The 55,122-nt window shown below is 64.1% G+C and carries 58 protein-coding genes, 1 tRNA gene and 1 pseudogene (1 of these 60 only partly in view); 33 read left to right on the top strand and 27 right to left on the bottom strand.

The features are described 5' to 3' along the window. Both QCM77_RS27555 and QCM77_RS27550 read left to right on the top strand, forming a co-directional pair. Positions 1–918 carry the 3' portion of an FAD-dependent oxidoreductase gene (locus QCM77_RS27555; protein WP_279665897.1) on the top strand. Its footprint begins 339 nt before the window's first position, so the window shows 918 of its 1,257 coding nt (coding positions 340–1,257); the start codon falls outside the window, past its left edge; the stop codon is at positions 916–918. Positions 919–1,097: 179 nt separating this feature from the next. After that, positions 1,098–1,865: an outer membrane protein gene (locus tag QCM77_RS27550; protein WP_279665898.1), complete on the top strand. Its 768-nt coding sequence runs from the start codon at positions 1,098–1,100 to the stop codon at positions 1,863–1,865. A gap of 108 nt (positions 1,866–1,973) precedes the next feature. Here the strand turns inward: QCM77_RS27550 and QCM77_RS27545 are convergent, their stop codons facing one another. The 4 genes from QCM77_RS27545 to parE form a co-directional block, all read right to left on the bottom strand. Continuing rightward, positions 1,974–2,744 (bottom strand): SDR family NAD(P)-dependent oxidoreductase, encoded by a 771-nt coding sequence (locus QCM77_RS27545; protein ID WP_279665900.1) that lies wholly within the window; start codon positions 2,742–2,744, stop codon positions 1,974–1,976. 21 nt (positions 2,745–2,765) lie between these two features. Continuing rightward, positions 2,766–2,951: a hypothetical protein gene (locus QCM77_RS27540; RefSeq protein WP_007609848.1), complete on the bottom strand. Its 186-nt coding sequence runs from the start codon at positions 2,949–2,951 to the stop codon at positions 2,766–2,768. A 217-nt stretch (positions 2,952–3,168) separates the two neighbouring features. After that, the gene (locus QCM77_RS27535) at positions 3,169–3,951 is read right to left on the bottom strand and encodes an outer membrane protein (RefSeq protein ID WP_279665902.1); all 783 of its coding nucleotides are present in this window, start codon (positions 3,949–3,951) and stop codon (positions 3,169–3,171) included. A gap of 457 nt (positions 3,952–4,408) precedes the next feature. Further along, positions 4,409–6,454 (bottom strand): DNA topoisomerase IV subunit B, encoded by a 2,046-nt coding sequence (gene parE / locus QCM77_RS27530; protein WP_279665905.1) that lies wholly within the window; start codon positions 6,452–6,454, stop codon positions 4,409–4,411. 273 nt (positions 6,455–6,727) lie between these two features. On the opposite strand from parE, the gene QCM77_RS27525 reads away from it, so the two are divergent. The 3 genes from QCM77_RS27525 to argC all read left to right on the top strand — a co-directional run bounded on the left by QCM77_RS27525 (position 6,728) and on the right by argC (position 9,158). Next, the gene (locus QCM77_RS27525) at positions 6,728–7,258 is read left to right on the top strand and encodes a DedA family protein (protein ID WP_279665906.1); all 531 of its coding nucleotides are present in this window, start codon (positions 6,728–6,730) and stop codon (positions 7,256–7,258) included. A gap of 224 nt (positions 7,259–7,482) precedes the next feature. Continuing rightward, a complete protein-coding gene (locus QCM77_RS27520) occupies positions 7,483–8,163 on the top strand; it encodes an FMN-binding negative transcriptional regulator (protein WP_279665907.1) in 681 nt (226 codons plus the stop codon). Beyond that, the gene (argC, locus tag QCM77_RS27515) at positions 8,160–9,158 is read left to right on the top strand and encodes an N-acetyl-gamma-glutamyl-phosphate reductase (RefSeq protein ID WP_279665908.1); all 999 of its coding nucleotides are present in this window, start codon (positions 8,160–8,162) and stop codon (positions 9,156–9,158) included. Before QCM77_RS27520 ends, argC begins: the two co-directional genes overlap by 4 nt. 131 nt (positions 9,159–9,289) lie before the next feature. Here the strand turns inward: argC and QCM77_RS27510 are convergent, their stop codons facing one another. Continuing rightward, positions 9,290–10,057, bottom strand: coding sequence for an outer membrane protein (locus QCM77_RS27510; RefSeq protein WP_279665909.1), 768 nt, complete (start codon positions 10,055–10,057; stop codon positions 9,290–9,292). A 243-nt stretch (positions 10,058–10,300) separates the two neighbouring features. On the opposite strand from QCM77_RS27510, the gene QCM77_RS27505 reads away from it, so the two are divergent. Continuing rightward, complete coding sequence (locus QCM77_RS27505; RefSeq protein ID WP_279665910.1) at positions 10,301–10,894, top strand: class I SAM-dependent methyltransferase; 594 nt, start codon at positions 10,301–10,303, stop codon at positions 10,892–10,894. 3 nt (positions 10,895–10,897) lie between these two features. Here QCM77_RS27505 and QCM77_RS27500 read toward each other — a convergent pair whose 3' ends face one another. Next, positions 10,898–11,296 carry an MAPEG family protein gene (locus QCM77_RS27500; RefSeq protein WP_279665911.1) on the bottom strand — a complete coding sequence of 133 codons (399 nt, stop codon included), beginning with the start codon at positions 11,294–11,296 and terminating at the stop codon, positions 10,898–10,900. 65 nt (positions 11,297–11,361) lie between these two features. Beyond that, on the bottom strand, positions 11,362–13,170 hold the full coding sequence (locus tag QCM77_RS27495) for a PHA/PHB synthase family protein (RefSeq protein ID WP_279665912.1): 1,809 nt from the start codon (positions 13,168–13,170) through the stop codon (positions 11,362–11,364). Positions 13,171–13,423: 253 nt separating this feature from the next. Between QCM77_RS27495 and QCM77_RS27490 the strand changes: the two genes are divergently transcribed. From QCM77_RS27490 to glpX, 4 genes are all read left to right on the top strand, one after another. Further along, positions 13,424–13,699, top strand: coding sequence for a hypothetical protein (locus tag QCM77_RS27490; protein ID WP_279665914.1), 276 nt, complete (start codon positions 13,424–13,426; stop codon positions 13,697–13,699). A 211-nt stretch (positions 13,700–13,910) separates the two neighbouring features. Continuing rightward, a complete protein-coding gene (locus QCM77_RS27485) occupies positions 13,911–15,131 on the top strand; it encodes an LL-diaminopimelate aminotransferase (protein ID WP_279665915.1) in 1,221 nt (406 codons plus the stop codon). A gap of 29 nt (positions 15,132–15,160) precedes the next feature. Then, a complete protein-coding gene (locus QCM77_RS27480; RefSeq protein WP_279665916.1) occupies positions 15,161–16,477 on the top strand; it encodes a homoserine dehydrogenase in 1,317 nt (438 codons plus the stop codon). Between the two features lie 171 nt (positions 16,478–16,648). Further along, on the top strand, positions 16,649–17,650 hold the full coding sequence (gene glpX / locus QCM77_RS27475) for a class II fructose-bisphosphatase (protein WP_279665917.1): 1,002 nt from the start codon (positions 16,649–16,651) through the stop codon (positions 17,648–17,650). Between the two features lie 79 nt (positions 17,651–17,729). Here the strand turns inward: glpX and QCM77_RS27470 are convergent, their stop codons facing one another. After that, complete coding sequence (locus tag QCM77_RS27470) at positions 17,730–18,779, bottom strand: hypothetical protein (protein ID WP_279665918.1); 1,050 nt, start codon at positions 18,777–18,779, stop codon at positions 17,730–17,732. 323 nt (positions 18,780–19,102) lie between these two features. On the opposite strand from QCM77_RS27470, the gene QCM77_RS27465 reads away from it, so the two are divergent. Beyond that, a complete protein-coding gene (locus QCM77_RS27465) occupies positions 19,103–19,831 on the top strand; it encodes a haloacid dehalogenase type II (RefSeq protein ID WP_279665919.1) in 729 nt (242 codons plus the stop codon). Positions 19,832–20,315: 484 nt separating this feature from the next. Here the strand turns inward: QCM77_RS27465 and QCM77_RS27460 are convergent, their stop codons facing one another. After that, positions 20,316–20,798 carry a bleomycin resistance protein gene (locus tag QCM77_RS27460; RefSeq protein ID WP_279665921.1) on the bottom strand — a complete coding sequence of 161 codons (483 nt, stop codon included), beginning with the start codon at positions 20,796–20,798 and terminating at the stop codon, positions 20,316–20,318. Positions 20,799–20,890: 92 nt separating this feature from the next. Beyond that, positions 20,891–21,556 (bottom strand): GntR family transcriptional regulator, encoded by a 666-nt coding sequence (locus QCM77_RS27455; protein WP_279685675.1) that lies wholly within the window; start codon positions 21,554–21,556, stop codon positions 20,891–20,893. A gap of 116 nt (positions 21,557–21,672) precedes the next feature. On the opposite strand from QCM77_RS27455, the gene QCM77_RS27450 reads away from it, so the two are divergent. From QCM77_RS27450 to QCM77_RS27410, 9 genes are all read left to right on the top strand, one after another. Then, a complete protein-coding gene (locus QCM77_RS27450) occupies positions 21,673–22,467 on the top strand; it encodes an enoyl-CoA hydratase/isomerase family protein (protein ID WP_279665923.1) in 795 nt (264 codons plus the stop codon). Positions 22,468–22,476: 9 nt separating this feature from the next. Next, positions 22,477–23,736 carry a CaiB/BaiF CoA transferase family protein gene (locus QCM77_RS27445; RefSeq protein WP_279665924.1) on the top strand — a complete coding sequence of 420 codons (1,260 nt, stop codon included), beginning with the start codon at positions 22,477–22,479 and terminating at the stop codon, positions 23,734–23,736. Between the two features lie 52 nt (positions 23,737–23,788). Continuing rightward, entirely contained in the window at positions 23,789–24,781 is a 993-nt protein-coding gene (locus QCM77_RS27440) for a Bug family tripartite tricarboxylate transporter substrate binding protein (RefSeq protein ID WP_279665926.1), read from the top strand. Between the two features lie 251 nt (positions 24,782–25,032). Beyond that, complete coding sequence (locus QCM77_RS27435; protein WP_279665928.1) at positions 25,033–25,515, top strand: tripartite tricarboxylate transporter TctB family protein; 483 nt, start codon at positions 25,033–25,035, stop codon at positions 25,513–25,515. Between the two features lie 11 nt (positions 25,516–25,526). After that, positions 25,527–27,077: a tripartite tricarboxylate transporter permease gene (locus QCM77_RS27430; RefSeq protein ID WP_279665930.1), complete on the top strand. Its 1,551-nt coding sequence runs from the start codon at positions 25,527–25,529 to the stop codon at positions 27,075–27,077. Beyond that, positions 27,074–28,078: a 4-hydroxythreonine-4-phosphate dehydrogenase PdxA gene (locus QCM77_RS27425; protein ID WP_279665931.1), complete on the top strand. Its 1,005-nt coding sequence runs from the start codon at positions 27,074–27,076 to the stop codon at positions 28,076–28,078. Before QCM77_RS27430 ends, QCM77_RS27425 begins: the two co-directional genes overlap by 4 nt. Positions 28,079–28,217: 139 nt before the next feature. After that, positions 28,218–28,442, top strand: coding sequence for a hypothetical protein (locus QCM77_RS27420; protein WP_279665932.1), 225 nt, complete (start codon positions 28,218–28,220; stop codon positions 28,440–28,442). Positions 28,443–28,577: 135 nt separating this feature from the next. Further along, positions 28,578–29,639, top strand: a complete 1,062-nt coding sequence (locus QCM77_RS27415) for a glycosyltransferase family 4 protein (RefSeq protein ID WP_279665934.1) — start codon at positions 28,578–28,580, stop codon at positions 29,637–29,639. Between the two features lie 12 nt (positions 29,640–29,651). Continuing rightward, a complete protein-coding gene (locus QCM77_RS27410; protein ID WP_279665936.1) occupies positions 29,652–30,647 on the top strand; it encodes a L,D-transpeptidase family protein in 996 nt (331 codons plus the stop codon). A 42-nt stretch (positions 30,648–30,689) separates the two neighbouring features. Here QCM77_RS27410 and QCM77_RS27405 read toward each other — a convergent pair. From QCM77_RS27405 to QCM77_RS27395, 3 genes and pseudogenes are all read right to left on the bottom strand, one after another. After that, positions 30,690–31,107: pseudogene (locus QCM77_RS27405) on the bottom strand (cupin domain-containing protein). 51 nt (positions 31,108–31,158) lie between these two features. Next, complete coding sequence (locus QCM77_RS27400; RefSeq protein WP_279685674.1) at positions 31,159–31,902, bottom strand: SDR family oxidoreductase; 744 nt, start codon at positions 31,900–31,902, stop codon at positions 31,159–31,161. A 415-nt stretch (positions 31,903–32,317) separates the two neighbouring features. Continuing rightward, positions 32,318–33,394, bottom strand: coding sequence for a methyl-accepting chemotaxis protein (locus QCM77_RS27395; RefSeq protein WP_279665938.1), 1,077 nt, complete (start codon positions 33,392–33,394; stop codon positions 32,318–32,320). 277 nt (positions 33,395–33,671) lie between these two features. On the opposite strand from QCM77_RS27395, the gene recJ reads away from it, so the two are divergent. From recJ to QCM77_RS27380, 3 genes are all read left to right on the top strand, one after another. Further along, complete coding sequence (gene recJ, locus QCM77_RS27390; protein WP_279685673.1) at positions 33,672–35,513, top strand: single-stranded-DNA-specific exonuclease RecJ; 1,842 nt, start codon at positions 33,672–33,674, stop codon at positions 35,511–35,513. Positions 35,514–35,543: 30 nt separating this feature from the next. Next, positions 35,544–36,353, top strand: a complete 810-nt coding sequence (locus tag QCM77_RS27385) for an SDR family NAD(P)-dependent oxidoreductase (protein ID WP_279665943.1) — start codon at positions 35,544–35,546, stop codon at positions 36,351–36,353. A 109-nt stretch (positions 36,354–36,462) separates the two neighbouring features. Continuing rightward, positions 36,463–37,260, top strand: a complete 798-nt coding sequence (locus QCM77_RS27380; RefSeq protein WP_279665944.1) for an aldolase — start codon at positions 36,463–36,465, stop codon at positions 37,258–37,260. Positions 37,261–37,266: 6 nt separating this feature from the next. On the opposite strand, the gene QCM77_RS27375 is transcribed toward QCM77_RS27380, so the two are convergent. Continuing rightward, positions 37,267–38,496: a lytic murein transglycosylase gene (locus QCM77_RS27375; protein ID WP_279665946.1), complete on the bottom strand. Its 1,230-nt coding sequence runs from the start codon at positions 38,494–38,496 to the stop codon at positions 37,267–37,269. Positions 38,497–38,648: 152 nt separating this feature from the next. Between QCM77_RS27375 and QCM77_RS27370 the strand changes: the two genes are divergently transcribed. Together QCM77_RS27370 and QCM77_RS27365 are read left to right on the top strand one after the other, a co-directional pair. Then, a complete protein-coding gene (locus tag QCM77_RS27370; protein WP_279665948.1) occupies positions 38,649–38,900 on the top strand; it encodes a hypothetical protein in 252 nt (83 codons plus the stop codon). Between the two features lie 85 nt (positions 38,901–38,985). Beyond that, positions 38,986–39,156, top strand: coding sequence for a hypothetical protein (locus QCM77_RS27365; protein WP_279665950.1), 171 nt, complete (start codon positions 38,986–38,988; stop codon positions 39,154–39,156). Positions 39,157–39,182: 26 nt separating this feature from the next. On the opposite strand, the gene QCM77_RS27360 is transcribed toward QCM77_RS27365, so the two are convergent. Beyond that, complete coding sequence (locus QCM77_RS27360) at positions 39,183–39,707, bottom strand: MarR family winged helix-turn-helix transcriptional regulator (protein WP_279665952.1); 525 nt, start codon at positions 39,705–39,707, stop codon at positions 39,183–39,185. Positions 39,708–39,761: 54 nt separating this feature from the next. Between QCM77_RS27360 and QCM77_RS27355 the strand changes: the two genes are divergently transcribed. Together QCM77_RS27355 and QCM77_RS27350 are read left to right on the top strand one after the other, a co-directional pair. Beyond that, positions 39,762–40,241, top strand: coding sequence for a carboxymuconolactone decarboxylase family protein (locus QCM77_RS27355; protein ID WP_279665954.1), 480 nt, complete (start codon positions 39,762–39,764; stop codon positions 40,239–40,241). Positions 40,242–40,262: 21 nt separating this feature from the next. Further along, complete coding sequence (locus QCM77_RS27350) at positions 40,263–40,766, top strand: cupin domain-containing protein (RefSeq protein ID WP_279665956.1); 504 nt, start codon at positions 40,263–40,265, stop codon at positions 40,764–40,766. Between the two features lie 130 nt (positions 40,767–40,896). Here the strand turns inward: QCM77_RS27350 and QCM77_RS27345 are convergent, their stop codons facing one another. From QCM77_RS27345 to efp, 3 genes are all read right to left on the bottom strand, one after another. Continuing rightward, positions 40,897–41,805 (bottom strand): amino acid ABC transporter substrate-binding protein, encoded by a 909-nt coding sequence (locus QCM77_RS27345; protein ID WP_279665957.1) that lies wholly within the window; start codon positions 41,803–41,805, stop codon positions 40,897–40,899. 167 nt (positions 41,806–41,972) lie between these two features. After that, positions 41,973–43,595, bottom strand: coding sequence for a M23 family peptidase (locus QCM77_RS27340; RefSeq protein ID WP_279665958.1), 1,623 nt, complete (start codon positions 43,593–43,595; stop codon positions 41,973–41,975). 24 nt (positions 43,596–43,619) lie between these two features. Next, on the bottom strand, positions 43,620–44,186 hold the full coding sequence (efp, locus tag QCM77_RS27335) for an elongation factor P (protein ID WP_279665960.1): 567 nt from the start codon (positions 44,184–44,186) through the stop codon (positions 43,620–43,622). Positions 44,187–44,348: 162 nt separating this feature from the next. Here efp and epmA point away from each other — a divergent pair, with 162 nt between their 5' ends. The 3 genes from epmA to QCM77_RS27320 are packed head-to-tail and all read left to right on the top strand — an operon-like array spanning position 44,349 to position 46,802. After that, the gene (epmA, locus tag QCM77_RS27330) at positions 44,349–45,413 is read left to right on the top strand and encodes an EF-P lysine aminoacylase EpmA (RefSeq protein ID WP_279665961.1); all 1,065 of its coding nucleotides are present in this window, start codon (positions 44,349–44,351) and stop codon (positions 45,411–45,413) included. After that, positions 45,410–46,504 carry a lysine-2,3-aminomutase-like protein gene (locus QCM77_RS27325; RefSeq protein ID WP_279665962.1) on the top strand — a complete coding sequence of 365 codons (1,095 nt, stop codon included), beginning with the start codon at positions 45,410–45,412 and terminating at the stop codon, positions 46,502–46,504. The genes epmA and QCM77_RS27325 overlap by 4 nt, the downstream gene beginning before the upstream one ends. 43 nt (positions 46,505–46,547) lie before the next feature. Continuing rightward, positions 46,548–46,802, top strand: coding sequence for a hypothetical protein (locus tag QCM77_RS27320; RefSeq protein WP_279665964.1), 255 nt, complete (start codon positions 46,548–46,550; stop codon positions 46,800–46,802). A 54-nt stretch (positions 46,803–46,856) separates the two neighbouring features. Here QCM77_RS27320 and QCM77_RS27315 read toward each other — a convergent pair whose 3' ends face one another. The 7 genes from QCM77_RS27315 to QCM77_RS27285 form a co-directional block, all read right to left on the bottom strand. Next, positions 46,857–47,942 (bottom strand): 3-deoxy-7-phosphoheptulonate synthase, encoded by a 1,086-nt coding sequence (locus QCM77_RS27315; RefSeq protein ID WP_279665965.1) that lies wholly within the window; start codon positions 47,940–47,942, stop codon positions 46,857–46,859. A gap of 235 nt (positions 47,943–48,177) precedes the next feature. Next, positions 48,178–48,756: an HdeD family acid-resistance protein gene (locus tag QCM77_RS27310; protein WP_279665967.1), complete on the bottom strand. Its 579-nt coding sequence runs from the start codon at positions 48,754–48,756 to the stop codon at positions 48,178–48,180. Between the two features lie 84 nt (positions 48,757–48,840). After that, entirely contained in the window at positions 48,841–49,881 is a 1,041-nt protein-coding gene (locus QCM77_RS27305) for a PrsW family glutamic-type intramembrane protease (RefSeq protein WP_279665969.1), read from the bottom strand. 603 nt (positions 49,882–50,484) lie between these two features. Continuing rightward, positions 50,485–50,742, bottom strand: coding sequence for a hypothetical protein (locus QCM77_RS27300; RefSeq protein ID WP_279665970.1), 258 nt, complete (start codon positions 50,740–50,742; stop codon positions 50,485–50,487). Positions 50,743–50,845: 103 nt separating this feature from the next. Further along, the gene (locus QCM77_RS27295) at positions 50,846–51,472 is read right to left on the bottom strand and encodes a PilZ domain-containing protein (RefSeq protein WP_279665971.1); all 627 of its coding nucleotides are present in this window, start codon (positions 51,470–51,472) and stop codon (positions 50,846–50,848) included. Positions 51,473–51,637: 165 nt separating this feature from the next. Next, positions 51,638–52,291, bottom strand: a complete 654-nt coding sequence (locus QCM77_RS27290; RefSeq protein WP_279665972.1) for a hypothetical protein — start codon at positions 52,289–52,291, stop codon at positions 51,638–51,640. 101 nt (positions 52,292–52,392) lie between these two features. Continuing rightward, positions 52,393–52,467, bottom strand: a tRNA-Glu gene (locus QCM77_RS27285). A 226-nt stretch (positions 52,468–52,693) separates the two neighbouring features. Here QCM77_RS27285 and QCM77_RS27280 point away from each other — a divergent pair. Genes QCM77_RS27280 through QCM77_RS27270 form a run of 3 tightly spaced genes read left to right on the top strand, consistent with a single transcriptional unit; the run spans position 52,694 to position 53,439 of the window. Continuing rightward, on the top strand, positions 52,694–52,948 hold the full coding sequence (locus tag QCM77_RS27280; protein ID WP_279665974.1) for a PilZ domain-containing protein: 255 nt from the start codon (positions 52,694–52,696) through the stop codon (positions 52,946–52,948). A gap of 57 nt (positions 52,949–53,005) precedes the next feature. Beyond that, positions 53,006–53,251, top strand: coding sequence for a hypothetical protein (locus tag QCM77_RS27275; RefSeq protein WP_279665976.1), 246 nt, complete (start codon positions 53,006–53,008; stop codon positions 53,249–53,251). Positions 53,252–53,256: 5 nt separating this feature from the next. Then, a complete protein-coding gene (locus QCM77_RS27270; RefSeq protein ID WP_279665977.1) occupies positions 53,257–53,439 on the top strand; it encodes a hypothetical protein in 183 nt (60 codons plus the stop codon). A gap of 175 nt (positions 53,440–53,614) precedes the next feature. On the opposite strand, the gene QCM77_RS27265 is transcribed toward QCM77_RS27270, so the two are convergent. Then, positions 53,615–54,253 carry a glutathione S-transferase family protein gene (locus tag QCM77_RS27265; RefSeq protein WP_279665978.1) on the bottom strand — a complete coding sequence of 213 codons (639 nt, stop codon included), beginning with the start codon at positions 54,251–54,253 and terminating at the stop codon, positions 53,615–53,617. Positions 54,254–54,603: 350 nt separating this feature from the next. Beyond that, complete coding sequence (locus QCM77_RS27260; RefSeq protein ID WP_279665980.1) at positions 54,604–55,056, bottom strand: VOC family protein; 453 nt, start codon at positions 55,054–55,056, stop codon at positions 54,604–54,606. Between the last annotated feature and the right edge of the window lie 66 nt (positions 55,057–55,122).

Here is a 55,122-nt window from a genome sequence, read left to right as displayed (position 1 = left end):
ATGCCGCAATGGGATTTTCTGAATTTCCTGCGCGAGGCCGGCCAGCGCTTCGCCTCGCTGAAGGTGATGATGAACACGGAAGCCGTCGATCTGATCCGCCGCGGCGAGACGATCGCCGGCGTGCGTGCGAAGACGCCGGAGGGGCCGATCGACATCGAAGCCGATCTCACCATCGCCTGTGACGGCCGGCATTCGACCGTACGCGAGCGCGCGGGTCTAGAGGTCGAGGAGATCGGCGCGCCAATGGACGTGCTGTGGTTCCGTGTCGGCCGCAAGGCGGACGAGACCGAGAACCTGTTCGCGCGCGTCGAGCCCGGCAAGATGATGGTCACCTTCGACCGCGGCGATTACTGGCAATGCGCCTATGTCATCGCCAAGGGACAATACGACGCGGTGAAGGCGAGGGGGTTGCAGGCGCTGCGCGACGAGGTCGTTCGCATGGCGCCGATCCTGAAGAGCGGCATTGCCGATGTGAAGAGCTTCGACGATTTCAAGCTGCTCACCGTCGCGATCAACCGCCTGACGCGCTGGACGCGGCCCGGCCTGCTTCTCATCGGCGATGCCGCGCATGCGATGTCGCCGGTCGGCGGCGTCGGCGTCAATCTCGCCGTGCAGGATGCGGTCGCGACCGCAAATCTGCTGGCGGACAAGATGCAGCACGGCTGCCCGTCGGAGGACGAGCTCGATGCCGTACGCCGTCGCCGCGAGTTCCCGGTGAAGATGACGCAAGCGATGCAGATGATCGTGCAGAACAACATCATCAGTAGCGCCTTGCAGGGCGGCGACCGGCCGCTGAAAGTGCCCCTGATCGTACGCCTCCTCACCGCGCTGCCGTGGCTCCAGGGCATTCCGGCGCGCCTGCTCGCGCTGGGCGTCCGGCCCGAGCACGTGCACTCGAAGGCTGCGCCGGCACCGTAGTGCAAGGGCTCGGTAGGGATAATGCAGCGTTAAATCGTGTCCGGCGCGTTGCCTGTGTGCCACAGCGGCAACGGATTAAAGGCGCGCGGCTTGCCAATCCGACGTCTTAACTTTCTTGATTCAAATTTGAGTAAGAACTGCGTGTGAGCGTGCACCCATCAAAGGACACGGGGTGTACCATGCGTAACAAATTGATTGCCGCCTTCGCCTGCACGACCGCTCTGGTTTCGACCGGCGCTGCTTCCGCCGCCGATCTCGGTGCGCGCTACACCAAGGCGCCGGCCTATATGGAGTCGATGTTCAACTGGACCGGCTTCTATGTCGGCGGCCACATCGGCGGCGCATGGACCAACGAGCAGTTCATCAACAACGGGACCGGCGCGCCGTTCGGCGATCTGACTCCGGGCCAGGGCTACCGTCAGCGTAACTCCGGCATCCTGGGCGGCGCCCAGATCGGCTACAATTGGCAGGCCAACAACTACGTGTTCGGCATGGAGGGCACGATCTCCGGCCTCGACAACAAGGGCTCGTTCTTGAACACCGCGTTCGGCGCGGGTGACGACGTGTTCTCCTGGCGCGCCAACGTGCTTGCAACCGTCGTTGGTCGTGCGGGCTTCGCCGTGCAGAACAATTTGTTCTACATCAAGGGCGGCTATGCCGGCGTGAACAACCGTCTGTCGGTCACCGACACGGTCGGCCCGGCCACCGGTTCAGGCGGTCAGACGCATTGGGCCAACGGTTGGACCGTCGGCGCCGGCTGGGAATACGGCATCACCCGCAACTGGATCGTCGGCCTCGAGTACAACTACGCAGCCTTCGGCGGCCAGACCTATCAGCTCGGCGGCACCTCGGGCAATTACAGCTTCGATGCCAAGCCGCGCGACATCCAGTGGGCCGTCGTGCGCGCGAGCTACAAGTTCGACGCGCCGGTCATCGCCCGCTACTGAGTGGGTCAACGAACGAGCGATCAGCAAACAAGAAAATCACGGCCAACACTTAAAAGCCCCGGCATTGTCCGGGGCTTCTTTTTTGTGTGCAGGTTTCTCGCGTACGTCCTACGCCATCACCGAGAACCCGCCGTCGACCGGGATCGCGGTGCCGGTGACGAAGTTCGAGGCGGCCGAGGCAAGGAACACGGTGATGCCGGCGAAGTCGTCGATATCGCCCCACCGGCCCGCAGGCGTGCGTGCCAGCACCCGCTCGTGCAATCCTGATACCTGCTGCCGCGCACCGCGGGTCAGGTCGGTGTCGATCCAGCCCGGCAGGATGGCATTGACCTGGATATTGTCCGGCGCCCATGCATTGGCGCAGGCGCGCGTGTACTGAACGATGCCGCCCTTGCTCGCCGCATAGGCGGTGGCGAAGCTCGCGCCGAAGATCGACATCATCGAGCCGATGTTGATCACCTTGCCGTTGCCGGCCGCCTTCAGCGCGGGGTAGGCCGCCTTCGAGCACAGGAAGGCGCTGGTGAGGTTGGTCTCGATCACCTTGTTCCATTCGTCGAGCTCGAGCTCGTGCGGCGGCTTGCGGATGCTCATGCCGGCATTGTTGATGAGGATGTCGATGCGGCCGAGATCCCTGACGACGCGATCGATCATCGCCGCGACCGCCGCCTTGTCGGTGACGTCGGTGGGAACAGAGATCGCCTTCACGCCGCGCTGACTGAGATCGGCGACGGCGGCGGCGGATTTGGTTTCGTTGCGTCCGACCACGGCGACGTTGGCGCCGGCGTCGGCGAGGCCACGGGCCATGCCGAGCCCGATGCCGCCATTGCCTCCCGTGACAATTGCGACCTTGCCGCGGAGATCGAACCGACTGGATGTCATGCTGCTATTCCCTGGTTTCTTCTATTGGTTGCTCTGCCAGATCAGTACCAGCCCGAAGCCGGCCATGGCTGCGCCATAGCCGGCCCATTGCAGCTGGTTGACCATGAAGCTCGATCGCGGCCACGCGACGGTGCCCGTGCCCTGTCCGATCCAGAGCAGCCCGACAGCGAGGGCAAACAGGCCTGCGATCAGCAGAAATCTGCGCATGCATTCCTCCCCATCGGTCTGATTCTGTCGCGGCCGCCGCGATGAACCATCATCGGAGGCCGCGAGAGCTTGGAAGCAGACTAGCCGCAGCTTCGGTCCGGGTACAATGGCCGTTACCGCATCTGGCCGGGCGGGCGCGCAATCTCCGTCCCCAACGAAAAAGCCCCGGCCGAGGCCGGGGCTTGACGTCTGATCGTGAGATCAGGACTTGTTCAACTCAGTACTTCGCGACGACCGGACCGGTCCAGTTGAAGCGATAGACCAGCGAGGTCGAGATCGTCTGGTTCCAGCTGTTGGCGCGGACACTGTTGATGAGCGGCACATTGCCGGCGTCAAGCAACTCCGTCTGAGTCTTCGCTTCGTAGAAAGCCGAACGGTACTCGGTCTTCATGAACCAGCCGGGCGAAGAGATGCCGAAGATGTTCAGGCTGTTCTCGACGCCACCGCCGACGAACCAGCCGTTGCGATTATAGCTGTTGAGGTGGACACCTGCGGGAACGCCGGCCAGCGTCATGAAGTTGGTTTGGCCGAAGTGGGCACCAGAGTAACCGCCGTTGACGTAGGACAGAACGTTCGGAGCAACCAGATAGCCGACGCGAAGACCAGCGGCCCAGGAGTCTTCAAGCTTCTGATTACCAGTGATGCCGAAGATCGGATCCTGGATGGTGGCGCGGATGCTGCCGAACTGACCGTCAGCGAACACGCCAGCGACCCAAGTGCCACTGAACTGCCAGTCGTAGCCGAGCCCGACCGTGCCGAACCAACCCGAGCCGCCCTGCCGCTGGCTGATCGTCAACGGGGTACCGGTAAGGGTGTCACGCACTTGCTGATCAGCATTCGAGAGACCGCCGCCGCCGCCACCGAAGATGTAGAAGCCGGTCCAGTTGGCGACGGGCGCCGCCATCGGGGCCTTCACGTAGGGGCGGGCCGCAAGGTCAGCGGCCGAGGCCGAACCGGTCATCGCGGCAACCGCGGTCAGTGCGAGCAAAATCTTCTTCATTTTAAAATCCCCAAGCTTTGGTCTGTCTGGCAGGCGCGAGCGCACTGAAGTCCGATTGATCTGATGCCCGGACTATAGCCACTTCCCTCCGAAATGCTGTTGCAGGACAGGCACAGTCGCCGGGAAACGCCGCACGGCAGGGGGGCAGGCCGGTGTCGCCGAAATATAGAATAAACACAGCATTGTCATCGCGTTACGTCGATCTGTGGGTTTTGGATTTTGGTAACCTCTCGTTAGCAAATCCGGCTTTGTCCGAAATGGAGGCAATCCTGCATCAGTCTTGGCTCGGTGAGTCGTTGGCCGAGTCGCCGGGCGACGAGGCCGGGAATCAGCGAAGCCGAGGCGGACCGTTGGCAGGATCGCCGGGGAAGGGCGGTTGTCGTCCCCCAAAACAAAAGAGCCCCGGGCTTCATGCCGGGGCTCTTGATGGGACGCGGAGCGGGCAAGCGCCTGCGGATCAGACGTCGAGCAGATCGTCGTTGGCGAATTCGGCCTTGTCCGAGATGAACGCGAAGCGCGCCTCGGCCTTGGTGCCCATCAGGCGCTCCACTGAATCCGCCGTGGTGTCGCGGTCGTCGGCGAGCAGAACCACTTTCAGCATGGTCCGCTTGGCTGGATCCATGGTGGTTTCTTTGAGCTGCGCCGGCATCATCTCGCCGAGGCCTTTGAAGCGGTTGACCTCGACCTTGGCGTTGGCGTTGAACTCGCTCTTGATCAGCGCCTCCTTGTGCGCGTCGTCGCGTGCGTAGATCGACTTCGTGCCGACTGTCAGCTTGTAGAGCGGCGGCACCGCGAGGAAGAGATGCCCTTCGTCGATCAGCCGCGGCATCTGCCGGTAGAAGAAGGTGATCAGCAGCGAAGCGATGTGCGCGCCGTCGACGTCGGCGTCGGTCATGATGATGATGCGCTGATAGCGCAGATCCTCTTCGCGATACTGCGCAAGCATGCCGCAGCCGATCGCCTGAACGAGATCTGCGAGCTGCGTGTTTGCCGTCAGCTTGTCCTTGCCGGCGGAGGCGACGTTGAGGATCTTGCCGCGCAGCGGCAGCACGGCCTGGGTCTTGCGGTCGCGCGCCTGCTTGGCGCTGCCGCCGGCCGAGTCGCCCTCGACGATGAAGAGTTCTGAGCCGTCCAAACCGGCATCGCTGCAATCGGCGAGCTTGCCGGGCAGGCGCAGCTTCTTGCCGGCGCTCTTGCGCGCGGTCTCCTTTTCCTGGCGGCGGCGCAGCCGCTCCTCGGCGCGGTCAACCACGAAGTCGAGCAGCCGGTTGGCCTGGTTCGGATTGCCCGACAGCCAATGGTCGAACGGATCCTTCATCGCCTGTTCGACGATGCGCTGCGCCTCGGCGGTGGCGAGACGATCCTTGGTCTGGCCCTGAAATTCAGGCTCGCGCACGAACACCGAGAGCATCACGGCTGCACCCACCATCACGTCTTCAGACGTGATGGACGACGCACGCTTGCCTTGGCCGACGCGTTCGGCGTGATCCTTCAGGCCGCGCAGCAGCGCGCTACGCAGTCCGGATTCGTGGGTGCCGCCGTCGGGCGTCGGCACGGTGTTGGTGTAGGAGGAGAGGAAGCCGTCGGCATCTGCGGTCCAGGCCACGGCCCATTCGCAGGCGCCATGCGCGCCGTTGCGGCCCGACTTGCCGGAGAAGATGTCGGGATGCACCAGCGTGTCGGCGTGGATCGCGGCCGCCAGATAGTCCTTGAGGCCGCCCGGAAAATGGAAGGTCGCTTCCGCCGGCACGTCCTCGACGCCCTTGAGCAGCTCGGGCGCGCAATTCCAGCGGATCTCGACGCCGCCGAACAGATACGCCTTCGAGCGCGTCATCTTGAACAGACGCTGCGGCTTGAACGCGGCCTTGGCGCCGAAGATGTCGGTGTCGGGCTTGAAGCGTACGCGCGTGCCGCGGCGGTTGTTGACCTTGCCGAGATCCTCGAGCTTGCCCTTCGGGTGCCCGCGCTCGAACGTCATGCGATAGAGTTTCTGGCTGCGCGCGACCTCGACCTCGAGCAGCGAGGAGAGCGCGTTCACCACGGAGATGCCGACGCCGTGCAGTCCGCCCGAGGTCTCGTAGACCTTGGAGTCGAACTTGCCGCCCGAATGCAGCGTGCACATGATGACTTCGAGCGCCGACTTCTTCGGAAATTTTGGATGCGGATCGATCGGGATGCCACGACCGTTGTCGATCACGGTCAAAAAGCCGTCCGCGCTCAAATCGACTCCGATGAAGGTCGCGTGCCCCGCCAGGGCTTCGTCCATTGAGTTGTCGATGACTTCGGCGAAGAGGTGATGCAGCGCCTTCTCGTCGGTGCCGCCGATATACATGCCGGGCCGGCGGCGCACCGGTTCCAGGCCTTCGAGCACCTCGATATCGGCCGCGGTGTAGTCGGCCTCCGCGCCGCTCGCGCGCGAGCTCGCCTTGGCGGACGCGCGCGCTTTGGGCTCATCCCCGCCAAAAAACTCATCTTTGGCTTTTGGTTTCAACTGCTTGGACATGTGTCTTGATGTGCTTTCAGGGCCGCGGGAGCGGCGAATCGGTTAGGCCGACTATGCCACGGCTCGTTTGAAAAGGTCATCGCGTGCCGGCTGGGCGGGTGTGCGTGGCAGCCGATGCCAGCGATTTTACGCCACAGGCCCACCAATTCCCGGCAATTTGACGTCTTTGCCCGGTTCGGGGCGGACTTTGTGACTTGATGTCACACAAGCCCTTGGCTTACCAGTCTTTTTCATCGAGCAGGACCTCAAGGTGGGGCGGGAAGGCGATCTGGAATGGAGCAATATGCGCACGCACTGGCCGATTTCGTGCGCGCTCACCAGGCTTGGGCGGCCCCGATCGTGTTCCTGCTGGCCTTCGGGGAGTCGCTTGCCTTCATTTCGCTGCTGATCCCGGCCTGGGGCGCGTTGGTCGCGATCGGCGCGCTGATCGGCGCGAGCGGCATCAGCTTCTATCCGGTCTGGATTGCCGGTGGCATCGGCGCGGCACTGGGCGACTGGGTCTCCTACTGGTTCGGCTACCGCTACAAGGAGCAGGTCGCCCAGATCTGGCCGCTCTCGCGCTATCCGGAACTCCTGCCCAGAGGCGAGGCCTTCGTGCGGAGCTGGGGCGTGCCCAGCATCTTCATCGGCCGCTTCTTCGGCCCCTTGCGCGCCTCGGTACCGCTCGCAGCCGGCATTTTCGAGATGCCCTATTGGAGTTTTCAGGCCGCCAATTTTGTCTCGGCGCTGGTCTGGTCGGCGGCGCTGCTGCTGTTCGGCGACGTGATCGCGAAGATCATGGAATGGATATGGCGCGTGGTCTGACGTCAGAACCTTGACGGGAACCGCAACTGGCCTTATAGCCCCGCGCCATGATCAACGCCGCGACCATTTTGTTCGCCCGTCGCCGCCGCCGCAGTCTTGCGGTTTGGGCGGTCGATCGCGTTTGAGATCATCGTCTTTGCCGCCGGATCCGATCCGCGGCATTCTCTCTCCTGTCAGCGCGATCTGATCCGGCGGCCCCCTAAGGAGGCCAGCAGGAGACCACGATGTACACGCCACCCTTTTTCAAGCAGGACCGCGCCGCGAGCCTGAAATTCGCAGGCGAGCGCGGCTTCGGCACCATGTGCGCTTTCGACGGCCACAAGCCGGTCGCCTCGCCAATTCCGTTCTACCTGACCTATGCCGCCGACGGCACGCCGCAGGCCGCCTTTCATGTCGCCCGTCACAATCCGCTGCTAAAGCTGGCGGACGGCTCGGCGTCCTGGCTGCTCGCGGTCAACGGCCCCGATGCCTATGTATCGCCGGACTGGTACGTCTCGCCGGATCAGGTGCCGACCTGGCTTTACCAGTCGGTGCATCTGAGCGGGCCGGTGCGCCTCCTGTCGGAAGACGAGCTGGCGGTGCAGATCGGCACGCTCAGCGAGAAGTTCGAGAGCTGGCTGTTGCCGAAGAAGCCGTGGACGTCGGGCAAGATGACGGCCGGCCGGCTCGAAGCGTTGAAGAAGGCGATCGTGGGTCTGGTCATGACGGTTGAGGAGGTCGAAGGCAGCTTCAAGCTCAACCAGCACAAGTCGGACGCCGATTTCGCGGCGATCGCGAATGCGCTTGGCGAAGGCGATGCCGACGCAAAGCAGATTTCACACTTGATGCGGCAGACCCGGCCGCAAATCTTCACCGATCAAGTTTTTGCAGACGACACCAACAAGCTCGAAAGGAGCGCGCCATGAGCCTTTCTGAAACCAGCCTCGCTGATACCAAGCAGGCCCCGAAGACGGGCGTTGCCGCCAAGCCCGCCACCGTCTTCGTCGACGGCGGCTCCGGCACCACCGGCCTCGGCATCAACGAGCGGCTGAAGCTCCAGAGTGACGTTGCGGTGAAGACGATCGCCGATGACAAGCGCAAGGACCCCGCGGCCAAGAAGGCGCTGATGGAGGAGGTTGACCTCGTCATCCTCTGCCTGCCGGATGATGCTGCCAGGGAAACGGTTGCGCTCATCGACAGCATGGGCGCCTCAGCGCCGAAGGTGCTGGACGCCTCGACCGCGTACCGGGTTGCGCCCGACTGGGCCTATGGCTTTCCGGAACTGACACCGGACCAGGCCGACAAGATCAAGGCGGCGAAGAAGGTCTCCAATCCCGGCTGCTATCCGACCGGCGCGATCGCGCTGCTGCGGCCACTCGTCGATGCCGGCCTGCTGCCGCAGGATTATCCGATCACCGTCAACGCGGTGAGCGGCTATTCCGGCGGCGGCAAGTCGATGATCGCGAGCTTCGAAGACGGCAGCGCGCCGTCCTTTGAGCTCTACGGCCTCGGCTTCGAGCACAAGCATCTGCCGGAGATGCAGCTCTATTCGAACCTGACGCGGCGGCCCATCTTCATCCCGTCGGTGGGAAATTACCGGCAGGGCATGCTGGTCTCGGTGCCGCTCCAGCTCGACACGCTGCCCGGCAAGCCCAGCGGTGCGGACCTGCAAGCCGCACTGGCAAAGCGTTACGTCGGCTCAAAATACGTGTCGGTGATGCCGCTGCAGAACGAAACGGCCAAGGGCGGCAAGCTCGAGCCGGAGGCGCTCAATGAGACCAACGTGCTCGAGCTCTACGTCTTCGCCAGCGACAAGTATCACCAGGCGGTGCTGGTCGCGCGGCTCGACAATCTCGGCAAGGGCGCGTCCGGTGCCGCCGTGCAGAATATGCGGCTGATGCTGGGATTGCCGGAGGAGTAGGGCACTGTGCCCCGGACGCAGCGCAGCACTTCTTCAGTGATGCGCTGCAGAGCCGGGGCCCATTCGTCTTGCTTCGCCTGTGGCTTTTTGGGTCCCGGCTCGCGCTTCGCGCGTCCGGGACACGAGAGACCTCAGTACTTCGCGACGATCGGGCCGCCGAACCTGTAGTTGATACGGGCGGTGATCAAGTCGACGTCCTGGCCGATGCGGTCGGTACGTGAGAACGTGCCCACGGGCGCCAGCACGCCGTTGGCCGTGAGGGTGACGTCGCGCTGTCCCATGAACATGTGGTCGTATTCGAGGCCGACCGACCAGTTCGGAGTAAAGCCGTATTCGAAGCCGACGCCGACCGTACCGCCCCAACGGGTCTCCTTGGCGCCATCGAACTCGGCCCCGGCCAGACCGCCCGTACCGATGCCGGCGTAGCGATCGCGGGCGACCGCGGCGCCGCCCTTCGCGTAGAGCAGCACGTTGTTCCAGGCATAGCCGATCTGGCCGGTGAACAGGCCGAAGGCGTCGACGCGGGTGCGGTTCGCGACGCCGAACACGGTGCTGGCATGCTGGCCGGAGAGGTCCGCCCAGTCGCCCTGCGCTTCGAGGCCGAACACGAAGGCGCTGCTCTGCCAGCGATAACCGATCTGGCCGCCGGCGACGGCGCCCGTCGCGTCATGGCATCCTTCCGCAATGCCGGGCGCGAAGCCAACCGTCTGGTCCCAGCACTTGCGTGACGTGCCATAGCCGCCGTTGGCGCCGATATAGAAACCGCTCCAATTGTAGACCGCGGCGATCATCGGCGGCGCCTTGGTGTAGGGGCGTGCGGCGAGATCAGCAGCGTTGGCTTGGGTCGCGACGGCTGCGAGCGAGATCGCGCCGAGCGCGGAAATCAACTTCCAATTCATGTCTGCCTCGAATCGATCAATTGCGATGTGCGAATATACCTCGGAATGCGCGACACTTTGTACCTGCCCAAGGGGCAGCATTGCAGTTTCTGTCGCGTTGTCACCCTTTTGCAACATCTGGTTGCGTAGCTGGACGGGTTGGGCAAGGTTGGGTCGCGGCGGCCGGGCGGAACATGCGCTTGATGCCGGGGCCGTCTGAAGGGCAAGGAGGCTCAGCGCGGGCCTCCAGGAGCAAGTGACGCCATGGACGAGACCACGCTGCAATTCTATCGGCACAACGCCGAGGCCTATGCCGGGTGGGCGAAGGCGCCCTCGACGCGGCTGCGTGGCTTTCTCGCCCTGTTGCCGCCCGGTGCTGCGATCCTCGAACTCGGCTGCGGTGCCGGCAATCATTCGGCCGTGATGCTGGCCGAAGGTTTCTCGGTGCGTGCCACCGACGGCTCGCCGGAAATGGCCGAGATCGCGTCGCGACGGCTCGGTCATCCCGTCGAGGCGATGCTGTTCGACGAACTGGATGCGGATCAAGCCTATGACGGCGTCTGGGCCAGCGCCTGTCTGCTGCACGCACCGCGCGACGAGCTCGCCGGAATTCTCGGCAGGATTTACCGCGCGCTCAGGCCGTCAGGCGTGTTTTACGCCAGCTACAAGATCGGCGATGGCGATGGCCGGGACAGCCTTGGGCGCTATTACAACTATCCGACGCCGGAATGGCTCGAGGCGGCCTACGCTGGCGCGGGTCCATGGATCACGTTGAGCTCGGACACCAACGTGATTCAGAGCTTTGACCAGACGCCAGCTAACATGCTGAATCTCGTCCTCCGCAAGCCCACCGCCTGATCTCTAGAGGATCTTGAAAATCGCCAGCGCCAGCACGGCCTGCGCGAGGAAGCCGACGGTGAAGGCCAACGTGCGGAATATCGGGATTCCGAGCGCATAGACGATCAGATGCGCGACGCGTGACCAGAAATAAACCGCGCAAGCAAGCACCGTCCATTTCGAGGAGTAGTCGATTGCGTTCAGGATCAGCACCAGCGGCGCGAACAGCACGAGGTTCTCGACGGCGTTGTCATGCGCGAACATCAGGCGGTTCGCCCATTCCGACTGCGGCTTGTCGCCGCGCGAGGGATTGGCCATCGCGCCACTGAGACCGCGAATCTGGCAGCGGTTGATGGTGTAGGGAATCCAGAGGACTCCGGTCAGGATCACCGTTAAAGTCAGCCAGAACAATTCACGCGTCATAACCCGATCCCCTCATCAATCGCTGCGACAGGCGTGGAGCTTATACAAAGCCGCGGACGATTCCGCTATGCGCGAACCCTGACATAGCTGCCGGGCGCGTCCTCGATCGGAGGCAGCGCTTCGCTGCCGACCGCGCGTGCCGGGACCTCTTCCGGATCGAGCCCGCCCAGCCATTCGCGCCAGTCCGGCCACCACGAGCCCTTGTGCTCCACAGCATCCTTCATCCATTGCGCGACGTTGACGTCCTTGACGTTGCCGTTGGTCCAGTACTGGTACTTGTTCGAGGCGGGCGGATTGACCACGCCGGCGATGTGGCCGGAGCCGGACAGCACGTATTTCACCGGGCCGCCGAAGAACTGCGAGCCGTACAGCACCGATTCGGCCGGCGCGATGTGGTCCTCGCGGGTGGCGAGGTTGTAGACGGGCACCATGACCTTGGAGAGGTCGAGCAGCGTGTTGTCGAGCACCATCGTGCCGGTGGAGAGCCGGTTCTCCAGGTAGCAGTTGCGCAGATAATAGGAATGGTTCGACGCGGTCATGCGCGTTGCGTCGGAATTCCAGTGCAGCAGGTCGAACGCGCTCGGCTGCTGGCCCTTGAGGTAATTGCTGACGACATAGGACCAGATCAGATCGTTGGAGCGCAGCATGTTGAAGGCCATCGCCATCTTCGAGCCTTCGAGCACGCCGGCCGCTTTCATGTCCTGCTCGAGGGCTGCGATCTGCTCCTCGTCGACGAACACGAGAAGATCTCCGGCATGGGTGAAGTCGACCTGTGCCGCGAAGAACGTCGCGGACGCCACGCGCTGGCGGCGCTTCTCGGCGAGCCAGGCCAGCGTGGTCGCGAGCATGGTGCCGCCGACGCAATAGCCGGCGGTGTGCACCTTCATTTCGCCGGTGACCTTCTCGATCACGTCCATTGCCGCGAGCGGGCCTTCCTTCATGTAGTCTTCCCAGCTCTTGGCTCCGAGCCGCTTGTCGGGATTGACCCATGAGATCACGAACACGGTGATGCCCTGGTCGACGCACCACTTGATGTAGGATTTCTCCGGCTTGAGATCGAGAATGTAGAACTTGTTGATCCAGGGCGGGATGATGAGAAGCGGCGTACGCAGCACCGTCTCCGTGGTCGGAGAATACTGGATCAGCTGCATCATCTCGTTCTGGTAGATCACCTTGCCCGGCGTCGTCGCCATGTTGACGCCGACGACGAGATTGTCCGGATTGGACTGGCGGATCTTCAGCATGCCGTTGCCGGCGGCGATGTCCTCGGCCAGCATCTTCAGGCCGCGCGCGAGATTTTCGCCGCTGCTGGCCAACGTCGCGCGCAGCACTTCCGGATTGGTCAGCACGAAGTTGGACGGCGACAGCGCGTTGGTGACCTGCTGGACGTAGAACTCGGCCTTGCGGCGGGTCTGCGGATCGAGCCCCTCGGCGTCGCGCACCAGCTCCTGCGCAAATTTGGTCGTGAGCAGATAGAGCTGCATCACGAAATCGAAGAACTGGTTCGACTTCCATTCCGGATCGGCAAAGCGCTTGTCGCGCGGTGAGGGCGCGATCGCTGGCGAGGCGTCCTGTCCGGCCATGCGGCGCGCCGCAGAACCCCAGAGGTCGAGATAGTCCTTGGCGAGCTTGGTCTGGAGATCGGACGCGCGTGATGTATCCGACAGCCAGTATTCCGCGACCGACGTGAAGGTCTTGACCACTTCCGTAAGCTCGGCCGGCGGACGATCCTGCACCTCGCCGCTCTCGCGCGGCTTCAGATACGCGGCGAGCGCCTTGCCGCCGCTCTCCATCGCCCGCGCGACATTCATCGCGAAGGCTTCCGCATCGAACTTCGTCTCGGGTTTGGGCGTGTCGGTCGTTGCCATGCTCATGAGCAGAACAGTAACGATTCATTCCGTATTCGTCACCGCGAAGCTCGCATGTTTGGCGTTAAACACTCTCGAAGATGTGTTGCAGTGCGACAAATCTTCTTGGTTCCGTCACAATCGAGCCGCACCCATCGGCTTGGTGATCCCGGGCTGTTTTCTCGCTCGCACCATTTGGGCAGCAATGGTTTGAGCTTGGGTGCGGACTTGGGTAAGGTTGCCCGGGGCCGTGCTTTGGGACGAGTAGGGGATTTCCCAAGTGTTGGCGTTGAGGGACCTGCAAAAGTCGCTGCTGATCTGTGGCGCGCTGCTGATGGCGGCGTTCGCCTTGGGCGGCTGCTCGAGTCAGCTCGCGGATATGACGCCCGCGGACGCGCAGGCGCATCCCAGGGAGCCCGGCAGCTATCTGCCAGTGCACGATCTGCCACCGGAGCGCGATCAAGCGGTCATCCCGCCAGACCAGCGCGCCAAGATCGAGGCCGAGCTCGCCGCCGCGCGCGACCGTCAGGCTGTTGCCGCCAAGGACGCGAAATAAGGCTCTGCAAGATCGCTGGCGCCTCCGCCTTGCCGTGCTAAAAGACCTCAGTTCAGCCGAGAGTCAGGGCGAACGACTTCAGTCGCCGTCGTTGATGATTACTCTAAGTATTTGATTTTGAGTAATTTTCACGAAGGGGCGGGCGCCCTTCCGCATGGTCGTCATGGCCTGTCGATTCTGTCCTGACCGGTTGCCCGGAGCCGAGAGAGCCATGGAAGATTTTTACCGCATCCGCCGCCTTCCTCCTTACGTGTTCGAACAGGTCAACCGGGCCAAGGCGGCCGCGCGGAATGCCGGCGCCGACATCATCGACCTCGGCATGGGTAATCCGGACTTGCCGGCGCCAGCGCATGTGCTGGAGAAGCTCAAGGAGACGCTTGGCAAGCCGCGGACCGACCGCTACTCGGCCTCGCGCGGCATCCCCGGGCTGCGCCGGGCCCAGGCCGGCTACTACGCCCGCCGCTTCGGCGTGAAGCTCAATCCCGACACCCAGGTGGTGGCGACGCTCGGCTCCAAGGAGGGCTTTGCCAACGTGGCGCAGGCGATCACCGCGCCCGGCGACGTCATCCTCTGTCCGAACCCGAGCTACCCGATTCACGCCTTCGGCTTTTTGATGGCGGGCGGCGTGATCCGCTCGGTGCCGTCGGAGCCGACGCCGCAATTCTTCGAGGCCGTCGAGCGGGCGATCGTGCATTCGATCCCGAAGCCGCTCGCGCTGGTCGTCTGCTACCCTTCGAATCCGACCGCCTATGTCGCGAGCCTCGACTTCTACAAGGACCTGGTCGCGTTCGCGAAGAAGCACGAGATCCTGATCCTGTCCGATCTGGCCTATGCCGAGGTCTATTTCGACGAGAACAGCCCGCCGCCCTCGGTGCTCCAGGTGCCGGGCGCGATCGACGTCGCTGTCGAATTCACCTCGATGTCGAAGACCTATTCGATGGCTGGTTGGCGCATGGGCTTCGCCGTCGGCAACGAGCGCGTGATTGCGGCACTCGGGCGCGTCAAATCCTATCTCGACTACGGTGCGTTCACGCCGATCCAGGTCGCAGCGACCGCCGCGCTGAACGGCCCGGACGATTGCATCAAGGAGATGCGCGACACCTACCGCAAGCGGCGCGACGCGCTGGTGGAATCGTTCGGCCGTGCCGGCTGGGAGATCCCGCCGCCGGAGGCTTCGATGTTCGCCTGGGTGCCGTTGCCGGAAGCCTTCCGCAGTGTCGGCAGCATGCAGTTCGCGACCCTGATGGTGGAGAAATCCGGCGTCGCGGTCTCGCCCGGCGTCGGCTTCGGCGAGCATGGTGAAGGATATGTCCGCATCGCCATGGTGGAAAACGAGCAACGGATCAGGCAGGCCGCGCGCGGCGTGCGCCGCTTCCTTGAAAGCGGCATCGAAACGTTGCACAACGTCGTTCCGCTCGCCAATCGGCGTTAAGTTCTCTTCCGCAGGTTTTCTAGAGCATCATGGTTGCACCCCTGAAAGTGGGCATAGCGGGGCTCGGCACCGTGGGCGCCGAAGTTGTCCGTCTGATTGAAACGCAGGCCCGCGTGCTCGCGAGCCGCAGCGGCCGCGGCATCCGCGTCGTCGCCGTCACCGCGCGCTCGAAGGCGAAGAAGCGCGGTGTCGATCTGCGCGGCGTCGAATGGGCCAAGGATCCGATGGCGCTCGCCACGCATCCCGGCATCGACTGCTTCGTCGAGCTGATGGGCGGCTCGGGCGATCCCGCGCTGTCGGCGGTCGAAGCCGCGCTCAGCGCCGGCAAGTCCGTCGTCACCGCCAACAAGGCGTTGCTCGCAAAGCACGGTCTCAAGCTGGCAAAAGCCGCTGAAAAGCACGGCGGCGCGCTGAATTTCGAGGCAGCCGTCGGCGCCGCGATCCCCGTCATCAAAACGTTACGCGAGGGTCTTGCCGGAACCGGCATCAACCGCGTCTACGGCATCCTCAACGGCACCTGCAATTACATCCTGACCCGGATGGAGCAGGAGGGCCTGTCCTTCGCCGAATGCCTGAAGGATGCGCAGCGGCTCGGCTATGCCGAGGCCAATCCGTCCTTCGACGTCGACGGCCACGACACCGCGCAAAAACTCGCCATTCTCGCCAGCCTCGCTTTCGGCACGAAAGTTGCTCAAAGCGCGGTGTATGTCGAAGGTATCTCCTCCATCGCGCCGGAAGATCTCCGTGCGGCTGACGATCTCGGTTACCGGCTCAAGCTCCTCGGCGTCGCGGTTCGCACCGCCAAGGGCATCGAGCAGCGCGTGCATCCGACCATGGTTCCAAAATCCTCCTCGATCGCACAGGTGATGGGTGTCACCAATGCGGTCACGATCGATGGCGAGGGCATCCCGCCGATCACGCTGGTCGGCCCCGGTGCCGGCGGCGCTGCCACCGCATCCGCCGTCGTCGCCGATATCGCCGATGTCGCGCGCGGCATTCGCGCCAATCCGTTCGGCCGGCCGATTTCGCAGCTTCACGATACCAAGAAAGCGCCGATGGAGCGCCACGAGGGTGGCTACTACATCCGGCTTCTGGCACGCGATTTCCCGGGCACCGCGGCTGCGATCGCGACCCGGCTCGCGGAGCAGAAGATTTCGATCGAGTCGATCGTGCAGCGCCATCCCAATGGCGGCGCTGCGCCGGCAAACGGCAAGGCGGTTCCGGTGCCCGTCATCCTGATCACCTATGCCACGCATGAGGACGCCGTGCGCCGCGCGCTCGCGGCCGTGCAGCGCGACAAGGTGATCAGCGGACGGCCGCAGGTGATCCGGATCGAGAAGAACTAGAGCATGCTCCGGATCCGAAGGACCGCGTTAGCGCAAAGTGTGAAGCGGTTTTCCGGAAAGAGCATGCTTAAACAATGACACGAACAATGACACGGTTCGAACGAACTGTGGGTGTTACGAGTTGATGCAGGCGGAGATTTCCGTCCAAAACTGTTTCGAAGGAGTGAGCCGATGTCGACCCATATTTCTGTCCCGCCGCACGCGTTGCTTGAGCGCATCCTCACGCTGGAGATCGTGCGTGTGACGGAGCGGGCGGCGGTGTCTTCGGCGCGGTTGCGCGGGCACGGCAACGAGAAGGCAGCCGACCAGGCCGCGGTGGACGCGATGCGGCGCGAGCTCAACAAGCTGCCGATCGAGGGCACCATCGTGATCGGCGAGGGCGAGCGCGACGAGGCGCCAATGCTCTTCATCGGCGAGAAGGTCGGCATGAACGCCGGCCCGCAAGTCGACATCGCGGTCGACCCGCTCGAAGGCACCACGCTGTGCGCCAAGAACATGCCGGGCTCGATTGCCACCATGGCGATGGCCGACGGCGGCACGCTGCTGCACGCGCCCGACGTCTACATGCAGAAGCTCGCGATCGGCCCCGGTTACGCCAAGGGTGTCGTCGAGCTCGACGCCACGCCGGCCGAGAACGTCCGCCGTCTCGCCAAGGCCAAGGGTGTCCAGCCGGACGGCATCACCGTTCTCGTGCTCGACCGTCCGCGTCACGCCAGCATCATCGAGAGCGTGCGCTCGACGGGCGCCGCCGTGCGCCTCATCACCGACGGCGACGTCGCCGGCGTGATCCATTGCGCCGACCCTGACAATACCGGCGTCGACATGTATCTCGGCACCGGCGGCGCGCCGGAAGGCGTGCTCGCGGCCGTGGCGCTGCGCTGCATCGGCGGCCAGATGCAGTGCCGCCTCATCCTCGATTCCGACGAGAAGCGCGAGCGCGCCGCCAAGATGGGCGTCAACGATCCCAAGATGATCTACGGCATCGAGGACATGGCCCGCGGCGACTGCCTGTTCGCCGCCACCGGCGTCACCACGGGCTCGCTGCTGTCAGGCGTCAAATTCCGCAAGGACGGCGTGATCGAGACCGAGACAGTGGTGATGCGTTCGGTCACCGGCACCGTGCGCTACATCAAGGCCGAGCACCGCGAGCTGGCGAAGTTCCACCTGGATTAAGTCCGCGACCGTCCCGCGCGCGATCGTTCGGCCAGTTTGGCCGGACGTCGCCGTGTATGGCACCAGGTGGACGTCTCCGCTAAGGGCTGCGCGGCGCCGCCGGCATGAACAAGAACGCATCGCACAAGGTAAGGGCGATTTTGACCGCGTCTTGGAGCTTGCCAACTTCCTCAGCCCAAGGCAGCAAAAAAGACCTCGCTGACGCGGTGTCTCCGCTCGCGAGCGCACGGCGCGCATTCGTGTCCGCCTCGGCATAGGCGTCGGTTGCAAGCATTTTGGACAGCTCTTGCGACAGGCCGCCATCGAGACTCTCCAGGCGAGCTTCCGAAACGTAATGATCTGGCCGTAGCTCTATAAGGTTTTCTGACTTCGTCGGATCGAAAAGCCCGACCTTGCCCAGCATGACCAGAAGCGGGTGATTTCGCGCGAGAGATGACGGAATGATCTGGTAGGTCTTGAGCCTTCCAGCTCGGTCTTGAAGAGAAAAGAACGAAACGACTGGCCCGATCCCAAAGCGCGAGTTGCGGTGGAGCACCGCAACGTGACCGACGTTCTCGTCATCGTCTTTGTACACCGTTCCGCTTTCGATGTTTTTGTCGAGGCCATTTGCAATCAAATAGGACGAAGCGTTGGCAACGCGAACGGTGACGCCGCGTTGGTCAAGTCCGTCCACCTCAAATTCGATCTCGCGTCCCGTGAACGCGGACAATCCGACCGTGTAGGCTCCGACGGTCTTTCCGCAACGGAAGGGAACGATTTCCATCCACAATCCGAACGGATGATCGGGAAACGGATCGAACGAGCGGCGTGACTGCTCGAGCCACATCTCGGGGGAGCGGCCAACATTTCCACGCCAGACGACGGCGAGACAGCCAGGCAGTGCTTCGAGCACGGCGCCGACAAAGGCCGTCGTAAGGCGCGTACTCTCAACGAACCCGAGCGCCTTCGTTTCGGCGTTGTTTTCGGCGGAGCCCATTGTCGAGACGACGAGATGCGCGCGGTGGCGGCCGGCGGCGTGGACAGCGTCGGGCCATACCCAGGAGGCCCGCTGCCACAATTGCTGATCGAAAGGCATGGGCGCAGTGATGAAGAGGATGGTCATGAGATGATCGCCGACGCGGATGAACATCGGACCGTCGGTATCGTTACTTGGTGCGACTGGGCTACGGTCCCACCGCAGGCCGGGATGACGAACGCGTAACGTCTCGATTAAAGCTCCTTCATCCGGGAGGCGGGCCTCCTCAAGCAATATATATGCAACAGGGATGGCGGTCATGGCAGATGCGCTTGCACTCCGACTGGTTGAGGCCGGTCACCTCGCTCGTCTTGGGCGTGCTTGATGTGGCGGACTACCGCTATTGTTGCATAAAAAGGATCATGCTTTAAAGCCCTCGATCTCAGCCGGAGCCAGCTGGAGCCAACCGGGACGCAGGAAAATCAGTGGAGCAAAGCATGACCACAACATCCGATCTCTCCGCCGTCAAAGCCCTCGTCTTCGACGTGTTCGGCACGGTCGTCGACTGGCGCACCAGCCTGATCACCGACTTCATGTGGTGGGCCAAGGGCCGCGGCATCTCCGCCGACTGGACCGCGTTGGTCGACGGCTGGCGCGGCATGTACATGGCCTCGATGGACGACGTGCGCAAACATCCCGAGCGGGGCTATGTCATGCTCGACGATCTGCATCGCCGCTCGCTGGAAAAGCTGGTCGAGCAATTTTCGATCAAAGGCCTGACCGAAGCCGATCTCGATCACCTCACCAGAGGCTGGCACCGCCTGCATCCGTGGCCCGACAGCGTCGCGGGCCTGACGCGGCTGAAGACGAAGTTCGTGATCTCGCCGCTGTCGAACGGCAACGTCGCGCTGCTCACCAACATGGCGAAGTTCGCGGGGCTTCCCTGGGACCTCATCATGTCGGCCGAGCTGTTCGAGCACTACAAGCCCGATCCCGAAACCTATCTCGGCGCCGCGCGTTTGCTCGGCCTCAAGCCGGATGAGGTGATGATGGTCGCCGCCCACAATGGCGATCTCGCCGCCGCCCAGAAGAACGGGCTGAAGACTGCCTTCGTGGCAAGGCCGACCGAATACGGTCCGCTCCAGAAAGTCGATTTCGAGGCCACCGGCAATTGGGACATCGTCGCCAAGGATTTTGGCGGGGTCGCCGAAAAGCTCGGCTGCTAGCATGATCCGGAAAAGTGCGAAGCGGTTTTCCGAAAAGATCATGCTCAAACAACAACCTAAAGCGCGATGATGATTCATCCTCATCTCATCGCGCTTTAGGGCGCGGATTTCCGGAAGGCGATGTACGGCATCGGTGACCCGGGCGGCGCGTGCTTCGCCCGGACCAGATCCGACGATTACAAAGTGATCTGCATCGGTTCGGGATAGTAGTGGAAGCCGTCACCGGCGTGCGCGTTACATTTGGCCTGCGCCGATAGTCGAATGCTGCGCCGGTTCAGACAGGCGGGCAAGTGGAATTGGTTTGGTGATGATCGCGGCTTGTCAAAGTTGGATTCGCAATTCCGGCGCGCGACAAAAGACGTTCGTTGCCGACGTTGCTCTCGTCAGCACGATCCGACTGGTGCGGCCAAATGCAATCAATGATTGTGTCGCGATTGTGTCTGCTGGCCGCGCGATGCGGCAGGACCGCACGAATCTTTTTGCGTCACGCAGGCGCGCGCGTGCCCAGGCGTTCGACGAAGCGCACGAGGTAGCCGTCCGGATCCTGAACCAGGAATTCACGCTGTCCGCATTCGAGGTCGCCGACCCGATACCAGGCTTCATTCGGCTGCTCGTAGAGGGGCCAGTTGGCGTCGCCGAGAGCCTTCAGCGTCGGATCGATGCGATCGACGACCATCTGAAAATTGACGCCGCGTCCGAACGGGCGCTGCATTTCGGCGGCCTCCCAGCGTCCGTTCAATTCGCAGAGCATCACTTGCAAACGCCCCCTGACGAGATAGGCAAATCGCGCATCGGGGCGGTCATAGGCGATTTCGAAGCCGAGCAGGTCTCGCCAGAACGACAGGCTGGCCTGAATGCTGGAAACGCCGAGTTCGGGAACGAGATCGGCAAAGCCGCCTTGCGGCGCACTTCCCGTGCTGTCGGAGGTCGCGCGAGCGCCGGGGTCTGAAAGTAACGGGTTGGACATTGCGGCCTGGCCTGATGTCGTCATCGATATGCGAGGCGGTTATGGCAGCGAAATGGCGCGACGGATAGAAGCCGAAGTGTCGAACGTATGTCTCACGCAATTCTCAGTGTGAGGTCATTGCCTTCCGTTTCGGCAAAGCCCGCCCGCAAAACCTCTTCACGCTTGTGCCGCAGATGCGCGCGCAGGATGTGGGAGAGGCCGACGCCGTCGCGGCGCTGGAGCGCGTTCAGGATCGCTTCGTGCTCGCTGACGGCGAGCGCCCAGCGCTGCGGCGTCATCGGCGTCACGTAGCGGGCGCGGCGGATGCGCGCGGTCACGGACGCGTAGAGCGTGGTCAGCGCCGGATTTCCGGCCGCGGTGACGATGGCTTCGTGAATGGTGCGGTTGCCGCGGTAGTACTGGATCAGGTCGCCCTCGCGATAATGCCGCACCATGTCCGCGTGCACGGCGGCGATCGCGTCGAGCTCGGCGTCCGTGATGCGCTCGCAGGCAAGCTCGCCGGCGAGCGCCTCGAGACCCTGGCAGACCTCGAACAGGTCGCGCATGTCCTTGTCGGTCAGTTTTGCCGCGCGCGAGCCGCGATGCGGCAGGAGCTGCACGAGGCCCTCGGCGGCCAGCACCTTGAGTGCCTCGCGCAGCGGCGTGCGCGATATCTCGAGCCGCTCGCACAGCTCGCGTTCGGGAATCCGCGCGCCCGGCGGGATTTCGCCGTCGAGCAGGATGGCGCGGATGCGGCCGACGACTTCCTCATGAAGCATGGGTCTAAGTCCGTTTGCATTCAAAAATGAAGATATATGCGGGGTATTGCAAGTTCCAGCTTGAAAATTGATAATTTTGCATTCAAAAATGTAAAAAAGCAGAAGGGCATGAGGAAATGGACCAGCAGATCGAGGCGGAAGACCTCGTTTTCGAGCGCCAGGACGGCATCGGCCGGATCACCTTCAACCGCCCGCAGGCCCGCAACGCCTTCACCTTCGCGATGTACGAGCGCCTCGATGCGATCTGCGAAGAGGCCAACAACGATCATGCGATCAAGGTATTGGTGCTGCGCGGGGCCGGCGACAAGGCATTTGCCTCGGGCACCGACATCAACCAGTTCCGCGAATTCAAGTCGCCCCAGGACGCGATCGACTACGAGAACCGCATCGATCGGGTGCTGACCTCGCTCGAACAATGCCGGGTGCCGACCATCGCAGCGATCAACGGGTTCTGCACCGGCGGCGGCGCGGGCATTGCCGCGGCCTGTGACCTCCGCATCGGCACCAGAAGCACGAAAATCGGCTTTCCCATCGCCCGGACGCTCGGCAATTGCCTGTCGATGTCCAATGTCAGCCGTCTCACCGCGCTCATTGGCGCCGCACGCGTCAAGGATCTGATCTTCACCGCGCGTCTCGTCGATGCCGCGGAGGCTGCAAGCGTCGGGCTGCTTGGCGAGGTCGTCGAGGACATCGCGGCACTGGGCAAGCGCGCCGATGAGGTCGCACGGCTGCTCGCCAGCCACGCGCCGCTGACGCTGACTGCGACCAAGCAGGCCGTGGCGCGCCTGCAAAGGCGGCTGACGCGGGACGAGGGCGAGGACCTCATCCTGATGTGCTACACGAGCCAGGATTTTCGCGAAGGGCTCGATGCTTTCCTTACCAAGCGCGCGCCGCAATGGCGGGGCCAATAGGACAGGCCGATGCAAAGCGATCGATCGCAATCAACCTCCCGCAGTTCGGGACCGCTCGCCGGCCTCAAGGTCATCGATCTCACCCATGTCATGGCAGGGCCGACCTGCACCTTGATGCTGGCCGACATGGGCGCCGACGTGATCAAGATCGAGAAATCACCGAACGGCGACGACACCCGCCACTCGGTGCCGCCGAAGATCGGCGACGAGGCGGCCTCCTTCCTGATGATGAACCGCAACAAGCGCGGCATCGTGCTGGACCTCAAGACCGACGGCGGCAAGCAGGTGCTGCGGCGACTGATTGCGGGCGCCGACGTGCTGGTCGAGAACTTCGCGCCGGGCGCGATGGAGCGTCTCGGCTTCGGCTACGAAGTCCTGCACAAGCAGCATCCAACGCTGATCTATTGCTCGCTGTCGGGCTTTGGCCGTACCGGACCCTACAAGCACCGCCGCGGCTTCGATCTGGTCGCCCAGGCCATGAGCGGCATCATGAGTTTTACGGGCGAACGCCCCGATGGTCCGCCCGTGAAGTGCGGACCGCCGCTGTCCGACATCACCGCCGGTCTGCTCGCGAGCATGGGAATCCTGGCGGCCTACACCCATCGCCTCAAGACCGGCGAAGGGCAGTGGGTCGAGACCTCGCTCTACGAGGCGGCACTGGTGCAGACCTATTGGCAATCGACGATCGCGCTCGCCGCCGGCACCGCGCCGCGCGCGATGGGCTCGGCGCATCCGCTCAATGCGCCTTATCAGGCTTTTGAAGCGTCAGACGGCTGGCTTGTGGTCGGCGGTGCCAACAAGAAGCACTGGCTCTTGATGCTGGAGGCCCTTGGCGCGACCGAGCTTGCCTCCGATCCGCGCTTCGTCACCGGGGCCGACCGCATGGCGCATTTGAAGGAGCTCGAAGCCGTCCTGAGCGAGTGCTTCCGCACCCAGACGCGGGCGCACTGGCTCGCGGCGCTGGACGAGAAGGGCGTGCCGTGCGGACCCGTCCACGACATGCTGGAGGCGCTCAGCGATCCGCAGACGCTGGCGCGCGAGATGGTCGTCGAGGTCGAGCATTCCACGCTCGGTCCCGTGAAGACGATCGGCTTGCCGGTCAAGTTTTCGGAGACCCCAGGCAAAGTGCGCACGGGCGCGCCGGTCTACGGTGAGCATACAGGCGAGGTGCTGGCCGAACACGGGTTCGACCAGAAGCAGATCGAAGCGCTCGAACAAGAAGGCGCAATCGTCCTGGCATCGGGAAGACGCGAGGAACGCGTCGCCTGACCGGACGTCGAAAACGACAATAACAAAAGACAAAAATCAGCTGGAGGAAATCATGGGTCGGACGTCAACATTTCTGCTCTGCGCGGCCGCAACCGTGCTCGCCGGCACGATGCCGGCGCTCAGCGCCTGGCAACCGCAAAAGCCGATCGAGTTCGTGGCGACCGCCGGGCCCGGCGGCGGCACCGACAACCTCGCGCGCGCCGTGCAGAACATCATCACCAAGCACAAGCTGACGGAGCAGCCGATCGTCGTCGTTAACAAGGGCGGCGGCAGCGGCGCGGAAGGCTATGTCTACGGCAAGGCGTCCGCCGGCGATCCCTACAAGGTGATCTTCGGCACGTCGAATGCCTGGCAGCAGCCGCTCGTCTCCAAGGTCGCCTTCAACTACACCGATCTCACCCCGATCGCGGCGATGGCGCAGGACGAGTTCCTGCTCTGGGTCAAGCAGGACGCGCCCTACAAGACGGCGGCGGACTATCTGAAGGCGGCCGCATCGGGCGAATTCAAGATGGGCGGCGCGCAGTCGAAAGATACCGACGAGGTGCTGACCCGCATGATCGAGAAGGCAGGTCATGTCAAACTGACCTACATCCCCTTCAAGAGCGGCGCCGAGACCGCGGTTCAGCTCGCCGGCGGACACCTCGATTCCCACGTCAACAATCCCAGCGAAAGCCTCGGGCAATGGCGCGGTGGAACGCAGCGACCGCTTTGCGTTTTCAGCCCGAAGCGGTTGCCACAGGGCGTCAAGATCACCGCGACTGAAGGCTGGGGCGACGTTCCGACCTGTGTCGAGCAGGGCCTCGACATCAAGCAATATGAGCAGCCGCGGACGGTGTGGCTGCCCGGCAAGGTCACCCCGGACCAGGCCGCGTTCTATGTCGACTTGATGAAGAAGGTTCAGGCGACGCCGGAATGGAAGGACTACATCGAGAAGAGCTCCCAGATCGACACGTTCCTGACCGGCGCCGAGTTCGACAAGTTCATCAAGGACGACCTCGAGCACGTCAACCAGGTTGCGGGCGAGCAAGGCTGGCTGGTCAAGTAAGGCGGTGAAGCTCCTTCGAAGGAAGTGCAAATGCATATGATAAAAAACGCGGCGGGCAGGGGGCTTGCGGCCATCCTTCGAGACGCCCGCCTGCGGCGGGCCCTCAGGATGAGGTCGTGCTTCGCGGCGAGATATCAGACCCTCATGGTGAGGAGCCCGCCGAAGCGGGCGTCTCGAACCATGCAGGCCGAGTGCGTGCGGCAGCTTCTCCGCTGTCACATGCGATAGCCCTGCCTTCAAGGTATCACGCCATGATATCGCGCCGCGCTCTCGAACTTGCGACCGCCGTCCTCACCGGCAGCTTTGGTGTGGCCGTCGTCGTCTCCAGCCTCGACAACGGCATCGGCTGGTCCAGTGCGGGCGTTGACGCCGGAACGTTCCCATTCCTGACCGGAATTATCATCCTGCTTGGAAGTCTCTACAATCTGGTGCGGGGTATCCTGCCCGCCACCACTCTCGCAAATGTTCCCATCGCGATCACGCCGATCGAGCTGCGCCGGCTTGCCGGCCTGTTCGTGCCGGCCGCGATGTTCGTGGCCGCGATCCCGTTGCTCGGGATGTACGTCGCCTCGTCGCTCTACGTCTTCGCAGTGCTTGCAATCCCCAAGCACCAATCCGTGCCACGTGCGCTGGCCATGGCGGCGGCGACGGCGCTCGCGCTCTACGTCGTGTTCGAGCGCATGTTCCAGGTGAGCTTGCCGCACGGTGCGCTCGCCTCCACGTTCGGCTTCTGACGGAGAGGTCGATGGACAATCTTGGGGAACTGCTTCACGGTTTCAGCATCGCGGTCACGCTCCCGCATCTGGCGTTGATGGTGATAGGTGTTCTGCTCGGCATTCTCGTCGGCGTGCTGCCGGGGCTTGGCGCGCCCAACGGCGTGTCGTTGCTGCTGCCGCTGACCTTCGGCATGCAGCCGGTCTCTGCCATCATCCTGCTCTCCAGCATGTATTGGGGCGCGCTGTTCGGCGGCTCGGTCACTTCGATCCTGTTCAACATTCCGGGCGAGCCGTCGTCGGTCGCGACCACCTTCGACGGCTATCCGATGGCCCGCGACGGCAGGCCGACGACGGCGCTCGCCACCGCCTTCGGTTCGGCGGCGTTCGGCGCGCTGATCGGCGTCATCCTGATTACCTTCCTCGCATCGTGGGTGGCACAGGTCGCGCTCGCCTTCGGGCCGGCGGAATATTTCGCGGTCTATTTCCTGGCCTTCGCCAGCTTTGTCGGCATGGGCGGAGCGGCACCGATCAAGACCGTCGTCGCGCTGGCGATCGGCTTTGCGATCGCCGCCATCGGCATCGACACCGTCTCCGGCAGCGTGCGCCTCACCATGGGTATCGACGAGCTCGTCAAAGGCGTGAACTTCGTCGTCGCGGTGATGGGCCTGTTCGGCATCGGCGAGCTGCTGGTTGCCGTCGAAGAGGAATTCCATGCCCGTGCGGTCTCCTCCAAGATCGAGTGGCGCGAGGTGTTTCGCGCGATCGGTCGCCTGCCGCGGCATGGCGTTGCGCTGCTGCGGAGCGCTGCAATCGGCTGCTGGATGGGGATCACACCGGGCGGCCCGACTGCGGCATCCTTCATGAGCTACGGCATCGCCCGCCGTTTCTCGCGTCGTGGCCGATACTTCGGCACCGGAGAGGTCGAAGGCATCATCTCGCCGGAGACGGCCGATCACGCGGCCGGCACCAGCGCGCTGCTGCCGATGCTCTCGCTTGGCATTCCCGGCTCGGCGACCGCGGCCGTCATGATGGGCGGGCTGATGATCTGGGGCCTCAATCCCGGGCCGATGCTGTTCGTCGACCAGAAGGACTTTGTCTGGGGCCTGATCGCCTCGATGTATGTCGGCAACATCGTCGCTGTCGCGCTGGTGCTGCTGACCGTCCCGGTCTTCGCCGCCCTGATGCGGATTCCCTTCGTGATCATCGCGCCGCTGATCGTGATCATCTGCGTCGTCGGCGCCTATTCGGTGTCGAACTCCTATCTCGACGTCGTCATGATGCTCGGCTTCGGGATCGTCGGCTATCTTTTCAAGAAGCTGTTCTATCCGCTGGCGCCGCTCGTGCTCGCAATCGTCATCGGCGACAAGGCCGAGGATGCGTTCCGGCAGTCGATGCTGATGTCGAAGGGATCGCTCGGGATCTTCTTTGCTAACAAGCTGGTGACAGGCCTGATCGTGGCCGGCATTGCGCTGTTGCTGCTTCCGCTCGTGCTGCAGCTCCAGCGCCTCTGGCGCAAACCCGCATCCGCCGCGACCGAGACAACGGCCCAAGAGACAGCTCGAGAGAAGGTGATCATATGACCGCAAAGCCGCTCATTGCACTGGCAATGGGAGACCCCGCCGGCATCAGCCCGGAGCTGACCGCAAAGCTCGTGGTGCAGGACGACATCCGCGCCCGCAGCCGGATCGTCGTGATCGGCGACCGCCGCATCTTCGATGAGGGCGCGCGCATTGCCGGCGTCAAGCCGGAACTGACCATGGTGGAGCAGGGGGCCGACGTCCGCGCGGCGGAGGGTGAGACGCTGTTCGTCGATCTCGGCCACCTCGATCCCAGCGACCTCCAGCAGGGTATTGCGAGCCTTGCCGGCGGCAGGTTCGCGCTTGCCAACTACAAGCACGCGCTCGAATTCGGCCGCGACAGCCGCGTCGATGCCGTCTGCTTCACCCCGTTCAACAAGCAGGCGATGCGGCTGGCCCGCGCCGAGTATGACGACGAGATCGCGTTCTCCGCGGAAGTGGTCGGACTCAAAACTCCCGCAAGCGAGTTCAATGTGCTGGACCGACTCTGGAACGCACGCGTGACGTCTCACATCCCGCTCAAGGACGTCGCCGCGCGACTGTCCGGCGAGCGCATCCATCGCGCGCTCGAGCTGACCGATTCATGCATGCGCAATGCCGGCTTCGCCCGGCCGCGCATCGCGGTCGCCGGTCTCAATCCGCATGCCGGCGACGGCGGCAATTTCGGCCGCGAGGAGATCGATGTCATCGCGCCCGTGGTCGCGGCCGGCCAGCGTGAGGGTATTGCAGCCGAAGGGCCGTTCCCTGCTGACACGGTGTTTTTGCGTGCCAAAGGCGGCGCCTTCGATGCAGTGCTGACGATGTATCACGACCAGGGCCAGATTGCGATGAAGCTGATGGGGTTTGATCGCGGCGTGACGTTGCTCGGCGGCTTTCCGTTCCCGATCTGCACGCCCGCCCACGGCACCGCCTACGACATCGCCGGCCAAGGCATCGCATCAATCGGCGCCAGCCGCGCCGCGCTGCTGCTGGCCGCGGAGATGGCGGCTCGTCGCGTCGCCTGATTTCTCCGACGGGAGGAGGGCGCCTGCTTGTGTGCCTGCGGTGGCCGCGCGCAGTTTCGGGCTTTCCGGGAAGAAGTGGAAACTTCCGCCGTCGTAACGAGTTGCCGTTCCATGAACGTCTCCATCTCGGAGTTGGAACATGGTAGGCGACGACCCGCTACGAACGGCGGTGGATATTGCTTGGTCCGTTTACCGCGCCCGGCATCGCCACGTCGATGCCGCGGATAGTCGTCGCTGCCTGCTCGAGCGTCATCTGCAAGGGAGATGGGAAGCGCGCGGGAGCGATGCCGAAGAACTCATGGGAGAAGAACTCTTGGGATTCGGGATTGCCTACCTCGATCGGCTTCCCGACGACGAATGTTGAGGCTCATGGAAGGGCTCGCCTGCCGGGTCGCGGCCGCAAGTGCCAGGCCGAATTGGACGCTGCTCGCGATTTCGAACCTTCTGTCCGCCGCGATCATGCTGATCGTGCGTGCGGCGGTTTAACGGGTAGCTTCCCATGCGCATCGCTCAGCTTGCTCCCCTCGCCGAAAGTGTACCTCCGAAGCTCTACGGCGGCACCGAGCGGGTAGTGGCCTGGCTGGTGGATGGGCTGGTCGAGCTCGGCCACGAGGTCACGCTGTTTGCCAGCGGCGATTCCAGGACGAACGGTGCGCTTCATCCGGTTTGGCCACGCGCGCTGCGTCTCGGGCGGAAGGGGGCGGACCCGACCGCCGCGAGCGCGATGCTGATGGAGGCGATCGCAAGGCGTGCGATGGAGTTCGACGTGATCCACGCGCATATCGACTGGCAGTCCCTGCCGTTGCTCAGTCGTCTCGGCGTGCCGTTCCTCACGACCATGCACGGTCGCCTCGACTTGCCTGGGCTACCCGACGTGGCTCGGCAATTCCCCGAAGCATGCTTCGTGTCGATTTCCGATCATCAGCGCCTGCCGCTTCCGGCTGCGAAATGGATCGGAACCATCCAGCACGGGCTGCCGTCCGACTTGTTTCGCCCGTCCTATGAACAGGGGGCCTATTTGGCGTTTCTCGGGCGTCTCACCGCAGACAAGGGTCCGGAGGACGCTATCCGCATCGCGTGCGCGGTCCAGATGCCCCTCCGCATCGCCGCGAAGATCCCGCGCGCCGAGACAGCCTACTTCAGGAAGCACATCGAGCCCAACGTCGACGGCAAGAACATCCAGCTTGTTGGTGAAGTCGATGACGCGAAGAAACAGCCCTTCCTTGCCGAAGCCGCTGCGCTGCTGTTTCCGATCGATTGGCCGGAGCCGTTTGGGCTGGTCATGATCGAAGCGATGGCATGCGGAACCCCGGTGATCGCCTATCGCTCCGGCTCCGTCCCCGAAGTCGTCGAGCACGGACTGACAGGCTTCATCGTCGATAACGAGGAGCAGGCCGTCAGGGCAGTCGGCGAATTGGGCAAGCTGGATCGAAGGAAGGTGCGCGCCCGCTTCGAGGAGCGCTTCTCCGCGAGCCGAATGGCGAGGCAGTACGAAGACCAGTACCGCAAGCTGGCTGCCGCCGCGGCTCGGGAATTCATCACTGAACCGTCGGTAACGTGAAAGGACACGGCGATGTCGCTCGGAAAAGCGAGGCAGATTTGCATCTTTCTGGTCTTCGCTCTGGCGGCGCCGCCGGCGTTCGCCGCGGCGATGGACGCCGCCGCCATCAATTCCGCCCAGCCAACCAACAAGACTCTCTCGAACGAGAAGCCGACGCCGGCCGGCGTCCGGCTGCAGGTCCTCCTGGACAGGGCGCATTTCTCGCCCGGCGAGATCGACGGCAAGTTCGGAGAGAACGCCAGGAAGGCGCTGCGCGCCTATGCGGAAGCGCAGCAATTGCCGAGTTCGGAGGCTCTCTCGGAGGACGTCTGGAAGGCGTTGCTGGCGGACGACCGGCCGGTAACGGCGACCTACACGATTGCCCAGCAGGACGTGGCGGGTCCTTTCCTGAGCAAGCTTCCGTCTAGGATGGAGGAGATGAAAGAAATTCCGAAGCTCGGATTCACGAGTCCGCGCGAAGGATTGGCCGAGAAGTTTCACATGGGCGAGGAGCTCTTGGCGGCGCTCAACCCCGGGCGCCGCTTCGATCGGGCCGGCGACACCATCGTCGTCGTGGATACTGCGAGTGGAGGCGCTGCGCTTGCCAAAGCCGACAGAGTCGAGATCGACAAGAGCCGACAGACGTTGAAGCTGTTCGACAAGTCGAATGCGCTGATCGGATTTTATCCAGCGACGGTCGGAAGCGAAGAGAAGCCATCGCCCTCGGGCACGCTGAAGGTCACGGAGATCAACCGCAATCCGCATTATCGCTACAACCCCGGTTATCACTTCAGGGACGTCCGTTCGCGCAAGCCTTTCACCATCCAGCCCGGTCCGAACAATCCGGTCGGCACGGTGTGGATCAACCTGTCCGCCGAGGGCTACGGCATTCACGGCACGCCTTCGCCGACGAAGATCTCCAAAGCGGAATCCCACGGCTGCGTGCGTCTCACCAACTGGGACGCTGAACGCGTCGCAGCCAGTGTCTCGAAAGGTACGCCGGTCGCGTTCGTGGCGAGCGCCGGTTGACGCCAGCGTCTCGTTCCAGCGTCGCTGTCTGCTGATCTGGCGCTACTTCGCGAGGGGCGTCGTCAGTTCCTTGTCGCCAGTATCCACCACGAACACGGCGAGCAGCTTCGCTGGCTCGGTGTCGCTGGCATTGGCGCTGACGGCGTGGCGGTCGCCGGGCTTTTCAGAGAAGTTCTCTCCCTTGTGAAAGACCTTGGCGGGACCGTCATTGACCTGACTGCGGATCGCTCCTTCCAGGACGGTGGCATAGATGAAAGCCGAGGGCGCGTGGATGTGGGCCGGCGAGGACCCTCCGGGGACCATACTCGACCAGCACGCCCTTCATGCTCTTGCCCGGGACGTTCGGCAGCGCCTGGTCGAACACGACCGTCACCTTGGCCGATGGCGCGGCCGTCTCGGCTGCATGAGCCGCCAGCAATGACGCGGTATAAACCGCAATTGCGATCAGCAATCTGCGCATGGGATTCCCTCCATTGCCGTTTCTGTCGTGATTTGCGCGACTTGCGGGTCTTCAGAGCCTCGCGAGCCATGTTGCGAGCGGCGTTTTCCCGAGCCGCGCCTCGCCGAGCGGGTTCAGCGATTTGTCGTCGATGGGAGCGCCGTAGTACGGTGCCTTTGGGTCTCCCACCACCGGTCGAGTGTCGCCGGACGCCTTTAGGCGCCGTGCGATGAATTCATTGAAGGGAGCCTTCTCAGGTCCTGCGATATCGATCGTGCCGTTGAGCGGCTGGCCCATCGCGATCTCCGCGAGGCGATCAGCCACGTCGTCGGCCGCGATCGGCTGAAACAACGCCGATGGAACGACGATCCGGCCCTCGGTCGCACCCATATCGCCGATGGCGCCGAGGAATTCGAAAAACTGGGTGGCGCGCACGATCGAGTAGGGCACCGGAGATGCCTTGACGATGGTCTCCTGCGCGAGCTTGGCACGAAAATAGGCGATGTCGGGCGAACGATCGGTGCCCACGATCGAGAGTGCCACATGATGCTTCACGCCCGCGGCCGCCTCAGTCGCGGCGAGGTTCTTGCTCGAACGCTCGAAGAATTCGAGCACGGCGGCCGGCTCCCAGGACGGCGCGTTGGCAACGTCAACGACGACATCGGCGCCCGCCAGCACTGCTGCGAGGCCTTCCCCGGTCACGGCGTTGACGCCTGATTTTGGCGAAGCCGCCACGGCCTCGTGGCCTTGCTGCTTGAGCTTCGCTACGAGCTTGGATCCGATCAATCCGGTCCCGCCGATCACGACGATCTTCATGGCATGTCTCCTCGGGATGTTGCGAGCGTGGGATGGTCAGGGCCAAGTGGTGTCCACGCTCTGCTGATGTAGGCCGCGTTTTACAGGAGCAATGCGGCACGCTCTTGCCTGGAATCGGCTTGCGTTGCCGAAAAATGCTCAAGACATTGCGTCGCGATGCGACAGCAATCGGTAAGGGATTGTTCCCTCGTGTCTTGAATGTTCGCCTGTATCAGGCGAGGCCAGCGGCCAGGCAGCCTGGACTATGCAATCGTTGCAGATTGCCAGTGTTTTGCCCGACGAGTCAAACGATCGGGCGGGACGAAAAAGTCTAGCATTATCAGCCCCCGCGCTACTGTGCATGGGGTTGTTTTTCAGATTTTAAGTTGGGCATGAGGCGGACGGCATTTTGCTGTTCAGCACTGCTTGATCAGCCTCACGCCCCGCAGACGATCACGCCGTACCAGCCCAAGCCCCGATAGGTCTCGTAGCCGGGCGTCGCATGGAACGCGACCAGCGTGCCCGTGCGATCCTGATAGAAGCCGGAGCGCTGGCCATTGAGCGACAGCGAGATGCGTTCGCTGAGAATGCCTTGTCCATCGGAGGCGGCGATGACGCGAAGATTGGAGTCGACCAGCAGCACGCGCGCCTTGTCGCTGTCGCCGACGCGCACGCCTTGCACGATAGCGCGGGCCTGTGCCTCCCAGTCGAAATGGATGGCGAGCACGCCGATCGGCGCGCCGTTGGCCTGGCCGCCGGCGCGGACGCTGGCGCAATAGGTCGCGACCTGCGCGTTGCCGAGCAGGGGCTGGTTCTCGACGTCGCCGGCGACATAGTCGTCGCCGGAGCGCAAGTTCTTCGCCTCGCGAAACCATTTGGTGTGGGCGACGTTCTGGCCGACGGCGCGAAAGCGGTCGGCGCGGCCGTTGGCGATGACGTTGCCGTCGAGGTCGCAGAGCCAGAGGTCGAGATAGACGGTGTAGGCACCGAGGATCACGCCGAGACGCTGCGAGGCATGAGAGACGGCCGCGGCGCTGGGCGAGGCCGCGCAATCGACCAACGCGGAATCGGTCGCCCACCAGCGCACGTCGCAGGTACGTTCATAGAGGTTGCGGTCGATCAGCTCGATGGCGTTGAGCGACAGGTCGACCATGCGCTCGCCGCGCGAGCGCTGGCTCATCCGGTCGATCGAGGCGACGAGATCGCCGGTCCGTTTCGTCAGCTGGCTTTCGAGCTCGCGGGCGATGGTCTCGACCTGCTGGCCGACGCCGCGCACCTCCTGCGCCACCACAGCGAAGCCCGCGCCCTGCGCACCGGCGCGCGAGCTCTCGATCAGCGCGTTCAGCGCCAGCATCTTCATCTGGTTGGTGATCTGCTGGATCGCCTTGGTCTTGTCGACCGCGATCTGGTTGACCTCCGCCGTGAGGCGGTTGATCAGAGCGGAGATGTCGGAATCATCATCGGCGGGTTCGTTGGCGATCGGCTTGGCTTTGAGACCCAGCGCAGCGGACATCGGGGGGCTTCCCTTGGCAATAAGGCCTGATCTGCAACGAACCTGGAACAATCACTGACAGATCGAATACGAGTCTTTTTCGAAGATTCCGCCTAACGCCTGCTTAATTTGCTGTTTTGCGGAATGCTCAAATGATAGTCAGTCCGCGTAGCAAAGCAGCAATCCACCGCTTTGTGCGGCGCAGACATTGCAAACCTCGGAGGATTCCGGGTCAATCGTCCGCCGGTTGGCCGATGCCACACCTCCGGCACCAGGTTCCTCAAACCGACCGCTATTCATGACGCCGCCCGCCACCGCCTTGCCCGTCGAAGTGCCCCAGGCGTTCCTGGGAGTGGCGCGCTCGCTCACTGACAAGCTCTGGCGCGACCGGCTGGACGCGCGCGGGGCGGCCAAGGCGCTCGCCATCGTGCAGCGGCACCAATTACCCGAGCTGCTGGCGCGGGTGCTGGCGGGCCGCGGTGTCGACATCGATGCTGTCGCAGATTTCCTCGATCCGACCATCCGCAAGCTTCTGCCGGACCCGTTCACGGTGACGGAGATGGAAGCCGCAGCAAAGCGGATTGCGGATGCCGCCGCGAAAGGCGAGAAGGTCGCGATCTTCGGCGATTACGATGTCGACGGCGCGACCTCGGCGGCGCTGCTGGCCTGGCATCTGCGCCATTGCGGCCTCGATCCGCTGATCCACATTCCCGACCGCATCTTTGAGGGCTACGGGCCCAACACGGAAGCTGTGCGTGGGCTGGCGGCAAAGGGGGCGACGCTGCTCGTCACCGTCGATTGCGGCACCACCAGCATCGAGCCGCTCGCCGAAGCAAAACGTCTCGGCATGTCCGTCGTCGTGATCGACCATCATCAGGCCGGCACGGAGCTTCCGGAGGTTGACGCATTGGTCAATCCGAACCGGCTCGACGATCTCTCCGGCCTCGGCCATCTCGCCGCCGTTGGCCTCGTGCTGGTGACGCTGGTCGCGGTCAATCGTGAACTGCGCCAGCGCGGCTTCTGGAATGCGGAGATGCCCGAGCCTGATCTGCTCGGCATGCTGCATCACGTCGCGCTCGGCACGGTTGCCGACGTCGCGCCGCTGATCGGTCTCAACCGCGCCTTCGTCGCCAAGGGCCTGATCGCGATGCGGCGGCGCGACCATGTCGGCCACACCGCGCTGATGGATGTGGCGCGGCTCAACGGCCCGCCGGAGGCCTGGCATCTCGGCTTCATGCTGGGGCCGCGCATCAATGCCGGCGGCCGCATCGGCCGGGCCGATCTCGGCGTGCGCCTGCTGCTGGAAGGCGACAGCGTCGAGGCCGCGCGGATCGCCGCCGAGCTCGACCGGCTCAACAGCGAGCGCCGCATCATCGAGCAGGCGGCCGAAGCGCAGGCCGAAGCCGAGGCGCTCGCCTCGATCGGCTTCGAGGACAAGATCGGCGTGATCGTGACGGCCTCCGAAGGCTGGCATCCCGGCGTGGTCGGTCTCGTTGCGTCCCGGTTGAAGGAGAAGTTCTCGCGGCCCGTCTTCGCGATCGCGCTGGAGCCCGGCGGCATCGGCACCGGCTCCGGCCGCTCGATCACCGGCGTCGACATCGGCAAGGCGGTGCGGCAGGCGGTCGCCGACGGCATTCTGCTCAAGGGCGGCGGCCACGCGATGGCAGCGGGCGTCACGCTGCGGAAGGAGAAGCTCGCCGAGTTTCGCGCGTACCTCGAGAATGCGCTGGCGCGTGACGTTGCCGAGGCGCGCCACGTCAACGAGCTCTATATCGACGGCGCGGTCTCCGCGCGCGCGGTGACGACCGAGCTTGCGACAACGCTCAACCGCGCAGGTCCCTTCGGCAGCGGCAATCCGGAAGTCGTGTTGGCGCTGCCGGCGCATCAGCTCGTCTATGCCGACGAGGTCGGACAGGCGCATTTGAGGCTACGCTTCAAGTCGGGCGACGGCGCCATCGTCAACGGCATTGCGTTCCGTTCGGTCGGCCAGAAGCTCGGCAACGCGCTTGTTGCCAATCGCGGCCAGCAATTGCATGTCGCGGGATCATTGTCGGTCGATCGCTACCAGGGCGCCGAGCGCGTGCAATTCCGCGTCATCGACGTCGCGCTACCCGACCAAGGGCCATCCATGATTAGATAACGGCCTCAAACAACAAAAAAGGGAGTGAAGATGGCGGGGCAGGTCGAGGGCAAAGTGGCGCTGGTGACGGGCGGCGCCTCCGGAATTGGCGAGGCCATCGTCGAGCTGTTCGCGCGCGAGGGCGCCACCGTCATTGCCTCCGACATCGACGAGCTGCGAGGCCCAGAGCTCGCCAAGCGCATCACCAAGGCCGGCGGCAAGGCGATTTTCCTGGAGCAGGACGTCACCAGCGAGGAGCGCTGGATCGAGATCGTCGCCGATATCGCGACGCGCTTTGGTCGGCTCGATATTCTCGTCTCCAACGCCGGCATCGGCATTGCCGTGCCGTCGATCGTCGACATGACGCTCGGTGACTGGCGCAAGCAGAGCGCGATCAACCTCGACGGCGTCTTCCTCTCGGTCAAGCATTGCCTGCCCTTGATGCGCAAGACCGGAGGCGGCTCGATCGTCATGATGTCCTCGCTTGCGGGCCTGCGCGGCTCGCCCGGGCTGTCGGCCTATTCGGCGACCAAGGGCGGCGTGCGGCTGTTCGCAAAATCGATCGCGATGGAGTGTGCGGCGGCCGGTGATGGCATCCGCGTCAATTCCGTCCATCCCGGCATCATCGACACGCCGATGTGGGGCAAGATCCCGACCGGGGCGACCGGCAACCACGGCAACGCGCCGATCGATCCGGACGAGCGTGCGCGTGTCGTCACGCCGCTCGGCCGCGCCGGCCAGGCTGGGGAGATCGCCTCCGGCGTGCTGTATCTGGCCTCCGATGCCTCGCGCTACGTCACGGGCAGCGAGCTCGTCATCGACGGCGGCATGAACGCCGGCGGCGTCCCCCGGCGGCAATAAGCCGCCGCGCGGGCTGCGAAGGGCAGGGTGGCGCCCGCAGGGGCTGACGCGCAGGCGCAGCCCCTGTAGAACGCTGGAACCTTCCGACCGACAGAGGTGTCCTCCCGCCATGGCGCACAGCCTTCACTCTTCGTCATCCACGCCAGCGCCGTTCCGCTCGAACCGGCCGGATCTCGTCACCGATGCGATCCGCAGCGCGCGCGAGGATCTTGCCGCCTGCTTCCGGATGGCGGCGCGCAACGGCTTTGAGGAGGGCATCTGCAACCACTTCTCGGCCGTGGTGCCGGGCCACGACGATCTCTTCCTGGTCAACCCCTACGGCTACGCCTTCCGCGAGCTGACCGCGTCGAAACTGCTGATCTGCGACTTCCACGGCAACGTGCTCGACGGCGAGGGCGTGCCCGAGGCGACCGCGTTCTACATCCATGCCGAGATGCACAAGCGCCTGCCGCGCGCCAAGGTCGCCTTCCACACCCACATGCCCTACGCCACGGCGCTGTCGATGACGGAGGGCGATCCGCTGATCTGGGCCGGCCAGACCGCGCTGAAATTCTACGGTCGCACGGCCGTGGACCGCGACTACAACGGCCTCGCGCTCGATAACCGGGAAGGCGCGCGCATCGCATCGGCCGTTGGGGATGCCGACATCATCTTCATGAAGCATCACGGCGTGATGGTGCTGGCGCCGACCATTGCGGAGGCCTGGGACGATCTCTACTATCTCGAACGCGCTGCGGAGGTGCAGGTGCTGGCGATGTCGACCGGGCGACAGGTGCTGCCGGTCGATCCAGCGATTGCGGCTGAGACGTACAGGCAGATGCGTGAAGGCGATTCCGAATCCGCGCGGCTGCATCTTGCGGCGATCCGTCGCCAGCTCGATGCTGAGGAGCCGCAGTATAGGCACTGAGCCTGCCTACGACCCCTGGCGCAGCTTGGCCAGCACCTTCAGCCCGCCGTATCCATCCGCAGGCGCAATTCCCGCGCGCTGCTGAAAATCCTTGATCGCCTTCATGGTGTCGTTGCCGACGCGGCCGTCGGTGCCGCCGGTGTCGAAGCCCGCCTTGGTCAGTCGCGTCTGCATCTCCTGCACCTCGGCGAGCGTCAGCGCGCGCTCCGAACCCGGGAACGGCTGGATGAAGGGCGGCGCGCCGAGACAGCGGTCGCCGAGATGGCAGATCGCCAGCGCATAGTTCATCGAGGGATTGTAGCTCTTCACCGCGCTGAAATTCGGTCCCAGCAGAAATGTCGGCCCGCCCGCAACCGGGGTCCACATCTGCGCGGATGCGGAGGCTTGCGGAAACGGCTGGCCGTCGGCGCGGGTGACGCCGGCTGCCTGCCACGCCGCATAGGTCCGGCTGCCGCTCATCTCACTGGGCGCGCGCACCTCATAGCCCCAATGCTCGCCGCGGTGCCATTTGCCGCGGTTGACGAGATATTTTGCGGTCGAGCCCAGCGCATCGTCGGGCTTGCCGAACGGCGACACCTTGCCGTCGCCGTCATAGTCGATGCCGACATTGAGCCAGACTTCCGGCATCCATTGCGAATGCCCCATCGCGCCAGCCCAGGATCCCTGCATCTGCTCCGGCGTGCTCCAGCCCTTGTCGACGATGCGCAACGCGTTGATCAGCTCGGTCTCCCAATAGGCTTTTCGGCGCGGCTCGTTCCAGGCTAGTGCGGCGAGCGAGGGAAACACCGGCGTCATGTGGTTCTGCTGCACCAGCGGATCGCCATAGGCGGACTCGACGCCCCACAGCGCCAGCAGCGTGCCGCGCTCGACGCCGAAATCGCGCTCGATGCGCGCGAGCAGCGCCTCGTTGTTCTTCAGCGCGATCTTGCCGTTGATGATGCGCCAGTCGGAGACGCGACGGTTGATGTATTGCCAGACCTGCTCGTGGAATTCGGGCTGGTTGCGCATCTGCTTGAACACGCTCATGTCGGGCTCGACCCGCGCCATCGCGCGCTGCCAGGTCGCGGCCGAGATGCCCTTGGCCGCTGCACGTGCGTGAAAACCCTCGCGCCATTCCTCAAAGCCCGGAGGCGCGGCCAGGGCGTATGTGGGTGACGCGGCTAAGGCTGCCGCGCCGAGCGCAGATTTCAGCAGGGTGCGGCGGGTGGGCGTGGCCGAGGAATCAGCTTGTTTCATGGACGCATTGTAGCGGGAAACAAGGCTCCTGTGAGTCGGTTCCAGGAACAGGAGGAACAGTTATCGTCCCGGCATTCGCCGGAACAAAGCTGCGCGCTGCCGCATTCCCCCTGCACGCGCACGCAGTCCGTTCATCGAGAATTCGGGGTGGAATGAAGATACACGCGCATGCGGAAAGCCATGTCGTCGAGCTGGACGACGGATCGCAATGGCAGATCTTTCCCGGCGATCTCGCGACCACGCTGAGCTGGAAGCCTGAAACCGATCTGCACCTGGAGCGAAGCGGCGACCGGGTGAGTTCCCATGTGCTGGTGAATGCCGCCGATCAAAGCCGCGTGCGGGTGATTGCAGCGGGCGAGACCTGGCCTGATGGCGAGGTTAAGAAAGTGTTGAAGGGCAGGTAGGGTGCGCCTGCAACGGGTCGGATATCCCCCATTTTGAGCCTGTCACTTTACGGTCGGTTCGCTTCCGTCTGCGTATAATACGCGCATGCGAGAGCTCTTCGACATCATCCGTGCCAATCCCTGGCCGTTCGGCGCCGGGTTGTTCGTCGTGATCCTGATGATCATTGCCGAGAACTTTGGCCGCGGTATTCGAGGCGACGGCGCCGTCAGCGATTTCTCGGATGCCGATGGCGGCGACGGAGGAGGCGGCGACTAGATTCGCCCGCGGCGAACGCAGATCGCTTAATCCTCCTGCAAATCCGCCGCGATTCCCGCGAGCCAGCGCCGGACCGCGGTTTCCGCCTTGGTATCCAAATCCTGAGCTAGGCGCTTCTCCAGCGCGATCACCCGTTCGCGGCACGCCTTCAAAAGCGTCGCGCCGCGCGGCGTCAGCGTCCATTGCTGAATACGGCCGTGGACGGGATGGGGCGTCATCAGAATCGCGCCGTCACGTTCGAGATTTCGAATGATGACGCCGACGGTCTGGGGCGTCAGGAAGGTGAGGCGGGCAACGTCGGCTCCTGACAGTCCCGGATAGGCATTCAGCATGGTCAGCACCGCGAATTGCGGCGACGTCACGCCGAGATCGGCCAGCGCCCGCTCGGTCGTCAGACGGACGGCGGCGTGGGCCTGGCGCAGCAGATAGCCGAGATAACCTTGCTCGCCGCGTTTGCCTTCCCCTGGGGCTGGCACGCGCACCGCTGGAGCAGCCGTGGGTGCCTTCCGCCGGGATTGCGATCTCGTGATATCAGCCGACTTGCGCATCATGTAAGGGCTCTTATAATGTATCAGTACTCTTACAATACCACGAGGTGAACGGCAATGTCACACGCCCGCAGCGAGTACGAGGATTTCAAGAAGATCGCGCCCGATGCGTATGAGCTGGTGCTGGCGCTGGGACAGCTCGCGGCCAAGGCGGGCCTCGACAAGCAGCTGCTCGAGCTGGTCAAGCTCCGGGCATCGCAGATCAATGGCTGCGCCTTTTGCGTGCAGCATCACATCCTGCTTTCGGAGCGGATCGGCGTGCCCGTCGACAAGCTCAATTTGGTCGCGGTCTGGCGCGAGGCGCCGATCTTCTCCTCGCGCGAGCGCGCGGCGCTGGCCTGGGCGGAAGCGCTGACGTTGCTGCCGGGCGGCGTCAGCGAAGAAGTGTACGCCGAAGCAGCCCGCGAATTCTCCCAGACCGAGCTGACCTACCTGACCTCGGCGGTCGCCTCGATCAACGTCTGGAACCGTTTTGGCGCGGCGTTTCGCTGGACGCCGGCGAAGCGGCCGGTCGCGGCGAATGCCGCGGCGTCCTGATTGCAACGAAGGGAGGTTGTCTTGACAGCAATGAGTTTGCCCACCACACAGCGCCCGGTGCCCTCGCGCTCGACGGCGCTCGCCGTTGTCGCAGGGCTCGCCTGCGCGCTTGCGATCGGCAAGGCGTTGCCGGTGACGATGGACACCCTATCCGGCGCAGTCTCGCCGCTCTGCGCGACGGCCGCCGAAAGTTCGCCGCTCGACAAGGTCGAACCGATCGGCTCCTACGCGCTGCCGAACGTGCCGGGCAAGCGCGTCACCATCGTGCGCGTGTTCTACGGTCCCGGCGGGTTCTCGCGGCCGCATCGTCACGCAGGCTCGGTGACCGCCTACATCACCAAGGGCGAGATCCGCTCCCAGCTCGGCGGCGCTCCGGTCGAGACGTTTGGCGTCGGCCAGTCCTTCTTCGAGCCGCCCGGCTCGACGCATCTGGTCTCAGCCAACGCCAGCGCCACGGAGCCCGCGGAATTGATCGCGGTGTTCGTGGCGGATGAAGGCGCGCAGCTGACGACGTTGTTGGAGTAGTTCGTGCAGACTTGGAGCCCGGCTGAGCGAAGCGACACCCGGGAACAGTCTTAGCTGGAATCCTGGACGTCGCATCGCCCATCTGAGTTACAGAACCGGCGTGCCCGCTATTCTCGGACGATACCTTTCGTCAGCCTCCGTAAGACGCTGGATCGGGATTGTCGGACGGATTCTCAAAGGACTTCTTCATCGAGACAGGCATCGGGACGTGGAAGTTCAAGCCGCGCGGCGGCACCGGCTCCATGAACCATTTGTTGTAGATCTTCTCGATCTCCGGGCTCTTGTAGAGTTTGGCAGTTGCCCGATCGACCACCACCTTGAACGGTGCGTCGTCCTTGCGCAACATGATGCCGTAGGGCTCCGGATCGGAAAACGCGCCGGTGCTGATCGCGTAGAGCGACGGATCCTTCGAGGAGGCGATCATCGCGGCGAGCTGGATGTCGTCCATGACGAACGCTTGAGCGCGGTCGGTCTCAACCATCAGGAATGCCTCGGGCACGTCCTTGGCGTTCATCACGGTGATGCCGAGCGAGCGTACCGCATTGGCCTTGTTGAGCTGGGTCAGGTTGGTCGAGCCCGAGACGGATACGACGGCCTTGCCCTTGAGGTCATCGACCTGGTCGAGCTTCAGCGCCTTCTTGGATACGAAGCGGCTCGCCGTGAGGAAATGTGTGTTGGTGAAGGACACCTGCTTCTGGCGATCGGCATTGTTGGTCGTCGAGCCGCATTCCAGATCGACGGTGCCGTTCGCCATCAGCGGAATGCGGCTGGAAGAGGTGACGATGTTCTCATTGACCTCGAGCTTGTTCAGCTTGAGCTCGGTTTTGATCTCGTCGACGATCTTCATGCAGATGTCGATGGCGTAACCGACGATCTTCTGTTTGTCGTCGATATAGCTGAAGGGCACGGCACTGTCGCGTATCCCGAGTGTGATTGCGCCGGTGTCTTTAATCTTCTTCAGCGTGCCGCTTAATTCCTGGGCATGAACCGGAACGGCGAACGCGACGGCCAGAATGGCCGCCGTGGTGAGACAACGCATGTGCTTCCCTTCATCCTATTTGCCTGCCGAGAGCCAAGCAATTCTGAGGCCAGAGAAGGTTAGGGTCATGCGGGCGAGGCCGGAATCCGGTCCGGTCAGACCTTGCTTGTTGTCATTGGCGTGTCATCAAACAGGTTGGCGAGACTGCCGGCGGCGCGAGCAGCTCCTCAATTCTCTTCGCCGCCCGATCCTTCACGCTGGTCCGGCTTGATCACGTCCTCCGGCATCGCATGTGCGACCGGCTGCGGAGCACCCGCGATCTCCGGGCCGACCTCGCGGCCGCGGGCGCGAATCAGGCGCTCATAGGCCGAGACCAGCGTGACGTAAGGACTGACCCAGATCCAGCCGTCGCGGGTGAACACCTGCACGTCGAAATGCAGGTGCATCGAGGTGCCGGCCGGATGGTCGAGATAATTCGAGACCACGCCGATCTTCTCGCCCTCCGATACGATGCGGCCATTGAGCAGGCCATCGGCGTTCATCGCCTGAGGGTTCATATGCATGTAGCGAAAGCGGATGTGCTCGGTCCGGCTGTTGACTTGAAGCGTCGCGGCCTGGTCCTTGGCGGCGCGTATCACCCTCGCATCGCGCACGGCGACGACGCCGCGCTGCTTGGGATCGCAGGTTTCGCGGCCTTCGCCGGACGGTGGGCACTCGGCCGCGCGGATGTCCTCGCCCTGGTGGCCATAACCGCCGCCGCATTGCCAGACCTCGAAACTGCGGGATTCGCAGAAATTGTCGCGCCAGGGATAGGCGGTCGTGCTCTCCATCTTGTCGCGCTTGGCATAGGATTGCGAGCGTACGAACGCGGGCACCTTCTCGAGGGGAAAGCGGATCTGTGCATAGGCCATCACGTCGGGATGGCCGCCCTGCTTGCGATAGCCGGTGTTCGGGATGATGTCGCCGCTCGGCCGGTAGGTGAAGTCCGGGGAACGCTCCGCGGGACGATCGAGAATGTTGGAAGCAGTGTCCGTCAGCGGCCGCATGCGCTGGCCGCCGGCCACGCGCAGCGCCTTCAGGAAACGCTCGGCGACCGGATAGGCCTCCTTGCAGGCAAGCCGCCGCGGCTTGGCGACGCTGTCGAGGCATTGGATCGACACCACATAGGCGACGCCGAAACGGGTGAAAGCGTAGCGCACGTAGCCTTCCCGGATGAATTTGCGCAGGTCCGGGTAAAGCGCTGCGAGCGGTTTGACCGGCTCGCCCTTGCCGCCTGAGGGATCGGCGATGTCGTAGACAAGCGCCGAACCCGTGATCTGCACCTCGACCGGCCTTGCGAACACCCGGCTCGGCATGCCGTCGCCAGCGCCGGGCTCGAACGAGAATGTCGCGCTGTAGCCGGCAGGGCCGGCATCGAACATGTCGACAGAATTGAAGTCCGCCTGGTAGCGCGACAGCAAGAGTGTCGCCGGCGCGCCATTGCGCTGCGCCTCGAAATAGGCGGCGGCGTCGAACGGCAGCAGCACGGGCACGGAGCTGCGAGCGATGCCGGTGAAGAATTGCGAGGAGATCGCGTTCAGCTCCACCAGCGCCGGCATCGCACGCGGATCGTAGCGCGGCACCGAACGGCGGGGTGCGAAGATGAAATCGTCAACGGCCCGGGGATGGGCGTTGATTTCGGAGCGGAGCTGGTCGAGCGCCGCGCGCCAATCGACGCGCAGGGCCGTGAGCGAGGCGCTGCGGAATTCATCCGCTGCGAGCGGAGTGGCGATGAGGAGCGAAAGCGACGCCAGAAGTTGCGAGACGAAGCGGAAACCCTTCCCAACCACTGTCTCGCCCCCCGGCGGCACCTGTTGCGCTCGCTCCGCCCTCGCTTAGTCCTTGGCGCGCTCGGAGTAGGAGCCGTCTTCGGTCATCACCACGATGCGGGTGCCGACCGCGATGTGCGGCGGCACGGTGGTGCGCACGCCGTTGGACAAGATCGCGGGCTTGTAGGACGAGGAGGCAGTCTGGCCCTTGGTCACCGGCTCGGTCTCGACCACTTCCAGCGTCACGCGCTGCGGCAACGCGATCGACACCACGTTGACGTCGTGCGTCGACAATTTGACTGTCATGCTCTCCTGAAGATAGGCCGCGGCATCGCCGATGACGTCCTTGGTCACCTGGACCTGGTCATAGGTCTCCGGGTTCATGAAGTGAAAGCCGTCACCGTCTTCATAGAGATAGGTGAAGTTGCGCTCTTCGATCGTGGCCTTTTCGACCTGATCGGTGGTCTTGTAGCGCTCGGAGATCTTTACGCCGTCCGAGATTCGGCGCATTTCGATCTGGCTGACGGGGGTGCCCTTGCCGGGATGGATGTTCTCGGCGGTCACGACGACATATAGCTTGCCGTCTTGCTCGATCACGTTGCCCTTGCGAATAGAACTGGCGATGACTCTCAAAGCTGTATTTCCTGCTTGCTTGGCCCGGCTCAGGCCAGGACGTGGTCAAATTGATGGGGGACCTGGGGCCCCAAATCAGACCACGGCACCCGTTTCGGGCCGCAACATACTGATTTTGCCGTTGGATGCCAGCATTTTACTGGCCTGCGGGGCGGCCGGTTGATGGCTGGGGACAAGCCGATGTCGCCGTTCTGGTCGCCTGGGCGGCATCTCGACCGCCGGCCGTTCCTTCAGGCCAGGGGGGCCATCACCGGGACTCTACGGGGCTTTTTCGCCGAGCAGGGCTTCGTCGAGGTCGAAACCTCCGTTCTCCAGGTCTCCCCGGGCAACGAGACCCACCTGCACGCCCCGCGGACGGAGGTCATGCGGCCCGACGGCAGCCGTGTGAGCCGATACTTGCGGACCTCGCCGGAATTCGCCTGCAAGAAGCTGCTGGCGGCCGGGGAGACCCGGATTTTCGAGTTCGCCCGGGTGTTCCGCGACCGCGAGCGCGGCGACCTGCATCTGCCCGAATTCACCATGCTGGAATGGTACCGGGCAGACGCCCCTTATGACGCCATCATGGCCGACTGCGTCGTCGTCGTCGCCCGCGCGGCGCAGGCGACCGGTGTCGGCACCTTCGCCTTCCGCGGCCGGACCGCCGATCCCTTCGCCGAGCCGGAGCTTGTGACGGTCGCCGGCGCCTTCGAGCGGTTCGCCGGGATCGACCTGCTTGCCACCATTTCCGGCAGCGAGGGCGACCGCGCCGCGCTCGCGCAGGCGGCTGCCGGCAAGGTCCGCGTGGCCGAGGACGACACCTGGTCCGACCTCTTCAGCAAGGTCCTGGTCGAGCATGTCGAGCCGCATCTGGGGCAGGGGCGTTTGACCATTCTGTTCGAATACCCATCTCCAGAGGCGGCACTGGCCCGTGTGAAGGCCGGCGATCCCCGCGTTGCCGAGCGGTTCGAGGTCTATGCCTGCGGCGTCGAGCTCGCCAACGGCTTTGGCGAACTGACCGACGCGGAGGAGCAGCGCAAGCGCTTCACGGAATCCATGGCGGAGAAGCGACGCCGCTACGGCGAGGCCTATCCGCTGGACGAGGACTTTCTGGCCGCTGTCGCCGAAATGCCGGAGGCGAGCGGCGTCGCGCTCGGCTTCGACCGGCTGGTGATGCTGGCGAGCGGCGCATCGCGAATTGATCAGGTGGTCTGGACGCCGCCTGCAAATGAAACGTTAAGTGAGACATGACGAAGAGCAATCTTGCACGCACATTGCGCGAGCCGGCCGAACTTGTGGCCGACCAGCTTGTAACTGCCGAAGCGCTACCCGCGCTCGAACGCGTCGCCGCGCGCTACGCAGTTGCGATTACGCCGGCCCTGGTCGAACTGATCGACAAATCCAATCCCGACGATCCGATCGCGCGGCAATTCGTTCCGACTGCCGCGGAGCTGGAGATGCAGCCGGGCGAGAATGCCGATCCGATCGGCGATCATCCGCACTCGCCGGTTCCCGGGATCGTGCATCGCTATCCCGACCGCGTGCTGTTCAAGCTCGTTCACGTCTGCGCGGTCTATTGCCGCTTCTGCTTCCGCCGCGAGATGGTCGGACCCGGCAAGGAGAACGCGCTCTCGGACGGCGCCTACCGCGCGGCGATCGACTACATCCGTTCGCACAGCGAGATCTGGGAGGTGATCCTGACCGGCGGCGATCCCCTGATGTTGTCGCCGCGGCGGATGAGCGAGATCATGGCCGATCTTGCCGGCATCGATCACGTCAAGATCATCCGCCTTCACACCCGCGTGCCGGTGGCTGATCCCGCGCGCATCAGCCACGAGATGGTCGCGGCGCTGAAGGCTGAAGGCGCGACCACCTGGGTGGCGCTGCATGCCAACCATGCGCGCGAACTGACGGGGCCGGCGCGCGCCGCCTGCGCGCGGCTCGTCGATGCCGGAATTCCCATGGTGAGTCAGTCCGTGCTTTTGCGCGGTGTCAACGACAACGTGACCGCTCTGTCGGATTTGATGCGAGCCTTCGTCGAATGCCGGATCAAGCCCTATTACCTGCATCACGGCGATCTCGCGCCAGGCACGGCGCATCTGCGAACGACGCTCGCCGAGGGCCAGGATTTGATGCGGCAGTTGCGCGGACGGGTGTCAGGACTGTGTCAGCCTGACTATGTCATCGACATTCCCGGAGGCGCCGGCAAGTCGCCGGTGGGGCCGAATTACGTGTTGCCGATGCAAAATACCGCACCTGATGCGGGTGATGCGGCATCGGAAACGCGCTATCGTATCGTGGATTACTGCGGCGACGTTCACCTCTATCCGCCCGAGACCTGAGCGGTCGCGATGGAGACGCCGGCTTGAGCAATGGAGGAAAGACATGAAGAAGATCATGGTGGCAGTATCGCTCGTGGTCTTGCTCGGCGGCGCGGCGGTTGCGCAGACCGGCAGCCCCAAGGGATCGACATCGGGCGGCGCGACGTCCGGATCGTTGCCACAGGCGCCGGTCGGGCATCGCCAGGTGCGTGCCGCCGATGTGCCCAGCGAGAAGAACCTGAGCGACCCGAACGATCCCCTCAGCAAGGAAAATCAGGCGCTCGACAAGAAGATCAAGAGCATCTGCCGCGGCTGCTAGGCGCCGGAGCAGCGGGCAGGGTGCGACAGCCTCACCCCGCCCGCAATCGTTCGGTCAGGCGGAGCGCTCGTGCAGCCCTGCGCGCTTGGTGTTGCGCCGGATCTCGACCGCGTCAGCGAGCTGCGCGAGCACGGTTGCCGTGGTCGCCCAGTCGATGCATCCGTCCGTGATGCTCTGGCCGTAGGTGAGCGGCTTGCCCGGCACCACGTCCTGGCGCCCGGCGACGAGATTGCTCTCGACCATCACCCCCATGATGCGGCTCTCGCCGCCGGAAATCTGCCCGGCGATGTCGGCCGTCACAAGCGGCTGGTTGTCCGGCTTCTTGCTCGAATTGGCGTGGCTCGCATCGACCATCACGAGTGGCGCGACGCCGGACTTCGCCAGATCGTTGCAGGCCTCCGCGACGCTTGCCGCATCGTAGTTCGGCTTGCTGCCGCCGCGCAGGATGATGTGACAGTCCTCGTTGCCCGCAGTCGAGGCGATCGCAGAGCGGCCGAGCTTGGTCACCGCCATGAAATGATGCGGATGCGAGGCCGACTTCACCGCGTCCGCCGCGATCCGCACATTGCCGTCGGTGCCGTTCTTGAAGCCGACCGGGCAGGACAGCCCGGAGGCCAGCTCGCGATGGATCTGGCTTTCGGTCGTGCGCGCGCCGATCGCCGCCCAGGACACGAGGTCCGCGATATATTGCGGCGTCGTCATGTCGAGGAATTCGGTGCCGGCGGGCAGGCCGAGATTATTGACCGCCGAGAGCACGTTGCGCGCCAGCCGCAGACCCCTGTTGATGTCGAAGCTGCCGTCCAAATCAGGATCGTTGATCAGGCCCTTCCAGCCGACGGTGGTGCGCGGCTTCTCGAAATAGACCCGCATCACGATCTCGAGCTGGTCGGCGAGATCTTCGCGCAAGCACGCGAGGCGCTCGGCGTATTCGAGCGCGGCCCTGGGGTCATGCACCGAGCAGGGGCCGACCACGACCAGCAGCCGATCGTCCTGGCCATTGAGGATCGCATGGATGGCGTTGCGTGCCGCCATCACCACGCGCGTCGCGGTGAGCGTGCGCGGGACTTCCCGCATCACCTCTTCCGGCGTGCTCAGCTCTTTCAGTTCGCGGATACGAAGATCGTCGGTCGTGCTCAGCACGGCGGGCTCCTGTCATTTTGAGAACCTGCCGGCCAATAAAAAAGCCGCCAGGTCTGGCGGCTTGTTCGGACGTTTGCTGCAATATTTCAGATTGAGCGCGATCCTCCTGCCGCCAGCGAGCTGTCGTAGCTAAAGTACCAAAAATAGCTGGTGACGAGGGTGATCATGGCCAGTCATATAGCGCGCGATTGGCGGGTTGTCACCCCCCCAATCGACGTGAGAGCCACCGGGCGCCTCAACTGTTGCTGTTGCGTGCCGCCAGCGCCATGCCGATCAGCGTGGCGCCGCCGAACAGCAGGTTGATGCCGACGAGGATGCCGATTGCCCATTCCGCCGAGCTCGGCAATCCCGTGATCACCATGAACGAGATCGCGATGTCGACGAGGCCCGAGATCAGGAGCCACGACCAGCGGCCACCCGGCTCGCGGCGGTGCTCCAGCGCGTACATGATGGTGGCGACGCCCTCGGCGAGGAAATAGGCGCCGAGCACGATGGTCAGCGTCAGCACGGCCTGCATCGGCCGCGCCAGCAGCAGCATGCCGGCGAGCACGGCGAGCGCGGCCGAGATCAGCGACCACCAGAAGCCCGGCGTGCTGCGCGCCCAATAGGTGGCGATCAATCCGCCGATGCCGCTGATCAGGAACATCCAGCCGAGGAAGATCGCGATCGCAAGGCTCGCAAGCGGCGGCAGGATCAGTGCGGCAACGCCGAGAACGGCGAGCAGGATACCTTCGAACAGGAAGGCTTTCCAATGTGCCTTGACCGTCCGGCTCATGGCGGATTGCAGCCGGGAAAAATCCTCAGGTGATGTCATCGGCAGACTCCAGATCGGCAGGCTCCAGATCGACAGGCGTGTGCTTAATCTAGTATGCGCACACCGCGCTTGCCATCCCGCGGTTCAGCCGCCGCCGTGCGCCGACGAAAAACCTTCCCCGCTGGTGCGGATGCGATTGCGTCCGAGAACATAGATCGCGGTCGTGACGATCAGAAGGGCGAGGCCGAGCAGGATCGAGACCAAGCCGATCGGGATCAGGGCCAGCGTCAGATTGCGCTCGGGGTTGATGAGCCAGTGATGAATCGAGGTCAGCACGAAGGCGAGACCGAGAAAGCCGACGCCGCCGCCGGCGAGCAGCAGCGCCCACATCCGGCGCAACTGGCTGAGCCGCTCGCGCGCGATTTCGGTCCGGGGCGCGTGATGGCGCGCGACACGCCGTACCAGCCGGATGGCGAAGGCGATCGAGCTGAAGCCGATCAGCAGGCTCGCGCCGCCCAACCACATCCGCAGCGTCGGATCGAGATCCGGCATGCGCTGGAGTGTGAGCAGGGGAAAGTCGAAGGCCGAATGCAGGGCGAGCGGGCCTGCGAAGATCAGCAGGCGGCTGGAGAGGCGGGCCCAGTCGCGATGATGGCGGTTCGCACCCAGCGCCGTGCCGGCGCGCGCGATGGTCAGATAGGCGCCGGCGATGATGCCGAGCGCGCCGTGGAACGGCACGGTCAGCACGCTGCGCAGGGCGGCCAGCGAGCGCCACATCTCGGCATGCTGGACGAGATAGGCGAGGTTCTCGTAGGCGGCAAAGCCCAGGCCGACCGCGGCACCATAGACCACGGTGTCCATCGGATTGGCGAAGGTCCGCCGCTTGGTCGAGGCGACCAGCACGATGGCGATCACCTTGACCGCTTCCTCCGGCAGCGCGACGCCGAAGATCGAATGCATCGCCAGCGCCGCCCAGGGATTGTCGGGGGCCGCGACCATTCTGGCGAAGGGGGCGCGGGCGAGGCCCAGCAGCGAAATGCTGGCCGCGCCGAGCAGGAACGCGGTCCAGACCTGGGCCGGCGGTCCCGGACGTTCCTCGGCGGCAATGACAAGCCACAGCATCAGCAGCGCCGGGGCGATGGCGGCCGTTCCGATGACGGTGGGTAACGCTTCAATCAGGTACATCGGCGCCGAAAATAGGTTCCCTTGATCCGCTTATCCACATTCACCGATGCGACCATGTGTCATGCGCTTGCTGTCGGCTCCCTTAACAAGCGCGACAGCCGGCGTTCATCAGGACCGCCGGCGCGGTGTAGAATACGGAGCGCAATCAATCGCATGACAGAACCATTTCGTCAGCCATGGAAACGGTCGCGCGCCCGCCACCGGATCGCGATTTGTAAGTCAGATCAAGGTAATGTGCAGGTTTCTTCGATTCACGATGCACGTGTCGCCGTGGCAAGTCCAGAGCCGGGATGGCGCCGTCCGGGCAGCGTACGGCCGGTCGGGCCGGACTAGTCACGCTTCGTCGCGCGGGATGGTGACGCGATCCGGCGTGTCCGTACCTGCTCCAGCTCCCAGAAGGCGCGTATGAGGCACGTGCCCAGGCAGAACACGATGAGCAGCAGCAGGAAGGCTTGGTCGACGGCAGGGATCTGTATCATGGCGTTGATCAAGCAACGCGCATGCCATGCGTTCCCGCAATGGCCTGCGCTGTGCGCAGCCGCGCCTTCATAACGCGCGGCCTGCGCCGGACAGATCGGCGGCGGAAATGGCTGTTTCCAGCCTTCAATGCGTGGTCAACGGCGGCGGTGCGTCGGGCGCGATGTCGAAGGCGCCGAGATGGAATTTGCCGCCGATGGACTCGTCCGGCTCGGAATGTTCCGCCATCAGCGTGAACGCGGCCTGCGGGTATTGCTTCCAGATTTCGAGATCGCCGGCGGTGATGGTGAGCCAGCCGAACGTGTACATATAGCGTCCGGGCTCGGTAACCCGGCCGACCCTGTCCCAGGTGATCTTGTCGATTGTGATCTTGTCGACTGCCATTCGGTCCCCCGATCGCAAGTCTGCAAATGATGTCCGGCACGAGGCGCGGACCTTCAAAAGCTGATCCCGGAATGGGGCTGCGATAGGGCGACGAGGCGGAGGATCAGGCCGATTGCAGCAAGGGCGTACGGACGATCAGCCGAACGAGGTCGTCCCGCGACTGCTTTTCGGCGAATTTGACCGCAAAGCCGTCGTCGAATTTGCGGATCACGCGCCCGACGCAGGCGCCGACCGCAAGCGGAGTTCCCATAGGCGGGTCGTATTCGCAGGATATCGCGACACCGGCCGTGGAGACGTCGATGATGAAGCAAGGATGGGTGCCGCCGTCGGCGAGCGTCAGGAAGGTGTGCGCGACCTGCGGAACGAAGCGCGCGTCATTCCGCAGCTCCTCGACGCTGGCGTCCTTCTGCTTCTTCTCGAGCCAGGTCAGCTTTTCCGACATCCAGGCGCGCCGGGCCCGCGTCATGTCGAGCTCCATCAGGAAGCCCGACTTCAGCGTCGCGCTGATGGTGCACTGGAATTCGCCAAAATCCTGGAAATAGGAGGTCACGCGCTCGCCGACCTTGCCGACCACCGGCACGTCGACCATCATGCGGAACGGCGAGACGCGGCTGGTGCGGCAGGCGAAGGTACGGAGCTTGCCCTCGCAATCGTACCAGCGCGGCAGCGAGTAGCTGCCACTCACGGTGACTTGCACTGCACGCTGCCTGAGGAAGTCTGCGACGGACATGGGCGCCAATCGTGTTTCGGAGTATTTCCGTAATTCCACGGTAGCGATCAAATTCTAAGCAAATGATACCGGCACTCACGAGCAGGGGTAAATTTCCGGTAAATGCGCGGATCGGGGCGGGCGGCATAGCGCCGCGATTATGAGGCCCGTGATCTCACAACCGCGTCATCCGAGCAGCACCAGCAGAGCCAACGCGCCAATGGCCATGACGAGCTTGATCGTCGCGCAGGCCAGGCCGTCCGGTCTGCTCTCAAATCCGAACCACGGCAGTGCACGCCGCATCGCGCGCGTTGCGAATGCTTCGACGATGGCGAGCAGAAGAGCGATGCCGGCGATGAGGGACCATGATGCGTCCGGCAGCATCCATGCCGCGAGCCACGCGGGGACGGACGCTTTCAACGACGCCAGCAGCGCGAACCATCCGAACAGAGATACGAAGCCCTTGATGATGTCGGGCCCGATCGTGTCGGGCTCGAAACGGATGCCGATGTTTCCAAGCGCGCGTTCGATGCGCTCGCTATCGGTGAAGAAGAGGAAGGCGCCGAGGTAGAGCGGAACGCGCGACTGAAAGAGCAGCGCGACGATGCCGAACAGGACGGCGTAGCCGTAGGCGTCAGCGAGGATGGTCGTGCCGGCCATATGCGACGGCTCCGGCGCGGCCGTCGCCTGGCGCTGCGGAAGCGATCTGGCGCGTGCCATGTGCTCCAGCATTCTGGCGCGCCGCTCCGGCGCGTAAGCTGCCGTACGGTGCATCCATGGCGGCGGCGCCGGCGAGGCAATTCCGGCCTGGTCGTCCGAGGGAGATTTGCGCTGCGCCATGGGCCTGCATCCGGTTCCAACAGGACATTGGTCGGAGGCGAGGGGCAGGGAGGTTCATGTGAGGGCGGCAGATTTCGCCACGTCATCCGATGGCCGGATGATGGCGCTCCCTAGCGGAATCGAACCGCTCTCTCCACCGTGAAAGGGTGGCGTCCTAACCGATAGACGAAGGGAGCAAACCCAGGGGCCCCGCCGCTCTTCGCGGCACGGCCGCTGGCCGTCCGAACAGGGCCCGGCGGCTGCAGCGGGCGAACCTATAATGGCCTTTGGCGCCCTGGGCAAGCCGTTCGGGAACGGTCTTTTGGCACCGGTGGATAGCATCCCCCCGGGATCATTCGGGGGGCGAATTCAACGGTTTCTTAGGGTTCCCTCGCTAGCGCTGGAATGGGAGAATTTCAGCCAATGCCACAGCCCAAGAAGCGCGCGGCCCGCAAGTCGTTGTCGCAGCACGCCTGGATCACGCTCGACGGCGGGTTCGCGGCACGGCATTGCCTGGTCCAGGACATCTCGAGCTCCGGCGCGAAGATCACGCTGGACGACGATGCGAGCCAGCTCCCGGGCGTGATCCGGATGGCGTTCGCGCGCGATGCGCGGACCGGGCGGAGCTGCCAGGTGGTCTGGCGCCGCGGCAAATCGGCCGGCGTCAAGTTCATCTGACCCCGGGCGAAGCGACCCCGATGGCGCGCGGCGCCTGTCCGGGCTAGAACGGCCCGCATGCGTGCGCCGCTCCTCATCCTGATCTCGTTGCTGACCATCTCCGCGGCCGCGGCGGAGGCCTTGCGCCTTCCGCCTGCGGAGCGCCCCCAGGCCGGCAAGGCCTTGCCGCTGAAGGGTGCAGGCGGGACGGCCAAGGCGGGCTCCTGCGCATCCTACGGCCGTGGCTTCCATATGGTCGAGAGCACCGGCACCTGCGTCAAGATCGGCGGCTCGATCAGCGTCGAGACCACGGTCAGGCGCTGACCCCAATGCCGCCGGATATCATGTCGTCGGATATCATGCGGCCCGAGATCATCGTCCCGTTCGTGATGTATTGCGCGCTGTTGTTGTGGGTCGGCCGCGGCCTGAACTGGACCGCGCGGCTCGCCACCGCGGCCGTGACGCTGGTGCTGATCGTCTGCGTGCTGCTGGTCGAGCGCGGCTGGCCTTAGAGGCATGATCCGGAAAAGTGCGAAGCGGTTTTCTGAAGAGATCATGTTCAAACAACAGGGCCCCCAAACAAAAAACGCGAAAACAACCCCATGCACAGTAGCCGCCAGGTCCCGGCGGCGCGCGGCAAAATGCCGATTCATCGTGCTCTCGGCGGACTTTAAGCCGCGTCACCGCTCACGACATCGGCGGTGCCACATACTGCGCAAATCCGGGCCGTTTGCCGAGTTCGGCGAGCCAGCGCGTCAGATGCGGCTGCGCGGGCCGGGCGATGCCTTCGACGCCGAGCCAGCGCCGCGCATAGACGCCGATCGCGATGTCGGCGAGCGTGAACGCATCGCCGTCCATGAACGGGCGCGATGAGAGCAGGCGGTCGGCGATGGCCCAGACCTCGGCGGCGGCATCGGCATCCCGCTGCACCTGGATCATGTCGCGCTCAGTGGGCGCCGTGCGCACGATGCCCCAGAACACCGGGCGGTCGACCGGCTGCACCATCGACAGCGTCCAGTCGAGCCAGCGGTCGACCGAGGCGCGCAGCTTCGGCGCGTCGGGATAGATCGGCGTGCCGCGGCCGTGCGCGAGGCAGAGATAGCGCATGATGGAGTTGGACTCCCACAGCACGAAGTCGCCCTCGACCAGCGTCGGGATCCGCGCATTGGGGTTCATCGCGAGATAGTCGGCCTCGCGGGTCTTGCCGAAAGCCATGCCGGCGTCGATGCGCTCATAGGGCAGGCCGAGCTCGGTGAGGCACCACAGCACCTTCTGCACGTTGACCGAATTGGCGCGGCCCCAGATCGTCAGTTTTTGGTCCGGCACATCATCCTCCCGCGGCTTTTCTTTCGGCGCGGTGATAGCGGAATTCTGCCTTTTGATCGATGCGCGATTGCGGCGAGCCCCTCATGCAAAAAGCTCCGCCCGGGGCGGAGCTTTCCGTAAGCCAAGTGAACCTTGAAGCAGTAAACCTTGAAGCAAGTGAACCTTGAAGCAGCAAGCCTTGAAGCAGCAAGCCTTGCGATCAGTGGCCGAAGAACAGCCACAGCAAAATGATCACCGGGATCGGCACACCCAGCAGCCACAACAAAATACCGCGTCCCATCGCGTCCTCCTCCATTCGCATTGTCGAAGAGAGAACGCGAGGGACGAGGGCTGGTTCCTGCGCGAAGGCGCTACCAATGACCGGTGTTGGGCATCGACGACCACGGCTCCTGCGGCGGCTTCGGCTCGCCCTTCTGCAGGATCTCGATCGAGTGCAAATCGGGCGAGCGGACGAAGGCCATGTTGCCGTCGCGCGGGGGACGGTTGATGGTGACGCCCGCCTTCATCAGCTTCTCGCAGGTGGCGTAGATGTCGTCGACCTCATAGGCGAGATGGCCGAAGAAGCGGTCCTCGCCATATTTTTCCTCGTCCCAATTCCAGGTGAGCTCGACCAGCGGCGCGCCGCGCGATTGCGGCTGCTTCTTCAGCGCCTCGATATCGTCCGACGAGCACAGGAACACCAGCGTAAAACGCCCCTTGTCGTTCTCGATCCGCCGCACCTCCTTCAGTCCCAGCGCATCCTGGTAAAACTTCAGCGCAACATCGAGATTGCGCACGCGCAGCATGGTGTGGAGGTATCGCATGGTTGTTGCTCCCTTGACGGGTGGGGTTTTGCTTTGGGCCGGGACGGCGGGGGTAGGAGATAGCAG

Origin of the sequence: Bradyrhizobium nivariense, from assembly GCF_029846695.2 — a bacterium.
Lineage (GTDB): Bacteria > Pseudomonadota > Alphaproteobacteria > Rhizobiales > Xanthobacteraceae > Bradyrhizobium.
Note: the sequence above shows the minus strand (reverse complement) of the source record. Positions and strands in the feature narration are given on the sequence as shown.

Coding starts and splice junctions, on each gene's coding strand:
- QCM77_RS27550 (WP_279665898.1), top strand. CDS start 1,098: ATGCGTAACAAATTGATTGCCGCCTTCGCCTGCACGACCGCTCTGGTT.
- QCM77_RS27545 (WP_279665900.1), bottom strand. CDS start 2,744: ATGACATCCAGTCGGTTCGATCTCCGCGGCAAGGTCGCAATTGTCACG.
- QCM77_RS27540 (WP_007609848.1), bottom strand. CDS start 2,951: ATGCGCAGATTTCTGCTGATCGCAGGCCTGTTTGCCCTCGCTGTCGGG.
- QCM77_RS27535 (WP_279665902.1), bottom strand. CDS start 3,951: ATGAAGAAGATTTTGCTCGCACTGACCGCGGTTGCCGCGATGACCGGT.
- parE (WP_279665905.1), bottom strand. CDS start 6,454: ATGTCCAAGCAGTTGAAACCAAAAGCCAAAGATGAGTTTTTTGGCGGG.
- QCM77_RS27525 (WP_279665906.1), top strand. CDS start 6,728: ATGGAGCAATATGCGCACGCACTGGCCGATTTCGTGCGCGCTCACCAG.
- QCM77_RS27520 (WP_279665907.1), top strand. CDS start 7,483: ATGTACACGCCACCCTTTTTCAAGCAGGACCGCGCCGCGAGCCTGAAA.
- argC (WP_279665908.1), top strand. CDS start 8,160: ATGAGCCTTTCTGAAACCAGCCTCGCTGATACCAAGCAGGCCCCGAAG.
- QCM77_RS27510 (WP_279665909.1), bottom strand. CDS start 10,057: ATGAATTGGAAGTTGATTTCCGCGCTCGGCGCGATCTCGCTCGCAGCC.
- QCM77_RS27505 (WP_279665910.1), top strand. CDS start 10,301: ATGGACGAGACCACGCTGCAATTCTATCGGCACAACGCCGAGGCCTAT.
- QCM77_RS27500 (WP_279665911.1), bottom strand. CDS start 11,296: ATGACGCGTGAATTGTTCTGGCTGACTTTAACGGTGATCCTGACCGGA.
- QCM77_RS27495 (WP_279665912.1), bottom strand. CDS start 13,170: ATGAGCATGGCAACGACCGACACGCCCAAACCCGAGACGAAGTTCGAT.
- QCM77_RS27485 (WP_279665915.1), top strand. CDS start 13,911: ATGGAAGATTTTTACCGCATCCGCCGCCTTCCTCCTTACGTGTTCGAA.
- QCM77_RS27480 (WP_279665916.1), top strand. CDS start 15,161: ATGGTTGCACCCCTGAAAGTGGGCATAGCGGGGCTCGGCACCGTGGGC.
- glpX (WP_279665917.1), top strand. CDS start 16,649: ATGTCGACCCATATTTCTGTCCCGCCGCACGCGTTGCTTGAGCGCATC.
- QCM77_RS27470 (WP_279665918.1), bottom strand. CDS start 18,779: ATGTTCATCCGCGTCGGCGATCATCTCATGACCATCCTCTTCATCACT.
- QCM77_RS27465 (WP_279665919.1), top strand. CDS start 19,103: ATGACCACAACATCCGATCTCTCCGCCGTCAAAGCCCTCGTCTTCGAC.
- QCM77_RS27460 (WP_279665921.1), bottom strand. CDS start 20,798: ATGTCCAACCCGTTACTTTCAGACCCCGGCGCTCGCGCGACCTCCGAC.
- QCM77_RS27455 (WP_279685675.1), bottom strand. CDS start 21,556: ATGCTTCATGAGGAAGTCGTCGGCCGCATCCGCGCCATCCTGCTCGAC.
- QCM77_RS27450 (WP_279665923.1), top strand. CDS start 21,673: ATGGACCAGCAGATCGAGGCGGAAGACCTCGTTTTCGAGCGCCAGGAC.
- QCM77_RS27445 (WP_279665924.1), top strand. CDS start 22,477: ATGCAAAGCGATCGATCGCAATCAACCTCCCGCAGTTCGGGACCGCTC.
- QCM77_RS27440 (WP_279665926.1), top strand. CDS start 23,789: ATGGGTCGGACGTCAACATTTCTGCTCTGCGCGGCCGCAACCGTGCTC.
- QCM77_RS27435 (WP_279665928.1), top strand. CDS start 25,033: ATGATATCGCGCCGCGCTCTCGAACTTGCGACCGCCGTCCTCACCGGC.
- QCM77_RS27430 (WP_279665930.1), top strand. CDS start 25,527: ATGGACAATCTTGGGGAACTGCTTCACGGTTTCAGCATCGCGGTCACG.
- QCM77_RS27425 (WP_279665931.1), top strand. CDS start 27,074: ATGACCGCAAAGCCGCTCATTGCACTGGCAATGGGAGACCCCGCCGGC.
- QCM77_RS27420 (WP_279665932.1), top strand. CDS start 28,218: ATGGTAGGCGACGACCCGCTACGAACGGCGGTGGATATTGCTTGGTCC.
- QCM77_RS27415 (WP_279665934.1), top strand. CDS start 28,578: ATGCGCATCGCTCAGCTTGCTCCCCTCGCCGAAAGTGTACCTCCGAAG.
- QCM77_RS27410 (WP_279665936.1), top strand. CDS start 29,652: ATGTCGCTCGGAAAAGCGAGGCAGATTTGCATCTTTCTGGTCTTCGCT.
- QCM77_RS27400 (WP_279685674.1), bottom strand. CDS start 31,902: ATGAAGATCGTCGTGATCGGCGGGACCGGATTGATCGGATCCAAGCTC.
- QCM77_RS27395 (WP_279665938.1), bottom strand. CDS start 33,394: ATGTCCGCTGCGCTGGGTCTCAAAGCCAAGCCGATCGCCAACGAACCC.
- recJ (WP_279685673.1), top strand. CDS start 33,672: ATGACGCCGCCCGCCACCGCCTTGCCCGTCGAAGTGCCCCAGGCGTTC.
- QCM77_RS27385 (WP_279665943.1), top strand. CDS start 35,544: ATGGCGGGGCAGGTCGAGGGCAAAGTGGCGCTGGTGACGGGCGGCGCC.
- QCM77_RS27380 (WP_279665944.1), top strand. CDS start 36,463: ATGGCGCACAGCCTTCACTCTTCGTCATCCACGCCAGCGCCGTTCCGC.
- QCM77_RS27375 (WP_279665946.1), bottom strand. CDS start 38,496: ATGAAACAAGCTGATTCCTCGGCCACGCCCACCCGCCGCACCCTGCTG.
- QCM77_RS27370 (WP_279665948.1), top strand. CDS start 38,649: ATGAAGATACACGCGCATGCGGAAAGCCATGTCGTCGAGCTGGACGAC.
- QCM77_RS27365 (WP_279665950.1), top strand. CDS start 38,986: ATGCGAGAGCTCTTCGACATCATCCGTGCCAATCCCTGGCCGTTCGGC.
- QCM77_RS27360 (WP_279665952.1), bottom strand. CDS start 39,707: ATGATGCGCAAGTCGGCTGATATCACGAGATCGCAATCCCGGCGGAAG.
- QCM77_RS27355 (WP_279665954.1), top strand. CDS start 39,762: ATGTCACACGCCCGCAGCGAGTACGAGGATTTCAAGAAGATCGCGCCC.
- QCM77_RS27345 (WP_279665957.1), bottom strand. CDS start 41,805: ATGCGTTGTCTCACCACGGCGGCCATTCTGGCCGTCGCGTTCGCCGTT.
- epmA (WP_279665961.1), top strand. CDS start 44,349: ATGGCTGGGGACAAGCCGATGTCGCCGTTCTGGTCGCCTGGGCGGCAT.
- QCM77_RS27325 (WP_279665962.1), top strand. CDS start 45,410: ATGACGAAGAGCAATCTTGCACGCACATTGCGCGAGCCGGCCGAACTT.
- QCM77_RS27320 (WP_279665964.1), top strand. CDS start 46,548: ATGAAGAAGATCATGGTGGCAGTATCGCTCGTGGTCTTGCTCGGCGGC.
- QCM77_RS27310 (WP_279665967.1), bottom strand. CDS start 48,756: ATGACATCACCTGAGGATTTTTCCCGGCTGCAATCCGCCATGAGCCGG.
- QCM77_RS27305 (WP_279665969.1), bottom strand. CDS start 49,881: ATGTACCTGATTGAAGCGTTACCCACCGTCATCGGAACGGCCGCCATC.
- QCM77_RS27300 (WP_279665970.1), bottom strand. CDS start 50,742: ATGGCAGTCGACAAGATCACAATCGACAAGATCACCTGGGACAGGGTC.
- QCM77_RS27295 (WP_279665971.1), bottom strand. CDS start 51,472: ATGTCCGTCGCAGACTTCCTCAGGCAGCGTGCAGTGCAAGTCACCGTG.
- QCM77_RS27290 (WP_279665972.1), bottom strand. CDS start 52,291: ATGGCGCAGCGCAAATCTCCCTCGGACGACCAGGCCGGAATTGCCTCG.
- QCM77_RS27280 (WP_279665974.1), top strand. CDS start 52,694: ATGCCACAGCCCAAGAAGCGCGCGGCCCGCAAGTCGTTGTCGCAGCAC.
- QCM77_RS27275 (WP_279665976.1), top strand. CDS start 53,006: ATGCGTGCGCCGCTCCTCATCCTGATCTCGTTGCTGACCATCTCCGCG.
- QCM77_RS27270 (WP_279665977.1), top strand. CDS start 53,257: ATGCCGCCGGATATCATGTCGTCGGATATCATGCGGCCCGAGATCATC.
- QCM77_RS27260 (WP_279665980.1), bottom strand. CDS start 55,056: ATGCGATACCTCCACACCATGCTGCGCGTGCGCAATCTCGATGTTGCG.